The following is a 55,050-nucleotide window of genomic DNA, read 5'->3' on the forward strand; positions in this document are numbered from 1 at the left end:
CACTGCATCTGGCGACTGATACACCGCATTCGCGAGCAAGCCCGCTCCCACATTGGATTTGCTGTGTTCTTGAGAGCGGGTTACTCCAGGTTGCGCGCCGAATTGCTCAACGCCCTTGAACACTGCAACAACGCCGGCGCCAACTGCTTCTCCGCATCCGCCCTGCTCCACCGACTGGTGGGCGCCACCACATGCACCGCCGCCACCGGCCGGCCATTGGCGCCCAGCACCGGCGCGCCGATGGTCATGTCGCCGAGGAACAGCTCCTGGGCATTCACCGCATAGCCCTGCTCGCGCACCTGCTGCAACGATTCCAGAATGCCCGCCACGTCCGTCAACGTCTGGCTGGTGTGTGCCACCCGCTGGCTGTGCTCGATCAGCGCCAACGCCTCCTCCTGCGGCAATGCACTCAGATACGCCCTCCCCGACGCCGTACAGTACATCGGCACCCGCGAGCCGATCGGCATATGCACCGGTACAAAACCCGCGCTGACAAAGCGCGCGATATAGGTCATGTCGTAGCCCGCCGGCTCGGTCAGGCACGAGGTCTCGCCGGTCAGCCGGGTCAGTTCCGACAGAAACGGGTTGGCCACCTCGATCAATGAATGCGCATCCAGGTAGCTGAACCCCAACTCCAGCACCCGGGGGGTGAGTTGGTAATGCCGTGTGCGGGAGTGTTTCCGAAGGTAACCCAGGCTTTCAAGGGTAAACACCATGCGCTGGGCCGAGCTTTTGGTCATGCCAGCGGCCTCGGCCACCTCTGCAAGGCTCATGCTGCGGCGCTGGGCGCTGAATGCCTTGAGCACCGACAGGCCTTTTTCCAGGGATTGGTTGTGCAGACTGTTGCGTTCTTCGGACATGGCGGACTCGCGGTCAAGTAGGTCAGGCGTGGCGATATTACTACTCCAAATCACAAAAATAGACCATTAAATATCGCATATCGATACGAATGGTTCATTTTGTCGATTTTATATAACGTAATTCGATTTATTTGAATCGAAATGGCACAGAGCTTGCGATTTCATCGGTAACCGCTCGCGGTACTGACTTTCCGTTTTCCTTCTGGAGTAGCCCGATGAACAGTCTTTCGCCCTTGTTTCGCCGCCTTGCCTTCGGTGTGTGCGCCACACTCTGCGTCAGCGCCGCGCACGCAGAAAGTGCGTCCACGTACAAAGTCGGTGCAACCGCCAGTGGGTCGCCGTTCACCTTCCTCGATATCAAGACCAACAGCATCCAGGGCGTGATGGTCGACGTCGCCGAGGCCGTGGGCAAGGCCGGCGGCTTCACCAGCCAGATCGAACAGACCAACTTCGCTGCGCTGATCCCCTCCCTCACCTCCGGCAAGCTCGACTTCATTTCCGCCGGCATGCTCAAGACCGAAGAGCGCACCAAGGTCGTCGACTTCAGCGCCCCGGTGTACGCCTACGGTGAGGGCCTGATCATCAATGCCGACGACAGCGCCGCCTACCCCGACCTCACGCCGCTCAAGGATCAGGTGGTCGGCGTACAGGCCGGCACGGTGTTCTACGACCAACTGAACAAGCTGGGGATCTTCAAGGAGATTCGCACCTACGACTCCATCGGCGAGATGGTCCGCGACCTGTCCCTGGGGCGCATCAAGGCGGCGGTCGGCGACCAGCCGGTGGTGGCCTACCAGATTCGCCAGAAGCTGTTCAAAGGCGTGAAGCTCGCCCCCGACTACCAGCCCACCAACGTCGGCGAAGTCTGCCTGGTGGTACGCAAAGGCGATGCGCAAACCCTCGGGCGCCTGAACACCGCCATCGCCGGCATCAAGGCCGACGGCACCCTGGACAGCATCCTCAAGAAGTGGGGACTTGATACCCAGGTGCGCCCATGAACCCGGCCGAGTTCCTGCAAAACGCCCGGGACTTCCTGCCGATTCTGCTGCAGGGCGCCTGGGTGACGATCCAGATCACCGTGCTGTCGTTCCTGCTCAGCAGTGCAATCGGCCTGGTGCTGGCGCTGCTCAAGCTGTCGCCGATTCGCACGCTGTCGTGGGTGGCCAGCACCATCATCAACGTGATCCGTGGCCTGCCGATCATCGTGCAGCTGTTCTACATCTACTTCGTGCTACCGGACATGGGCGTGCACCTCACGGCGTTCTACGCCGGGGTGATCGGCATGGGCATCGCCTACTCGGCATACCAGGCCGAGAACTTCCGCACCGGCATCATTGCCGTGGAACAGGGCCAGCGTGAAGCCGCCGAAGCCCTGGGCATGCGCTCGGCCCTGATGATGCGCCGGGTGATCCTGCCCCAGGCATTTCGCATCGCCCTGCCGCCCTACGGCAACACCCTGGTGATGATGCTCAAGGATTCGTCCCTGGTGTCCACCATCACCGTCGCCGAGATGACCCGCCAAGGCCAACTGATCGCCTCGTCGACCTTCCAGAACATGACCGTCTACACCCTGGTCGCCCTGCTCTACCTGCTGATGAGCCTGCCGCTGGTGTATGGCCTGCGTCGTATGGAGCAGCACCTGGGGCGGAGGAAAAAAGCATGATCGAGATTCGTCAGTTGCAAAAACATTACGGCAGCCACCGCGTCCTGCACGGCGTTGACCTCGACGTGGCCAAGGGCGAAGTGGTGTGCCTGATCGGCCCCTCGGGCTCGGGCAAATCCACCCTGCTGCGCTGCATCAACGCGCTGGAAGCCTACGATGGCGGCCACATCAACGTGTTCGGCGAAACCGTGCAACGCGGCAGCAAAACCGTGCACGCGCTGCGCAGCCGCATGGGCATGGTGTTTCAGCGCTTCAACCTGTTCCCCCACCGCACCGTGCTGGAAAACGTGATGGAAGGTCCGGTGTATGTCAAAGGCGAACCGCTCAAGCAGGCCCGCGAAGAGGCCCTGGTGTTGCTGGACAAGGTGGGCCTGAGCGCCAAGGCCGACGCCTACCCCGAACAGCTCTCCGGCGGCCAGCAGCAACGCGTGGCCATCGCCCGCGCCCTGGCGATGAAACCTGAAGCCATGCTGTTCGACGAACCCACCTCGGCCCTCGACCCGGAACTGGTGGGCGATGTCCTGGCGGTAATGCGCACCCTGGCCGACGAAGGCATGACCATGATCGTGGTCACCCACGAAATGGGCTTTGCCCGCGAAGTCGCCGACCGCGTGTGCTTCCTGCATGGCGGCTACATCGTCGAGAGCGGCCCGGCCGAGCAGGTGCTGGGCGATCCACAGCATGCACGTACCCAGGACTTCCTGCGGCGCGTGCTGCACCCCACCGGCAACACGCGGAGCCTGTCATGAAATCATTGTGGTCGGCGACGGCGCCCTCCGTGGTGCCGACGCCTGCGCTGGGTGAGTCGGTGAAAGTGGATGTGGCGATTGTCGGCGCGGGGTATACCGGCCTGTCGACAGCCCTGCATCTGGCCGAGCGCGGGGTCAGCGTGTGCGTGCTGGAAGCCAATGAGCCCGGCTGGGGCGCATCGGGACGCAATGGCGGGCAGGTCAACCCGACGCTCAAGTACGACCCGGAGCAACTGGTGCAGATGTACGGGCCGGAGCAGGCCGAGCCGTTGATCTCGACAGTGTCGAACTCGGCGGACCTGGTGTTCACGTTGATCGACAGGCACGGCATTGATTGCGCGCCGGTGCGCAAAGGCTGGATGCAGGTGTCGTACACGCAAAAGGGCGTGGCCGGCCTGCATGCGCGAGCCGAGCAATGGGCGCGGCGCGGCGTGCCGGTGCAGCGCCTGGATGCGGCGGCGGTGGCATCGCGCATGGGCAGCGAGGCATTCGCCGGCGGCTGGCTGGATGGCCGCGCCGGGGCGATTCAGCCGCTGGCGTATGCCCGTGGGCTGGTCGGCGCGGCGTTGGCGGCGGGTGTTCGCATTCATGGTCACAGTGCAGTGACAGGGTTACAGCGCCAGGGCCCGGGGTGGCAACTGCAGACCGCTGGCGGTGCGCAGGTGATGGCCGATCAAGTGGTGCTGGCCACCAATGGCTACAGCGGCAACCTATGGCCGGGCATGGCACAGAGCATCCTCGCGGCGAACAGTTTTATCGTCGCCACCAAACCGCTGCGTGGGCGTGCGGCAGAGAGCATCTTGCCGGGACAGGAAACCGTGTCCACCGCACAACGGCTGCTGCTGTACTTTCGCAAAGACAGTCATGGGCGCTTACTGATGGGCGGACGCGGGCTGTTCAACGACCCCACGTCACCGGCCGATTTTGCCCACCTGGAGCGCTCCCTGGCGCTGCTCTTTCCGCAATTGGGCCCGCTGGAATTTGAGTACCGCTGGGCCGGGCGTATCGCAATCACACGGGACTTCATGCCCCATGTCCACGAACCGGCACCGGGGCTGACCTTGGCGCTGGGCTGCAATGGCCGCGGCATCGCATTGTGTACCAGCCTGGGGCAGCAACTGGCCGGGCGGTTGTGCGACAGCCAGGCTGAATTTGCCTACCCGGTCACGCCGCTGCAGCGCTTGCCGATGCACGGATTGCAGCGGTTTTACATTGGTGCGGGGGTGGCTTGGTACAGCTTGTTGGATCGGCTCAATATCAGCTGAGTCCTAATTGCAGGGGCGCCGAAAACCGTTATCCCTCACAGGTCCTTTGGTACGCAAAACCCGCTAGGCTTAGCCATGGACTGGCTGACCTGCGGGTTTGCGGTCTATTCATCCTGTGGGAAAGGCATGCTCATGCAACTCGACAACACTCGCACCGCCCGTGTCATCGGGCTGGTGTACAGCACCTGCTGCTATTTGGCGTTCCTGTTCACCTGTTTGTATTTGATCGGCTTCGTCGGCAGCGTGGCGGTGCCGAAGAACATCAACGATGGGCCCCTCCTCGCGTGGCCAGCCGCCGTGCTGATCAACTGCGCATTGATCCTGCTGTTCGGCGTCCAGCACACGGCCATGGCGCGCAAAGGCTTCAAACAGTGGCTGGTGGCAGTCATTCCGACCTCCGTTGAACGCTCCACGTATGTGCTGCTCAGCAGCCTGGTGCTGATGCTGATGTTCTGGCTGTGGCAACCGATGCCGCTCACCGTCTGGAAGGTTGAAACGACGTGGGCCAAGACCCTGCTGATTGGCCTGTTCTGGCTGGGCTGGGGCATCGCTTTACTGACAACTTTTTTGATCGACCACTTCGAACTGTTCGGGCTCAAGCAGGCCATCGACCGTTGGCGCAAAACCACACCACAGGCGCCAGTATTCAGGACACCGCTGTTTTACAGGATCGTGCGTCACCCGCTGTACCTGGGTTTCCTGATCGCTTTTTGGGCAACGCCGTACATGACGGCCGGGCACCTGTTGTTTGCGACAGGGATGACGGTTTACCTCTTCATTGGCGCCTGCTTTGAAGAAAAGGACCTGGTGGCGTTGTTTGGTGAGCGGTATCGGCGCTACCAGCAAGAGGTGGGCATGATTTTGCCGGGGTCGAAGACGCGCAAAAAAGGACGCTGAATAGGCGTTTGTGGCGTCTGACCATGAGTTCCCTAGGACTTATCCCACGACTGTTTCAGGTTGTCGCTCGGAACTTGGCTGACTAACCTCTGTGCCGTCGCTGCCCATTCAGCGACCGGATTTGACCGTCCGACTTCAAAGAGCAACTGCGCCAACCCCGAGCTTAGGCGTTTTTTTACGTCTGATGTATCGTGTCGCGGCAGCTGTACGCGGGATACCTTAGGGTATGCCGGTTTTGTTCTTTGGGCCGGTCGGTCAACCCGCGTACAGCTGCCACCCTCTTCGATTGACCGCGAATCGTGGCAGCCCCATTTACAAAGGAGCTTCACCATGATCAAAGACAGCCCCAATCCCCCAGAAAAACTCTTCACCGTGCGCCCCGACCTAGGCACGGAAACCCTGCTGGTCAACGCCTCCCAGGATCTATCCTCCATCACCGATATCGCCACGCACCTGGCCTTTGAAATCGACGGCGCACAACGCAATGTGGCGTTGGGCATCTGCCGAATGCTGGAAGGTGTGCAATTGTTGGTGGACAAAGCATTGGATGACGCCCATCCAGCAGCATGACTCAGATGATCGTTCCCACGCGCGTGGGAACGATCTCAAAACACCGACCACCCAATCCGCTCACTCAACAACTCCAACGCCTTGATCCCCGCCAGCGAGTTGCCCGCCGCGTTCAATTCCGGCGACCACACGCACACCGTAAACTGCCCCGGCACCACCGCGACAATGCCGCCGCCCACACCGCTCTTGCCCGGCAAGCCCACGCGGTAGGCAAAGTTGCCCGCCTCGTCATACAGCCCGCTGGTGGCCATGATCGAGTTGACTTGCTTGGTCTGCCGCGCGGTGAGGATCTGTTCGCCGCTGTGGGCACTGGTGCCCTCGTTGGCGAGGAAGCTGAACGCCTTGGCCAGGTCCAGGCAGCTCATCTGCAAGGCGCAGTAGTTGAAGTAGCTGTGCAGCACCGCGTCCACATCGTTGTGGAAGTTGCCGAAGGATTTCATCAGGTAGGCCATGGCCGCGTTGCGTGCGCCGTGCTGGGCTTCGGAGTCGGCGACCACGCTGTTGACCAGGATCTGCGGGTTGCCCGACAGGCGCCGCACGAAGTCGCGCATCGACAGGATCGGCACGGCAAAGCGTGATTGGTTGATGTCGCAGATCACCAGCGCGCCAGCATTGATGAAGGGGTTACGCGGGCGGCCGCGTTCGAATTCCAGTTGCACCAACGAGTTGAATGGCTGCCCCGAAGGCTCGTGGCCCAGGCGTTCCCAGATGGTTTCACCGCCATGGTCAATGGCCTGCACCAGGCTGAACACCTTGGAAATGCTCTGCACCGAGAACAGCGTATCGGCGTCACCGGCGCGGTAGGCCGAGCCGTCATTGCCGTACACCGCGATGCCCAGTTGGTTGGCCGGTACATCGGCCAGCGCGGGAATGTAGTCGGCGACTTTGCCGAGGCCGATCAGGGGGCGCACTTCGTCGAGGATCGACTCCAGCAGCGCCTGCATGTCTTGTCCTGTCATCTGTCTTTGAATCGGTGGAAAGCGGGGTGCGGAGGATACTTCAATGGGCGCGCAAGCCCCACACAATCTCTACCACCCGCTCGGCCACCACCAGATAAACCAGGATCAGCAACAGTTGCAATGCCAAGTGATAACGCAGCTTGGCCAGCCCCCGACCGGCGAGAAAGGCCTGCCCCTGTGGCGAGCGGGCTTGCCCGCGTTGGGGTGCGAAGCGCCCCTGATGAAGACGAATGCGGTGTATCAGGCACGCCTAAGCGCCTGGTTTTGGGGCCGCTGCGCAGCCCAGCGCGGGCAAGCCCGCTCACCACAGAGAGAGTCGGGTCGCGTCCGTTCAAAAATGCGCCACATCCGACACCCGCTCATCCAGCACATCCCGCGCCAGCGCCCAGGCCTGGTCCTTGGATTCCACCACCAGCAACGGGTAGCCCCAAGCCTTGCCGAACATCACCGCAAAGGGTTTGAGTGCCAGGCGTTTGGCCGCGCTGGGCTCGACCTGGATCATGCCCTTGACGAACGTGCGCAGCGCTTGTCGGTGCTTCTTCATCCAGATCGAGGCTTGCTTGCGCTGTTCATGGGAATGTTCGTGATGGGTTTCGTCCACGGCTTTTTCGTGCAGCAGCAGGAAGGATTGCTGGCGTGCCAACAGGTCTTCAAAGACCCGGAAGGCGTCTTCCGGCCCGCCTTGGTTCGGCGCATCGAAGACGATTTTCACCACGGGGAATGTTGTGCTGTCGAGTCGCATGGCAAAGCTCCTTAATGAGAGTGGATCTCAATATAAAGCTCGAACCCCTGGACGGCATTGCACAGAATAGCCAGACTGTTTCGCAATCCGGCCAATCTGCGATCTCCGCCATGAAGCACCACCGTCTTGATCTGCTCGACCCGTTGATGGCCAAGGACGCCGACCTGTTCCCCCGCGCCGTGGTGGCCGTGGGCGCCACCAGCACGTCGGACACCTGGGAACATGCCCAGCACGCCCACCGCAAGGGCCAGTTGATGTACACCCTGCGCGGGGTCATCCACTGTGAAATCGAAGCGGGAATCTGGATCGTGCCGCCCCAGTGTGCACTGTGGATTCCCGGCGGCACGCCCCATGCGGCGCGTGGCTCTGGCGAGGCCGAGGTGTATTGCCTGCTGATCGACCCCGACGCCGCCCACGCCCTGCCGCCGCAATGCTGCACCCTGGCCGTGTCCGGGTTGCTGCATGAGCTGATCAGCAAGGCCGTCAGTTTCCCGCAATTCTATGACGAGGCCGGCGCCCAAGGCCGCTTGATCAACACCTTGCTGGATGAACTGGCCGCCGCCCCGGTCGAAGCCCTGCACCTGCCCATGCCCCAGGACGCACGCTTGCGCCGCCTGGCCAACAGCCTGCTGGCCGACCCGACCGACAAAGCCACCCTCGGCCAGTGGGCGGTGCGCATCGGCATGAGCGAGCGCAGCATGACGCGCCTGTTGCTGGAGGAATTGGGCCTGAGTTTCGGCCGCTGGCGCCGGCAGTTGCATGTAATCCTGTCCCTGCAACGGCTGGCCAAGGGTGAAAGTGTGCAACGGGTGGCCCTGGACCTGGGTTATGAAAACGCCAGTGGCTTCATCACCATGTTCCGCAAGGCGGTGGGCCAGCCGCCCGCGCGTTACCTGGCGGACCGTGCCGGTGTCTCAAGTACGACCACCCAGGCCATTGCGCTGAAAGACGCCCACTGACTACCAGTTTTCGCCCAACCCCAGCAGGCCCAGTATCTGCCGCCGCAGGTCCACCAGGTAAGGATCGTCCCGGTGCCGTGGATACGGCCTATCGATGCTCAACTGTGCCTGGATCTTCGCCGGGCGGTCGCTGAACACAATCACCCGGTTGGCCAGCAGCAAGGCTTCTTCCACATCGTGGGTCACCAGCAACGCCGTGTAGCCCTGGCGCTGCCACAGGTCGATCAGCTCTTTTTGCATGGTGATGCGGGTCAGGGAGTCGAGTTTGCCCAGGGGTTCGTCGAGGATCAGCAAACGCGGCTGGTTGACCAGGGCACGGGCCAACGCCACCCGCTGGGCCATGCCGCCGGACAACTGCCGGGGATAGGCACGGGCGAACGGGCCAAGGCCGACCTTGTGCAGGGCCTCATCGACCTTAGCCGAATGGGTCTTGAGCAGGCCTTGGGCTTCGAGGCCGAGGGCGACGTTGTCCCACACACGACGCCATGGGTACAGGGTGGGGTCCTGGAACACCACCACACGGCTCGGGTCCGGGCCGGTGATGGGTTCGCCATCGGCCAACAGCCGTCCGGAGTCCGCCGGCTCCAGCCCCGCCACCAGGCGCAGCAAGGTGGACTTGCCGCAACCCGACGGCCCGAGCAATGCCACAAACTCTCCCGGCGCCACGTCCAGGGACACCCGCTCCAACACCGGCAAATGCCGGCCGTCCAGCGCAAAACCATGGCTGAGGTTTTCTATGCGCAGCGCCAATCCTTCCAAAGCCGATACCGCGTGTGCCAGGGCTACCATTTCATCGCTCCTTTCTGCCAGCCCAGCAACCGATCACGCACCAGGAACAACCCGGTGATCAACCCCGAACAGGCCAGCGCCATGATCAGCAGTGCGGCGTACATGTTCGCGTAGGCCGCCCAGCCCTGGGCCCATTGCAGGTACCAGCCGATGCCGGATTTGACTCCCATCATTTCCGCCACCACCAAGGTTGAGAATGAGGCGCCCAGGCCCATGAACAGGCCGACGAAGACGTGAGGCAACGCGGCGGGAATCGCCACCTTGAAAATAAGAAAACCCGGCCGGGCGCCAAGGGTGCGCGCCACGTCGTAATAGGCTTTATCGACGCTGGCCACGCCGGACCAGGTAAGCACCGTGACCGGAAACCAGGTGGCCAGGGCGATCAAAAACACACTCGCACTCCAACTGCTCGGAAACAGGAAAAAACACAGCGGCAACAACGCCGTCGACGGCACCGGGCCGAGGATGCGCAGCACCGGGTGCAGCCAGTAGCCGATCCGCGTGGACCAGCCAATGGCAACACCGGCGACAAACCCGGTGGCCGCGCCCAGCGCCACCCCCGAGCCCAGCAGCAGCGCCGAATGCAGCAGGCTGTCGGCCAGGCGTGGGTAGTCTTCGATGTACACCGCGAGCAAGGCTTGGGGCGGCGCGAAGAATGGCACCGGCAACAGCGCAAGCTTGGCGGTGAGCAATTCCCAGAGGCCCAGCAGCACCGGCAAGGCGATCAGCCAGGGCGCGGCCGTACGCAAGCGCAGCGCGAGTGTCGACAGCCTGCGCCCCAGCAGGCTCAGCACAATGAACAACGCCGCCACGCCCACACAGAGGTTGGCCAGGCCCTGGGTCATCGGCCAATTGCGCACCGCGTTGGGCCAGTAACTGATCAGCAGCGCGACGGCCACCCAGGCCGTCACCACCGCCGCGCCTTGCCACCCGAGCTTGAGCGCCACAGGCGGGTTGAGGACGGTTGCGTCAGTTGAAGACATCGGCGGTGATCTCCTTGGCAAACGCGATCGGGTCGGTGCCTTTGCTGATCACTTCCACGGTTTTCAGGTCGGTGACGTAGGTGGTGATCTCCTGGGTCAGCGCCGCCCCGACCGCGTGGTGGCCGTGGGTGTGGTCGTGGAGGATCGCCTGGACTTCTTCGGTGGAGGTGTTCAGTGCGTAGGCCTGGAAGCCTTTGGCGACGTCCTCCGGGTGCTGCACGGAATAGTCATGGGCCTCAAGGATCGCCTGGGTCAGCGCCGCGACCACGCGCTTGTCTTCACGCACCAATTTGCCGGTGACGCCGACCACGCAGCAACTGAGGTTGGCGTATTCCTCCACCAGGTTGGTGGACAACTCCCGCGCCACGCCGGACTTGATCAGGCGGTACATGAACGGGTCACTGCCGCTCACCGCCTGCACTTCACCACGCTCCAGCGCCGTGCCGAGCAGGTCGGCCGGGTACAGGCGCCACTCCACATCGCGCACCGGGTCGACGCCGTGTTTTTTCAGCAGGATCGAAAAGAAATTGCGGTCCGGGCTGGCCATGTCGGTCACGCCGATGGCCTTGCCCTTGAGGTCTTCCAGCTTGCTCACACCGCCGTTGGCGGCACTGAGCAACCGCAGGCAACCGCCATGGGTGCCGGCGGTGAGCTTCACGTCAAAGCCCTGCTCCAGGGCCTTGAGCCAGCGCAGCGCCATGCCCACGCCTGCGTCGGCCTTGCCGGTGGCGATGGCTTCCAGCAAGACCTCGGTGGAGTTACCGAAGTTGACCAACTCCACGTCCAGGTTGTGCTTACTGAAGAAGCCTTGCCCATGGGCGATCACCACCGGCGCCAGGCACACCGCGTTGAGGTTGACCGCCAGCTTGAGTTTACGCGGCGCGTCGAGGCGGATGAACTCACCGGTGCCGGCGGGCTCCTGGGCGATGTTGTGGCCGGCATGTGCGTCGGCGGCAAAGCCCAGGCGCGGCAGCGACAGGCTCGCCAGGGTCAGGCCGGCCAGGCCCAGGAGGCGGCGACGGGTCAGGTGATCAAAAGCAGCCATGCGAAGTATCCCTATTGAATGGATCAGCCCGCTCAAGAGAAAGGCCGACAGCGTCAAAAAATCCATTTTGATTATATTAACGACTGAATTTTATGAAAGAACCATATAATTCTATGGTTATGCCTGATGGGCACGAAGCGGATGAAAGCGCCCTAAGCTCAGATCGAAAGAGTATTTATCGAATGGTTTTCAGATCATTAAGCTTGGATATATTTCGCTGAAGATCGAGCCCACCATGCCCCTCCGTCGTCCCCTCGCCGCTGTATTAGGATTGCTGGCCTTTTCCGTCGCTGTCAGTGCGCACGCCCAGGAAACCGTGCGCATCGGTTACCAGAAATCCTCCACGCTGATCACCCTGCTGAAAACCCAGGGCACCCTGGAGAAAGCCCTCAAGGCCGACAACATCGAGGTGAGCTGGCATGAGTTCCCCAGCGGCCTGCCGCTGCTGGAAGCGCTGAACGTTGGCAATGTGGACATCAGCGCCGACGTGGCCGACACCGTGCCGATCTTCGCCCAGGCCGCCCAGGCCAAACTCACCTACTTCGCCCAGGAAGCGCCCTCGCCCTCGGCCCAGGCCATCGTGGTACGCAAGGACTCGCCGATCCAACAGTTAGCGGATTTGAAGGGCAAGAAGATCGCGGTAACCAAGGCCGCCGGCACTCACTATCTGTTGATTGCCGCGCTGGCCAAGGCCGGCCTGGCATTCTCGGATATCGAGCCGGCTTACCTGTCGCCGGCCGATGGCCGCGCGGCGTTCGAGAACAACAAGGTGGACGCCTGGGTCACCTGGGAGCCCTTCCTCACCAGCGTGCAGCGCCAACTGCCGACACGCACCCTGGCGGACGGTGCCGGGCTGGCCAGCTACAAGCGTTACTACCTGACCGGCACGCCCTACGCCAAGGCGCACCCGGAGGTATTGAAGGTGGTGTATGCGCAGCTTGAAAACGCCGGCCACTGGGTAAAAACCAACCCGCAGGACGCGGCCAAAGTGCTCGGCCCGCTGTGGGGCAACCTGGATGCAGCCACGGTGGAAGCGGCGAATGCGCACCGCAGTTATCAGGTGCAGCCGGTGACGATTGAGCAGTTGGGTGAGCAGCAGAAGATTGCCGATGCGTTCTTCAAGGCGGGGTTGTTGCCCAAGGCGGTGGATGCCAAGGACGTGCAGACCTGGCGGCCTTGAAGGCGGGTGTGATCTCAATGTGGGAGGGGCGGTGCGACGATTCGACAAGCCCGCTCACCACAACAGCCCTATCTGCCGGACGTTCAGTGTTGAGTCAACGTTATGTAGATCCCTATGCTCATCGGCGGCAAGCCCCTCCCACAGTTGGTTTGCATATGCGGTTAGAGGAGTGTGCGGGCTAAAGCCTTTTTCCACTCTGAGTAACGCTCCGCCATCGCCGGATCCTCCTGCGGCTCAAAGCGCTCGCGCTGGCGTTCCAACTGCCCCAGCGCCGCATCATTCGCCCACACCCCCAACGCCCGTCCCGCCAGGTGCGCGGCGCCCAATGCCGACACCTCCGGTGACAGGCTGCGCACCACCGGGCGTTGCAGCAGGTTGGCGAGGAACTGCATCAGCCAGCGGTTGCGCGTGGCGCCGCCATCCACCCACAGTTCCTTGAGCGGGCTGCCGATGTCCTGCTGCATGGCCTCGAACACATCGCGAATCTGATAGCCGATGGATTCCAGCGCCGCACGCAGGATATGCGCGCCGGACGTGGCTTCGCTCAACCCGCAGATGAGTCCACGGGCGTCGGCCTTCCAGTGCGGTGCGCCGAGGCCGGACAGCGCCGGGACAAAATACACGCCGCCGTTATCGGGCAATTGCGCGGCCTGTTCGGTCAGCGCATCCAGGGATTCTCCCGCCACCAGCTTCGACGCCCACTGCACGGCAGCGCCGGTATGGACGATATTGCCTTCCATGCCGAAGGTGGGTTGGCTGCCGTCATGCCAGGCCAGGGTGGTCGACAGGCCATGGGTGGAGGCAATCGGCCCGCTCATGGGCGTCATCAAGGACGAACCGGTGCCGAGGGTGGCCTTGACCAGCCCCGGCGCAAAACCGCCCTGCCCGTACAGCGCCGCATGGGAATCGCCGATCATCGACATCACCGGGATACCGGCGGGCAAGGCGCCCAACGCGACGGTTTCGGCGAAGAAACCGGCGCTCGGCCGGATCGGCGCCAACGCCGCAGCCGGAATGCCGAACAACGCCAACAGCTCAGGATCCCAGGCGCAGGTGTGCAGGTTGAACAGTTGGGTGCGCGCGGCGTTGGAATAGTCGGTGGCGAACACCTGGCCGCCGCTGAGTTGCCACAACAGCCAGCTGTCGACGGTGCCCAGGCAGATCTCCCCGGCAGCGGCGCGGGCGTGGCCATCCTCAAGGTGATCGAGAATCCAGCGAAATTTGCCCGCCGAGAACATCGGGTCCAACGCCAGCCCGGTCTTCTCCAGGATCAGCGCTTCATGGCCCTGCTCATGCAGTTGAGTGCACAACGCCGTAGAGCGTCGGCACTGCCAACTGATGCACGGCGACAATGGTTCACCGGTATGCCTATCCCAAGCCACCACCGATTCACGCTGGTTGCTGATCGCGAGCGCAGTGATCGGACGATCCACCTGGGCCAGGCATTCTTCAATCGCAGCCAACGTGTTTTGCCAGATCAGCAGCGGGTCCTGCTCGGAAAACCCGGCCTGGGGATGGCGGATGCTCAAGGGCCGCGAACCGCGCGCAATCACCTGGCCAAGTTCGTTGACCAGCACCGCCTTGGCGTTGCTGGTGCCTTCATCTATCGCCAGGATCAGCGGGGTGTTGTTATTCATTGGGTTCACCGCAACCGAGTGGCAGCCGCCACGATCCCAGCCGCGTCGATGTTATGCAAGGCGCGGGTCGGTTCGCGGGCACCGGCGGCGGCGTACTCGCCATCGCCGATACCCAGGCGGACCAGGGCAATGCCCAACCCGGCTTCGGCCAGCACTTCGGCGACCAGGCTGCCGACGCCGCCATTGATATTGTGTTCTTCCACACTGATGACGGCGCGCGTGCCGCTCAAGGCGCTGAGCAATACATCACGCTGCAAGGGCCGGATCGACGACAGGTTGATCACCTGGGCCTGGATGCCCTGCTCCGCCAGCAATGCCGCCGCCTCCACCGCTTCATGCACCACCGAGCCCAGGGCCACGATGCTCACATCGGCGCCCTGGCGCAGGATATCCACCTGACCGGGTGCAAACTGATAGTCGGCGCCATGCACGTCGGGCAAGGCTTTGCCGTCGAGACGGATATACACCGGGCCGTGGTAGCGCAGCGCGTAATCGATGATCTGCCGGCACTCGACGGCATCGGCCGGGGCGAAGATCTGCACATTGCCAAACCCGCGCATCACCGAAATATCGTCGAGGCTGTGGTGGGTGCTGGCGAGCGGGCCATAACTGGTGCCGGCATTCAGGCCGAACATCTTCACATTGGCCTGGTTGTAGCAGACGTCCACCTTGATCTGCTCATTGGCCCGCGAGATCAGGAACGGCGCCGCATTGCAGGTGGCGGCGATCTTGCCGCCCAGGGCCAGGCCCGCCGCGACGCTGACCAGGGATTGCTCGGCAATGCCCACATTGATCAGCCGCTCGGGAAAGCGCTGGGCAAACGGGCCGATCTTGGCCGTGGAGGTGGAGTCGCTGACCACCGGCACTACGTCCAGCCCGGCCTCGACAGCAGCGATAAACGCTTCCACCATGACGCTCGCCAAATGTTCACTCGCCATGGTTCAACTCCTCCAGTGCTGCGTTGATTTCATCACCCTTGGGCACGCGGTGGTGCCATTCGGGGCGGGCTTCGATAAACGACACGCCCTTGCCTTTGATGGTGTGGGCGATCAGCACCTGGGGCACGCCGGTCTTGGTCTGCATGCTTTCCAGGGCTTCGATCAATTGGTCGACGTCGTTACCGTCGCACTCGCTGACGCGGAAGCCGAAGGCCGCCCATTTCACGTCCAGGGGGTCCAGCGGCATGATCTCGGCGGTCAAACCGGCGAGCTGCAGCTTGTTTTTGTCGACGATCACAAACAGGTTATCCAGGCCGTACTTGGCCGCCGCCATCGCCGCTTCCCAGTTGGAGCCTTCGGCCAGTTCGCCGTCGCCGGTGAGCACGTAGATGCGCTTGTTGCTGCCGGACATCTTCGCCGCCAGGGCCAGCCCGACCGCCACCGGCAAACCGTGGCCGAGGGCGCCGGTGTTCAGTTCGATGCCGGGGGTTTTCTGGCGTACCGGGTGGCCGGGCAGGTGCGAGTTGAAGTGCTGGTAGGTGGGCAGCCACTCGGTGGGGATGTAGCCCGCCTGCGCCAGGCAGCAGTACAAACCGCCGACGCCGTGGCCCTTGCTCTGGATATAAATATCGCGCTCGGGGTCTTCGGTGCGTTCCGGGCCGGTGTTGAGGATGCGGAAATACAGGGTGGCGAGGATGTCGGTCTCGGAAAGATCCGCCCCGGTGTGCCCGCCCGCCGGGGAGTCGGCATTCAAGCGGATCACATGGCGACGGATCAGGCGGGCCTGTTCCTTGATCTGGTGGGCGTCGTACTGGAAGGCATTCATGCAGCGGCTCCTTTGAGGCTGACCACGCGGGGTGAAAGTGTCCAAGGCTGTCTTTGAATATTTATTCAGCAGTGACAATATATTTCTATTTAGACGCCGATCCTCTAGCAGGTCAAGTGAGCGAACCGCTGAAAAACCAAATAAAACCCGGAAATATCCCTCGGACAAACGGCCAAAATCCCACGCCGGCTCATCTAGCCCGTGGCTTTGCGCCGGGCAAAAACACCGGATCAGAGGCATGCAAGAAAAATTAAGCGCTTGACTTTGACACGGTGTCACTGGAATCTGAATTAACAGTCAGGCACGCATAAATATTCAAGACGCCTGAAAGCACTCCAAAAAAAATAACTCAGGAGAACACTGTGGACGCCAAAGCTATTGTCCAGCACCCGGCCGAACTCAAGCCGCCACCCCGCCCACGTATTGTCAAACTGCTGCCCAGTAACATCGGCGGCCCGTTGATCGGGCTGGTGCTGCTGGTGCTGGTCTTCTCCTTCAGTTCCGAATTCTTCTTTTCGTTGCGCAATGGCCTGAACATCCTCGATCAGGTCACGGTGCTGGGCATCCTGGCGATCGGCATGACAGCGGTGATCGTGATCGGCGGCATCGACCTGTCGGTCGGCTCGGTGCTGGCCTTCTCGATGATGATGCTCGGCTGGCTGTATCAGGATCAGGCGGTGCCCCTGGGCTTTGCGATTCCGATCTCGATTGCCAGCGGCATGCTCGCCGGGCTGGTCTCCGGCGGGTTGATCACCTACGCCAAGCTGCCACCCTTTATTGCCACGCTGACCATGATGTCGGTGGCCCGTGGCCTGGCGAATATCCTTACCGAAGGCCGGCAGATCGTCGGCTACCCGGACTGGTTCACCAGCCTCGCGACGGTGCGCCACTTTGGTTTCCTCTCGGCCACCGTGGGCCTGTTCCTGGTGATGCTGGTGGTGGCCTGGGTGTTCCTGCGCTTTCGTGCCGGTGGCCGCAACCTCTACGCCATGGGCGGCAGCCCGGAAGTGGCGCGGTTGTCGGGCATCAAGGTGCGGGCGATTACCCTGTGGGTGTACGCCATCAGCGGTGCGCTGGCCGGCATCGCCGCGGTGACCCTGGCCGCGCGCCTGGACTCTTCGCAACCTAGTGCCGGGCTGAGCCTGGAGCTGGACGCCATCGCCGCCGTGGTGATTGGCGGCGCCAGCCTCAGTGGCGGCGTCGGCAGCATCGGCGGCACCCTGGTGGGCGTACTGATCATTGGCGTATTGCGCAATGGCCTCAACCTGCTCGGCGTCTCGCCCTTTATTCAACAAGTGGTGATCGGCGTGGTCATCGCCCTCGCCGTCACCATCGACACCCTGCGACGCCGCTCCAGCACTGCCCGTTAAACCTGTTCGACAGTTGACACCCTCCAACAATAAAACCAGGAGTCACCGACATGTTCAGCCCCAAGAAATTGCTGTTGGCCACCGCTCTCGCCGCCGCCACCCTCACCGCTGCCGGCACCACCTGGGCCAAGGATTTGACCATCGGCCTGGCCGTGGCCAACCTGCAGGCCGACTTCTTCAACCAGATCAAGCAATCGGTGGAAGCCGAAGGCAAAGCCAAGGGGGTCAAGGTGATCACCGTGGACGCCCAGGGCAACTCCTCCACCCAGGTCAGCCAGATCGAAGACCTGATCACCCGCCAGATCGACGTGCTGATCTACATCCCGGCCGGCGCCACTGCTGCCGGTGTGCCAGTGAAAGCCGCCAAGGCTGCGGGCATCCCGGTGATCGCCGTGGACCGCAACGCCCCCGACGCACCGGGCGACACCTTTATCGCCAGCGACAGCGTGGCCGGCGCCAAGACCCTGGCCGAGTACGTGGGCAAGATCACCGACGGCAAGGGCCGCATCGCGATCCTGCAAGGCCAGATCGGTACCACCCCCGAGAATGATCGCGCCAAGGGTTTTGAGGAGGGCCTGAAAGCCTTCCCGGACCTCAAGGTCGTCGCCCAGCAACCGGCCGAATGGGCCCAGGACAAAGGCTTCGCCGTGGCCCAGGACCTGCTCCAGCGTGACCCGAACATCACCGTGTTCTTCGGTCGTGCGGACGCCATGGCCTTGGGCGCTGCCCAGGCGGTGAAAGTCGGCAACCTCGATCACAAGGTGGTCGTGGTCGGTTTCGACGGTGACGTGGCCGGGCTCAAGGCCGTGCAAAGCGGTGTGCTGAACGCGACCATGACCCAGCAGACGCAGAAAATGGGGCGCCTGGCCGTGGCCTCGGCCATCGACCTCAAAGCCGGCAAGACCTTGCCCAAGGAGCAGTTGTTGCCCACCGTGCTGACCACTAAAGAAAACGTCGCGCCGTTCCTGCAACAGCACCCGTAAGCCTTGGAGGTCGTCATGCAAGCAGCAGCCGTTGACACCGCTCGATCCGACGCGGTGCTGTGCCTGCGCAATATCAGCAAGGCCTACGGGCCGGTGCAGGTGTTGTCGCAGGTCAACGTGGACATTCGCCCCGGCGAGGTATTGGCCCTGCTCGGTGAGAACGGCGCGGGCAAGTCGACCTTGTCGTCGATCATCGCCGGGCTGGTGCAACCGGAAGCCGGGGGCAGCATGACCTGGCTCGGCGCGCCCTACGCGCCGGCTTCACCGGGGGCTGCGCTGGGTGCCGGGATCGGCCTGATCCACCAGGAAATCCGCCTGCTGCCGCAACTGTCGATCGCCGAGAACATCTTCGTCGGCCGCCTGCCCATGCGCCGTGGGCGGGTGGATCGCGAGTACATGGAGGCCCAGGCGCAGATCCAACTCGAACGCCTGGGCCTCAAGGTGCCGGCCTCGCGCAAGGTCGAAGGCCTGAGCGTGGCGGCCCAGCAACTGGTGGAAATCGCCAAGGCGCTGACGCTGAAGGCCAGCCTGTTGATCCTCGATGAACCCACCGCCGCATTGGGTGGCGAGGAAACCGAGCTGCTGTTCAAGCAGGTGGAACGGCTGAAGGCAGAGGGTGTGTCGTTTATCTATATCAGCCACCGCCTGGAAGAAATCGCACGCATCGCCGACCGCGTGCTGGTGCTGCGCGACGGTCGCCAGATCGCCCTGCATGCCACGGCCCAGGTGCCGGTGCGGGAGTTGGTGGAGCAGATGGTCGGGCGCAGCCTGGAGCGGATCTTCCCTGCGTTGCAGGCACCCCAGGAGCAGGTGATGTTGCAGGTCAAGGCGTTGAGCTGCCGTGAGTTTGCCTTGCACGGCATCGACTTCAGCGTGCGTGCCGGCGAGGTATTCGGCATTGCCGGGGTGGTCGGTGCCGGGCGAACCGAGCTGGTGCGTACCATTGCCGGCGCGGCCCGGGATATTCGGGGCCATATGGTGCTGGATGGCGAGGTCCGACAGTTGCGCTCGCCCTTCGAGGCGATCCAGGCCGGCGTGGTGCTGGTGCCGGAAGACCGCAAGCAGCAAGGCGTGGTGGTGGAGCATCGCATCGAAGACAACCTGATTTATGGCAACACCGACCTGCTGGATAAACGCGGTTGGGTGTTCCCTGCCCCGCTGCGCGAATTCGCGCGCACGGCGGTGGCGCGACTGGGGGTGAAAGGTGCGCCGCAGTCGCGGATTTCCAGCCTGTCCGGCGGTAACCAGCAGAAAGTGATCATCGCCAAGTGGCTGGCGCGCAACCCCAAGGTGTTCATCCTCGATGAGCCCACACGCGGCATCGACGTGGGTGCGCGGGCGGCGATTTATGAAGTGATCGCGGACCTGGCGGCCAAGGGCATGGCGGTGATTGTGGTCAGTTCCGACCTGGATGAAGTGCTGGGGTTGTCCCACCGGGTGATGGTGATGAGCCGGGGACGGCAGATGGGGATTCTGCAGCGCGGTGAGGCCACGCCGGTGGCGGTGATGGAAATGGCCACCGCCTAGGAACCCGGTCCTCACAGACAATGGAGATCAAATGTGGGAGGGGGCTTGCCCCCGATGCGGGAGTGTCAGCAGATGCATCTGTAACTGAACCACTGCTATCGAGGGCAAGCCCCCTCCCACAGGGGATCTAGTGTGATTTCAAGATTGGAGTTATCCAGGCAACTTGTTAGACGGGGATTCTGGAGCGCGGCGAGGCCATCCCGGTTTCGGTGATGGAAATGGCTACCGCATAACCAAAGACCTACACAGATCCAACTGTGGGAGGGGGCTTGCCCCCGATGAGGGAGTGTCAGCAGATGCATCTGTCACTGAACCACTGCTATCGGGAGCAAGCCCCCTCCCACAGGGGTTCACTGTAATTTCAAATAACGGAGTTAGTCATGCAGCTTTTTAGTCTTCAAGGCCAAGTGGCCTTTGTTACCGGCGCCGGCAGCGGCATTGGCCAGGCTATCGCCGTCGGGCTCGCTGAAGCCGGTGCCGATGTAGCCTGCTTTGATCTTCCGGGCAGCCCCGGCATCGCCAGCACCGTAGAACGCATCCAGGCCCTGGGCCGGCGCGCCCTGGCCTTGAGCGGCACCGTCACCGAGCGGGCCGCCCTGGATGCAGCGGTCGCGCGCACCGAGCACGAACTCGGCCCACTCAGCGTGGCCGTCAACTGCGCCGGCATTGCCAATGCCCAGGCCGCCGAAGACCTGGAGCTGCAACGCTGGCAAACCACCCTGGACATCAACCTCACCGGCATTTTCCTCAGTTGCCAGGCCCAGGCCGCGGTGATGTTGCCGCGTGGCAAAGGCGCCATCGTCAATATCGCCTCCATGTCCGGCAGCATCGTCAACCGCGGCCTGTTGCAGGCGCACTACAACACCTCCAAGGCCGGGGTGATCCACCTGAGCAAAAGCCTGGCGATGGAATGGGCCGACAAAGGCCTGCGCGTCAACTGCATCAGCCCCGGCTACACCGCCACGCCGATGAACTCACGCCCGGAAGTCGCCGACCAGGTGAAGATCTTTGAACAGACCACGCCCATGGGCCGCATGGCCAGCGTGGACGAAATGGTCGGCCCGGCGATTTTCCTGGTCAGCCAGGCCTCGTCTTTCTGCACCGGTGTCGACCTGCTGGTCGATGGTGGTTTTGTCTGCTGGTAAGGAGTTTTGTCATGTCGCAACGTTTCAGCGGTAAAACCATCGTGATCACCGGCGCCTGCCGTGGCATCGGTGCCGGCATTGCCGAGCGCTTCGCCCAGGAAGGTGCCAACCTGGTGCTGGCCTCCAACGACCTGGAGCGCGTGACGTTCACCGCCGACCAACTGGCCCGGGAATACAAGGTCGACACCCTGGCCCTGGGCATCGACGTGACCCGCGAAGAAGACATCGAAACCCTCTACCGCGAAGGTCACGCACGCTTCGGCAGCATCGACGTGTCGGTACAGAACGCCGGCATCATCACCATCGACCACTACGACAAGATGCCCCGCGCCGACTTCGACAAGGTGCTGCAGGTCAACACCACCGGCGTGTGGCTGGGTTGCCGGGAAGCGGCCAAATACATGGTCAAGCAAGGCAGCGGGCGCTTGATCAACACCTCGTCCGGCCAGGGCCGCCAGGGGTTTATCTACACCCCGCACTACGCCGCGAGCAAAATGGGCGTGATCGGCATTACCCAGAGCCTGGCGCTGGAACTGGCGCGGCATAACATCACGGTCAACGCGTTCTGCCCCGGCATCATCGAAAGCGAGATGTGGGACTACAACGACCGCGTGTGGGGCGAGATCCTCAGCACCGACGAAAAACGCTACGGCAAGGGTGAACTGATGGCCGAATGGGTCAGGAACATCCCCCTGCGCCGGGCCGGAAAACCCTCGGATGTCGCCGGCCTGGTGGCGTTCCTGGCCTCGGATGACGCGGCCTACCTGACCGGCCAGGCGATCAATATCGACGGCGGCCTGATCATGTCGTAAGGGTTTGGTATCCTCACCCGCATTGATGTCATCACTGAGGCCTTCATGAGCCAGATCGAAGAACAGCGCCTGATCACCAAGATCGCGAGCCTCTATTACGAAGACGGGCTCAAGCAGTCCGAGATTTCCGCACAGCTGGACCTGTCCCAATCCTTTATCAGCCGCGCCCTGCGCCGGGCGCTGCAGGAAGGCGTGGTGAAGATCAGCGTGATGCGCCTGCAAGGCCTGCACCTGGAGCTGGAAAACCAATTGCAACGCCGCTACGACGTGCGCCAGGTGATCGTGGTGGAAGCCACCGAGCCCGGCAACGATGAAAGCATCAAGCAAGCCATCGGCTCGGCGGCTGCCCACTACCTGGAGACCAGCCTGTCGCCCCAGGACCATATCGGCATTTCGTCGTGGAGCAGCACCATTCGCGCCATGGTCGGCCACCTGCATGCCCAGCCGGGCAAACAAGGCGCCCAGGAAGTGGTACAACTGTTGGGCGGTGTCGGCAACAAAGGCGCGTTTGAAGCTACCTTGCTCACCCAACGCCTGGCCACCCTGCTCAACTGCCCGGCGTTCCTGCTGCCGTCGCAAAGCATCGAGCAATCGGTGGAGAGCAAGCAGCGCATCGTGCAGATGGAAGAGGTCAAGGAAGTGCTGCAACGCTTTGACAGCATCACCCTGGCGATCGTCGGCATCGGCGACCTCGAACCCTCGCAGTTGCTGCGCAACAGTGGCAACTACTACACCGAGGACATGCTGCGCCTGCTGGCCGAGCGCGGTGCCGTCGGCGATATCTGCCTGCGTTACTTCGATGCCCAGGGCAAGCCGGTGCTGGAGGAAGATGAAGAATTCGTGGTCTCGGTGGCGCTGCCCAAGTTGCGCAGTATCCACCGCGTGCTCGGCCTGGCCGGCGGGCTGAACAAGGTCCAGGCCATTCGTGGCGCGCTCAAGGGCGGCTACCTGGACATCCTGATCACCGACCTGGACACCGCACAGGCCCTCAACCAATAACCTTTTTTGGAGATTGCCGCTCATGACGTCCAAGCTCGAACAACTCAAGCAATTCACCACCGTGGTCTGCGACACCGGCGACCTGGAAGCCATCAGCCGCCTGCGCCCGGTGGACGCCACCACCAACCCGTCGTTGCTGCTCAAGGCCGCCGCGATCCCGGAATACGCCGAGCTGCTGCGCAATGCCGTCAACCTGGCCAAGGGCGACGTCGGCCTGGCCTGCGACCACTTCGCGGTGTCAGTGGGTGCCGGCATTTTGAAGGTCATTCCCGGGCGTATTTCCACCGAAGTCGACGCGCGCCTGTCCTTCGATGTAGACGCGCTGTGGGCCAAGGCCAACCAGTTGATCGCCCTGTACGACCAGGCCGGTATCCGCCGCGACCGCGTGCTGATCAAGCTCGCCTCCACCTGGGAAGGCATCCGTACGGCCGAACGCCTGGAAAAAGCCGGCATCCAGACCAACCTCACCCTGCTGTTCTCGTTCGCCCAGGCCCAGGCCTGCGCCGATGCCGGGGTGTTCCTGATCTCACCGTTCGTGGGCCGCATCTACGACTGGTACCGCAAGAACACCGGCCTGGACTACACCGGCGCGGATGACCCGGGCGTGCAATCGGTGACGCGCATCTACAACTACTACAAGGCCAACCAGATCAACACCGTGGTGATGGGCGCAAGCTTCCGCACCCTCAGCCAGATCGAACAGCTGGCGGGGTGCGATCGCCTGACCATCAGCCCGGAGCTGCTGCAGAAGCTCGACGAAGACCAGGGCACGCTGGCACGCAAATTGGTACCGGTGACCGAAGGCGAAGCGCGCCAGCCAATGAACGAAGCGCAGTTCCGCTGGGCGTCGAATGAAGATGCGATGGCCACGGAGAAGCTGGCGGAAGGGATTCGACAGTTTGCGCGGGATCAGGAAAAACTCGAGGCGGTGTTGTCGGCGCTATGACCCCCGTCCAGCCGCTCGGCCAGTCGCGCACCTTGGTGTTCCTGGCCTACCCGCAAATGGGCCTGCTCGACCTGACCGGTGCCCAGACCGTGTTCTGGGCTGCCACCAAGGCCATGGTCGAGCGTGGCCTGCCGGGCTATGTGGTGCACACCGCCAGCCTGGCGGGCGGCTTGATGCCAACGGCCGAAGGATTGAGCGTCGACACCCTGCCATTGGCGCAATTTGACCCCGCCGCCCTGGACACCTTGATCGTACCCGGCGCCCCCGCCATTCAACAGGCGCTGGCCGCCAACACCGACCTGGTGGACTGGCTGCGTCACGCCTCCACTCGGGCCCGGCGCACGGCCTCGGTGTGCAGCGGCACCTTCCTGCTGGCACAGGCCGGCTTGCTCCAGGGCCGGCGTGCTGCCACGCACTGGGCGATGTGCGACATGCTCAAGCGCGGGTTCCCCAGCATCGATGTGGACATGGACGCGATCTTTGTCCAGCAAGGCAATGTGTGGACGTCGGCAGGCGTGAGTGCCGGCATCGACCTTGCACTGGCGTTGGTAGAGGCCGATTGCGGGCGTCACGTCGCCCTGCAAGTGGCGCGGGAACTGGTGGTGTTTCTCAAAAGGCCCGGCGGCCAGGCCCAGTTCAGCCAACTGCTGCAAGCCCAGACCGACGACACTGCCGGTTTCGATGCCTTGCACCTGTGGATCGCCGACAACCTCAGCGACCGCGAGCTTACGGTGGAGCGCCTGGCGGAACAAAGCCGCATGAGCCCGCGCAACTTCGCCCGGGTCTACAAGCAAAAAACCGGGCGCACCCCGGCCAAGGCCATCGAGTTGTTTCGCGTGGAGGCGGCGCGGCGCCTGCTGGAAGACTCCCAGCGCAACATCGACCAGGTGGCGCACCTGTGTGGCTTTGGCGATGAAGAACGCATGCGCTACACCTTCCATCGCCACCTTGCGATTTCCCCTCGCGACTACCGCGCGCGCTTTTCCCGCTGACGGCAGGCCGCTTGGCAGTTATTCAGGGTTTTCTGTCCTACCCGCCAAACCGCGGCGCTCTTAGAGTAGGCCGGTAACGCATTGCGCCTTGAGCAATCGTATCGACCTGGTCCCTGGAGCATCCCCATGAAGCAGCACATCCTCATCATCGGCGCCGGGTTCGGCGGTGTCTGGAGCGCCTTGAGCGCCGCGCGCCTGCTGGATAAACATGATCGCCATGACGTGCAGATCAGCGTCCTGGCCCCACAGCCGGCGCTACGTATTCGCCCACGTTTCTACGAGGCCGAAGTGCATGCCATGCAGGCACCGCTGGGCCCATTGTTTGCGGCAGTCGGCGTGGACTTCATCGAGGGCGCCGCCGACCGCATCGATGAACACGGCAAGCAGGTGACCTACCGCAACACGGCGGGCATCCCCACTACCCTCAAGTACGATCGCCTGGTGCTGGCCGCCGGCAGTCGTCTCAGTCGCCCGCAGATGGAAGGCCTCCAGCACGTGTTCGATGTGGACCAGATCGAAGACGCCACGCGCCTCGAAGCCCATATCAAGGGTTTGAAAAACCTGCCCGACAGCCCGGCACGCAACACCGTGGTGGTGGCCGGAGGAGGGTTTACCGGGATCGAGACCGCCACCGAAATGCCAGCACGCCTGCGCGCAGCACTGGGTGACGACGCCACTATCCGTGTGATCGTGGTGGACCGTGGCCCGCAGATCGGGGCATCCATGGGCGATGGCATTCGCCCGTCCATCGTCGAAGCCAGCCAACACCTGGGCCTCGAATGGCGATTGAACACCTCCGTGGCCGCGGTGGATGCCGGCGGCGTGACCCTGGCCGATGGGCAGCGCATCGAGTCCAGCACCGTGATCTGGACCATCGGCTTTCGCGCCAACCCGCTGACCGAACAGGTCAGCGGCACCCTTGACCCCCAGGGCCGCCTGCATGTGGACGGCAACCTCAAGGTGAAGGGCCAGGCCGATGTCTTTGCCGCCGGTGATGTGGCCTACGCCGCCACCGACGACCTCGGTCACTTCGCCGGCATGTCCTGCCAGCACGCCATCGCCCTGGGCCGCTACGCCGGCAACAACGTCGCCGCCGACCTGATCGGCGTGGCCCCGATGACCTACAGCCAGCCCAAATACGTCACCTGCCTCGACCTCGGGGCCTGGGGCGCGGTGTACACCGAGGGCTGGGATCGTCAACTCAAGCTGGTGGGCCAGGAAGCCAAGGAGCTCAAGCAGCAGATCAACACGGTGTGGATCTACCCGCCAGCCGCCGAACGGGCCACCGCCCTGGCGGCGGCTGACCCGCTGATTCCGGTGGCCTGACGCCCCACACCCGGTGCCCGCCAGCCCACTGTTTGCTGGCGAGCATAAATGCCAGGAGCGATCAGGCTCGCTCCTGCCTCAGCTTTGCGCGACACCCGTCCCAAACTTGCGAATCGCCAGGCAATACCCGATCAATGCCAGCGCCGCCAGCAACCCGCCCGCCACGCCGACCCAGGCGAAGCCGAAGTGGCTGCCGACCCAACTGCCCATCAGGGCGCCACCGCCGATGCCGATGTTGTAGATACCGGAGAACATCGCCATGGCCACGTCGGTGGCGTCCGGGGCCAGCACCAGTACCTTGGACTGCATGGCGAGGCCGAAGCCCATGATCGCCATGCCCCAGAACACGCTGAGGATCACCAGGTACGACTCGGCGCCGCTCAACGGCAGCATCAGCGCCAGGCACGCGGCCAGGATAAACACCGCGCCGACCACGAACAGGTGGGGGTTGAAGCGGTGCACCAGGCTGAACAGCAGCGAGCCGATGATGCCCGCGCCGCCGAACACCAGCAGGATCAGGGTCACCGCGCTGCCGCTCATGCCGGCCACGCCTTCGACGAAAGGTTCGATGTAGCTGTAGGCGGTGAATTGCGCGGTCACGGTCATCGCCGTGAGCACATACAACGCCACCAGCGCCGGACGCTTGAACAGCAGTGGCAGGCTGCGCAGGGAGCCGGAGTTCTGGCTCGGCAGCAACGGCAAGGTGCGCGCCAGCCAGAACACCAGGGCGGCGGCGAACGCGCCGATCACCAGGAACGTGGTGCGCCAACCCATGGCTTCGCCGAGCAGACGCCCCAGGGGAATACCCAGCACCATCGCCAGGGACGTACCGGTGGCGAGCAGGCCGAGGGCTTGCACCTGCTTGCCTTCCGGCGCCAGGCGTACCGCCAGGGACGCGGTGATCGACCAGAACAGCGCATGGGACAAGGCAATGCCGACGCGACTGACCATCAACAGGCCGAAACTGGTGGCCACGCTGGAAAGGATATGGCTGGCGATAAACAGGCAGAACAGCACGATCAGCAGCTTGCGTCGCTCGACGTTACGCGTCAGCAGCATCACCGGCAGCGAGGTCAGGGACACGATCCAGGCATAGATGGTGAGCATCAGGCCGACGCTGGACACGGGCATATCGAAGCTGGCGCCAATAGCGCTGAGCAGCCCGACGGGGACGAATTCAGTGGTATTGAACACAAACGCGGCCAGCGCCAGGGCGATGACCGGTTGCCAGTTGGCTTGGGGGGTTGCGGCTGAAATGCTCATTGAAGGGCGAGGTACTCTGGCGATGATCAAGCGGCCACCCAGGACAAGCGCCGCCGCCTGGCATTCTATAGGTTTATCGGCCGTCTGTTGACGTTCATCCCCCTCAAAATACCCTCAGTTTTGTCACGGTGCCGTCATGGTGACCACGTAGTTGCCTGACTGGATCGGCTTGCCGAGGCTGTCCACCAACAGGTACGTCTGGTCGTAATAACGCCCGCTGCCGCTGTCCGCCACCAGCCGCAGACTGGCCCCGTTGACGCTGGCGACCGGCGCCATACTGCGGACATCGAACCGATTGCCACGGCTGGCGCTCGGGCAACCTGTCACGTCCATCCGGGCACCGCTGTGCGCATTTGTCGCACACAAGGGTTCGACAATGCTGCCCGTGAAACTGATGGTGCCTTGACCCGCCGGCTGGGCCGCGCCGCAGGTGCTTGCCCAAAGGCAAAGGAGACAGGTAGCTGCCGAAAAACCGTTGATACGCATGCTGATACTCCTTCCTGGGCTATTAGGAAGTAAGTCGTCAGCAAAGGCACTAACTTGAGGTTATTCGCCTTAGCGCAACAAACGGTTAAGGATCCACCTGCGCCATCAACTCCGGAATGCTCTCCGGCCGCTTGGCATAACGCTGCGCCAACGCCGCACAGACCATCAACTGGATCTGGTGAAACAGCATCAAGGGCAAAATCAGCACGCCCATGCTCGCCCCGGCGAACAGCACCTGGGCCATCGGCACACCCGTGGCCAGGCTCTTCTTCGAGCCGCAGAACAGGATGGTGATGCGATCTTCCTGATTAAAGCCAAAAGCCTTGCCCAACAGGGTGGACGCCACCAGCACCAAGGCCAGCAACACGCAGCAGGCCACCACCAGGCCGCCCAGCTCCCACAGCGGGATCTGGTGCCAGATGCCTTCGTTGACCGCTTCGCTGAACGCGCCGTACACCACCAGCAGGATCGAACCCTGGTCGACGAACTTCAGCCAGGCTTTATTGCGCCCCACCCATGCGCCGATCCAGCGGCGGGCGATCTGCCCGGCGATAAACGGCAGCAGCAGTTGCACGCTGATTTTCAGGATCGCATCGACGGTGGAGCTGCCCTCGCCGTGCACATTGAGCAACAGCGTCACCAGCAACGGCGTGAGGAAGATGCCGAACAGGCTGGAGGCCGCCGCGCTGCAGATCGCCGCCGGGATATTGCCCCGTGCCAGCGAAGTAAAGGCAATCGCCGACTGCACCGTGGCCGGCAAGGCGCAGAGGTAGAGCATGCCCATGTACAGGTCCTTGCCGATCAGCGGCGACAACACCGGCTTGAGCGCAAGGCCCAGCAGCGGGAACAGTACAAAAGTCAGGCTGAACACCAGCAGGTGCAGACGCCAATGGCCCGCGCCGGCGACGATGGCCTGGCGCGACAGCTTGGCGCCGTGCAAAAAGAACAACAGCGCGATGGCCAGGTTGGTGACCCAGCCGAAGGCCACGGCGGTCTGGCCGCTGGCGGGCAGCAGGGAGGCGAGGATCACCGTGGCGATCAAGGTCAGGGTGAAGTTGTCGGGCAGAAAACGGGGGCGAGTCATAAGCGAATCTTCCGGGGGTTGCCAAGAGCGTCATGGCGACTCTAACGTAACGCCTTGTTACCGACTAACGCCAATGAGCCATTAAATGCCGCCTAAAGGACATGCCAATACCGTACGCCGCAGTGTGCCTGGGCTTTCCAGCCTGCCACGGCCGGTGTATGGGCGCACCGAATCGCTGCCCAACCGCGCCCTGACCCGCCGGCACAGCCACCCGTGGGTGCAATTGTCCTACGCCATTTCCGGGGTGCTGGAGATCCAGACCAGCGCCGGCCGCTTCGTCGCGCCGCCCCAGCGGGCGGTGTGGATCCCCGCGGGCGTGCCGCATCGGGTGTACAGCTCGCCCCACACCGAGATGCGCAGCCTGTACCTCGATTGCAGCGTCACCGCCTGGGCCGCCGAACGCTGCCAGGTGCTGGAGGTGAGCAGCCTGCTGCGCGAGTTGATCCGCAGCTTCAGCGAGCTGCCGGTGGAATATGCCGAGGATGGCCCGGATGGGCGCCTGGTCCAGGTAGTGCTCGATCAACTCGCCGCAGCGCCCAAGGTCGACTTGATGCTGCCATTGCCCCATGACCCAAGGTTGCGACAGATCTACCGCAGCTTGAGCCTGCGCCCGGAACAGCAAACTACCCTGGGACACTGGAGCGAGAAACTGGGGGTCAGCGAAAAGACGCTGAGCCGCCTGTTTTTGAAGGACACCGGCCTGACATTTCGAGCCTGGCGCCAGCGTTTAAGGTTATTGAGCGCCCTGCCCGCCCTGGAGCAAGGCGAGCGGGTGACGGATGTGGCGTTGAACTGTGGCTATGAGTCCACGTCGGCGTTTATCAACTCGTTTCGACAGCAGTTCGATGCCACGCCCGGTGAGTTCTTCCGCTGACCTCACCGACGATGAAGAATCACTGTGGGAGGGCCCCCTACCTCTTCGACGTAGCGCGTCTAGAGGGAGTTTGCTCCCCCCACATCAGACTTGTATGTACCTTCAGATCCCAGCCTTGGCCAGGATGGCCTGGAGCAACACATCCGCCCCTGCCGTCGACCACTCGGGGGAGATCTCCTCCGCTTCGTTATGGCTCAGCCCGTCCACGCACGGTACGAAGATCATCGCGGTCGGCGCCACCTGGTTCAGGTAGCAGGCGTCGTGCCCGGCGCCGGAGATCATCGGCCGATGGCTGTAGCCCAACGCCTCGGCGGACGCGCGTACCACCTCTACACAATCGCTGTCGAAGGCAATCGGTGCGTACTGGAAGATCTGCTTAACGCTGTGCTGCAAGCCGATGCCTTCGGCGATGTGCGCCACGGCGTCGCGCAATTGCTGGTCCTGGCGTGCCAGCACGGCCTCGTCCGGGTGCCGGAATTCCACGCTAAAAAACACCCGTCCCGGCACCACGTTGCGCGAGTTGGGAAAGATATTCGCCATGCCCACCGTGGCCCGTCCTTCCGCGCCCTGCTCCAGGCCCAGCCCATTCACGGCCTCGACCACACGGGCAAAACCGAGCAGCGCATCCAGGCGATGGTCCATCGGGGTGGTGCCGGCATGGGCGCTGCGCCCGCTCAATTCGACTTCGTACCAACGCTGGCCCTGGGCACCGGTGACCACGCCAATGGTGATGCCCTGGGCTTCAAGGATCGGGCCTTGTTCGATATGCAGTTCAAAGGCGGCATGCACCGCCTGGCCACCCACCGGGTGGGGGCCGGCATAGCCGATCTGCTGCAAGGCCTGGCCGATGGTCACGCCGGCCTTGTCCACACGGGACAACCCGTATTCCAGGTCAAACACGCCAGCGTAGACGCCGGAGGAAATCATCGCCGGGGCAAAGCGCGAGCCCTCTTCGTTGGTCCAGTTGACCACTTCGATGGGCCGGTCGGTTTCAATCCCCAGGTCGTTCAGGGTGCGCAGCACTTCCACTCCGGCGAGTACGCCATAGATGCCGTCGTACTTGCCGCCGAAGGGTTGGGAATCGCCGTGGGAGCCGGTCATCACCGGTGCCAGGTGGTCATGGCGCCCGGCGCGACGCGCAAATATATTGCCCATGGCGTCCACCCGTACCGTGCAACCGGCCGCAGTGCACCAGTGCACGAACAGATCGCGGCCACGCCGGTCCTCGTCGGTCAATGCCAGGCGCGACACACCGCCCTTTTCGGTGGCACCGATCTGCGCCATCTCCATCAACGAAGCCCACAGGCGTTCGCCGTTGACCCGTGCCAGGTTACTCATGGGGTTTGGCCCGATAACGGAAGTCGCAGTGGTGCGCGCCGCCCATGATGGTCTGGGTGCGGGTCAGTTCGATGTTCGGGTTGTAGCCGACGATAAACAGCTCGTCGCGGTTGCACGACAGCAAGTGGCCGATCTCGCCCAGGCCCATCTCGTGGTACATCTCGGCGTAGCGGCAGCGCTTGACGTCGTAGTCATAGTGCTCGGCATCGCTGGCGATGATCTCGACATTGAGCGCGTCATCCTTCTCCCACAGCACTTGCAACTCCACAAAGCTCTTGAGGTCGGCGCCCTGCTCTTCCAGTGCGGCAAAATGCTTGCCGGCCTGGATCGCCGCATTGCCCACGGCTTCGCCGATCACGGCGGCGGCAAAGTCCTTGCCCTGCTCGCGCTTGAGGATCTCGTAGATGGGCTTGATGATTTCCGCCTCGATCCGGCGCCGGGCAAGGATGCCCAGTTCACCTTCCAGTTTGCTCATTGCATCTCTCCATTGACCCTTGCAGGAGCGAGCCAGCTCGCACCTGCAGAGGGGGTGGGTTTATTGGCCGCCCGCCACACTCACCGGCTGCCATTGATTGGCCTTGACCTGGTAAACGGTGAACGACGGTTGCTTCAAGTTGCCCTCGGCATCGAACGCAATCGTGCCAGTCACGCCCGGATAGCTGATGGCGCGCAGCACCGGCAGGTACTTCTGTGGGTCGGTGGATCCGGCCTTCTCGATGGCCGCCACCAACACACCAACGCCGTCATAGGCAAACGGTGCATGCAGTTCGATCGCGGTTTTGTAGCGTTCCTTATAGGCCTGTTCGAACGCCTTGCCACCCGGCATCTGCGCAATCGCCAGGCCCGGCTCCAAGGCAATCACGCCCTCGCCTTCGTTCTGCGCCAGCTGCAGGAAAGTCTGGCTGACAAACCCACCGGCGCCCATCAGCGGTGCCTTGATCCCCAACTGCTTGATACGCCGGGCCAGCGGTGCAGCCTGGGCGTCGACGCCGCCGAAGAAGATCAGGTCAGGGTTCTGGCTACGGATATTGGTCAGCACGGCACTGAAGTCGATGGTCTTGTCGTCCACGTATTCGCGGGCAACCACCTTGGCACCCCCGGCCTCGATGGATTTGACGAACTGGTCCGCCAGGCCCTGGCCGAATGCGGTGCGGTCGTCGATCACGGCAATACGCTGGGCTTTCAAGGTGTTCAACGCATAGCGGCCGGCCACCTGGCCGCCATCGTCGTCGTGGCCCATGATGCGAAAGCTGGTGTCGAAGCCCTGCTGGGTGTAGGCATGCCCGGTAGCGACTGGCGCCACCTGGGCGATACCGGCGTCGTGGTAGACCCGCGCCGCCGGGATGCTGGTGCCGGTGTTCCAGTGGCCGACCACGCCGACCACGCCCTCATCCACCAGGCGTTGGGCAACGGTCACGGCGGTGCGCGGGTCGGACTGGTCGTCTTCGGACACCAGCTTGAAGGTCACCGCCTCACCATTGATTGTCGGGTGCTTGGCGTTAGCCTGGTCGATGGCCAGTTGCGCGCCATTTTCCAGGTCTTTACCAATCCGGGCCGAGGGCCCGGTCAAGGGACCGGCCAGGCCGATCAGCACGGTCTGGTCGGCCTGGGCCATGGCGCTCGCCAGGCTGCTCAGGGCCAGGCCAATCAGTGCGGTTTTGTTGAAAGTCTTCATCAGTCGTTCCTGTTTCTTTTCGGGCGGGTCGGAACACGCCGGGCGTCCGGTAGCGTCATGGGTGTTTTTTCATCGAGCCGTTATTCACCGAGGTAGGCGCTGCGCACCTCGGGGTGTTCAAGCAAATCTGCGGAGGGCCCGCTGAGGCTGATGCGGCCGGTGTCCATCACATAGGCGCGGTCGGTCACTTGCAGGGCCAGCCGTGCGTTCTGTTCCACCAACAGCAGGGTCATGCCCTGGCGACACACGTCGTCGATCACCTGGAAGATTTTTTCCACCATGATCGGCGCCAGGCCCATGGACGGCTCATCGAGGATCAGCAAACGCGGGCGTGACAGCAGCGCACGGGCCAGGGCGAGCATCTGTTGCTCACCGCCCGAGAGCAGGCCGGCGGACTGCTGCAGGCGCTCTTCCAGGCGCGGGAAGTGTTCGAACAGCTGGCGCATTTCGCGCTGCACCTGCTCGTTGTCACGGCGCAAAAACGCACCGGACTGAAGGTTCTCCAGCACGCTCATGCGCGCAAAAATCCCGCGCCCTTCCGGGACCATGGCGATGCCCTGGCGCAGCAACTGGTCCGGCGCCTGGCCGAGGATCGAGCGCCCGGCAAAGCGGATTGCACCCTGACTGGCCGGCAGCAGACCCGTCAGCGCCTTGAGGCTGGAGGTCTTGCCCGCACCGTTGGCACCGATCAGCGTGACGCGCTCACCCTCGGCAATGTGCAAATCCAGGGATTTGACCGCCTCGATGGCGCCGTAGCGCACCTGCAAACCCTCGACGTTCAACAAGGCTTCAGACATGGGCACTGGCTCCCAGGTAGGCCTGGATCACTGCCGGGTGCTGGCGCACTTCGACGGGTGGCCCTACGGCGATGACTTGGCCGTAATCGAGCACGCTGATGCGGTCGCATACGCCCATCACCAGCTTCACGTCGTGCTCGATCAACAGCAGGGTATGGCCGTCGTCGCGGATCTTTTCCAGCAGGCCGCGCAACTGCACTTTTTCACTGGCATTCATACCCGCCGCCGGCTCATCCAGGGCCAGCAGGCGCGGTTCGGTGGCCAATGCGCGGGCGATTTCCAGGCGGCGCTGATGGCCGTAGCTCAAGCTGTCGGCGCGATAATGGGCGAACCCCGCCAGCCCGACATACGCCAGCAGGCGATGGGCGTGGGCACGGGTTTGGGCTTCCTCATCGCGAGCACGACGATGCCGGCTCAAGGCGGCCCACAGGCCATTGCGGGTGCGCACATGGCGCCCGACCATGACGTTTTCCAGGGCGCTCATGGCATTGAACAAGCGGATATTCTGAAACGTGCGGGCAATGCCGGCTTCGGCCACCTGATGCACGCTGGTCGGCCGGTACTCCCGGCCATCGAGCTGGAAGCGCCCGGAATCCGGGGTATAGAGGCCGGTCATGACATTGAAGAAGGTGGTCTTGCCCGCGCCGTTGGGGCCGATCAGCCCGTAGATTTCGCCGGCCTGGATACTCAGGCTCACATCGGTCAACGCCGCCACGCCCCCGAAGTGTTTGTTGACCCGGTCAATCTGCAGCAGAGGTGCGTTCATCGTGCCACTCCTTTGGGCCACAGCCCGGCGGGTCGATAGAGCATCGCCAGGATCAACGCGAGGCCGTAGAACAGCTGGCGGATGATTTCCGGGTCCACCAGCACTTGGCCGAACAACGCCTGCTGCAACGGGCCCATGCTCGCGCGCAACGCTTCAGGCAATGCCGCCAGCAGTACGCAGCCAAGGATCACCCCCGGGATATGGCCCATGCCGCCGAGCACCACCATCGCCAGCACCGCAATGGACTCGTTGAGGGTGAACGATTCCGGCGAGACAAAGCCCTGGAACGAGGCGAACAGCGCGCCGCTCACCCCGCCGAACGCGGCGCCTATTGCAAACGCCAGCAACTTGAGGCGCACGGTGTTCACGCCCATGGCCTGGGCCGCTTCTTCGTCCTCGCGGATCGCCACCCAGGCACGGCCGATGCGCGAGTGCTCCAGGCGAATGCAGGCAAACAGAATCAGCACCACCAGCGCGGCGAACAGGTAGTAATAGAGGTACACCGACGGCAGGCGCAGGCCGAACAGTTCCTGGGTACGGCCCAGGTTCACGCCGAGCAGGTTCACCGGATCGACCTGGGCGATGCCTTTGGGGCCATTGGTGATATTCACCGGGCGGTCGAGGTTGCGCAGCAGGATACGGATGATCTCGCCAAAGCCCAGGGTGACGATGGCCAGGTAGTCGCCGCGCAGGCGCAAGGTCGGCGCACCCAACACCACACCGCATCCCGCCGCGAGCAAGGCGCCCAGGGGCAGGATCAACCAGATCGAGGTGTGCATGCCCGCCGGCAGCAACGCCGCCAGGGCTGGAAACTGTTGCAGCAGATGGGGCGACGACAGCAACGCGGCCAGGTAGGCGCCCACCGCGTAGAACGCGATGAAACCCATGTCCAGCAGCCCCGCATAACCGACCACGATGTTCAGGCCAAGGGCGAGCATGATGTACAGCAGGGCAAAATCCAGGGTCCGCACCCAGGTGTTGCCACCGGCGTGGCCGACGATCCACGGTGCCAGCACCAGGGCCACGGCAAACAGCAGCAGGCCCAGGCTGGCGCGTTGATTGGCAGTGAGTGGGTTGATCATGCGCGGATCGCCAGACGTTCGCCCAACAGCCCGGAAGGACGGAACACCAGCACCGCGATCAGCACGATAAAGGCAAACACATCCTGATAATTGCTGCCGAACACCCCGTTGGTGGCGGCGCCCAGGTAGCCGGTGCCCAGGGCTTCGATCAGCCCCAGCAACAGGCCGCCGAGCATGGCGCCCTTGAGGTTGCCGATACCGCCCAGCACCGCGGCGGTGAAGGCTTTGATCCCCGGCAGGAAGCCCATGTAGAAATGCGCGCTGCCGTAGTTGCTGGCCATCATTACCCCGGCCAATGCCGCCAGGGCGCCGCCGATGGCGAAGGTGAGCACGATGACCCGATTCGGGTTGATGCCCATCAGGCTCGCGACCTGGGGGTTTTCCGCCACGGCACGCATGGCCCGGCCAAAGCGCGTGCGCTCGACCAGCACCAGCAGCGCGACCATCACTGACAGCGCAATGGCGATGGTGGTGAGGGCCGTGGCGTTGGTGACAGCCGGGTGCGCGGAGACCCCGGGCAGTACTTCGATGGGTTCCAGCGGCAGCAGTTGCGGGAACATTTGCGGGTTACGGGTCCAGACCAGCATCGCGATGGTTTGCAAAAGCAGCGACACCCCGATGCCGCTGATCAACGGCGCCAGGCGCGGCGCGTGACGCAACCGGCGATAAGCGACGCGCTCGATCACCACCGCCAGCGCCGCACAAAATGCCATGGCGACCAGGGTGGCCGTCAGCAACACCAGCAGCGGTGGCAACGCCGGCCAAGTCGCCTGCAACAGGCGAATCATCGACAAGCCCACGAGCGCACCGATCATCAGCACATCGCCGTGGGCGAAGTTGATGATGCGCAGGATGCCGTAGACCATGGTGTACCCCAGGGCCACCAGCGCGTAGAGACTGCCCGTCATCAAGCCGTTGAGCAGTTGTTGGATAAACCCATCCATGAAGACCGTCGACCTCAGTGCGTACAAGGGCGGCACACTAAGCATCTATTCTGTTTTTATCAAATATCAGAAAGTTATAGGGTTATGCCAAAGCAATGACAGGGTATTTGTGCCGCAAATACGGCACTTATGGCTCTTTATTTGGGCTAAAACTTGGTGTTTAATTCAATACATGAATAAATCAGAACAGTTAGCCAATGACCCTCCCCTGCGTGCCGTGCGGACGTTCGAAGCGTTTGCGCGCCATGGCGGGGTGAATGCTGCCGCACGCGAGCTGGACGTGTCCGCCTCTGCCATCAGCCATCAACTGCACCTGCTGGAAGACTTCCTGCGGCAGCCGCTGACCCTGCGCCAGGGCCGCAACCTGGTGCTGACCGATGAAGGGCGCGAGTATTACCGTGCCATCCGCTCGGCCTTTGCCGTGCTGCGCAGCGCCACCGAACATGTGCGCGAGAAAAGCGCCACCCGCCAGGTGACCATCAGCCTGATCCCGCTGTTTGGCATCAACCTGTTTATCCCGCGCCTGGAGAACTTCCTCAAAGACCACCCGGCGCTGGACATCAACGTGACCTACGCCAACCACCGCAGCTACCCCAGCGATGCCGCCGACCTGTCGATTCGCTTCGGCACCGGGCACTGGCCGGGCTATCACAGCGAACCCCTGATCTCCGGCGCGGTGACCCCCTATTGCAGCCGCAGCTTTCTCGCCCAACACGGCCCCATCGACACGCCCCAGGCCTTGAGCGAACTGCCGTTGCTGCACGATGAAGAACGCGGCACCTGGGGCCAATGGTTCGAGGCAGCCGAGGTCGACACCACGGCGCTGAATGGCTTGCTGCTCGAAGACGGCCAACTGGCACTCACCGCCACCCTCACCGGCCTGGGCTGCGCGTTGCTGCGCGCGCCGCTGGTAGCGCCCCATGTGGCCAATGGCGAGCTGGTGAAGCTGTTTGATCTGGAGGTCAATGATGGCCGCCAGTACTACCTGTGCCGGCGAGCCAACAGTGAGTTGTCGAGCGAGGGGAATGACTTGTATGACTGGATCAAGCGCAGCTTGAATGCGGTATAGGCATTGTGGAGATCCAAATGTGGGAGGGGCGGTTTACAGGTCAGCTGCCGTTACCGCCATGGGCCTCTTCGAAGAAGTAGTCCTTCCAGCTCGCCGCCTTGTTTTTCAGTACGCCCAGTTCCTGCAATTTCTCGGCGTAGATGAAGGTACGCTGCGGCACGATGGTGAAGTCGATTTCCGGGTCCTGGACGATTTTTTCCACCAGGTCCAACGGCAGCTTTGACTGTTCTACACGGATATACGCCTTGGCCGCTGCCGGTTTGTCGGCCTTGATGATCTGCTCGGCTTCGGCCAGCGCGGCGTAGAACGCCTGGTAGGTCTTGGGGTTTTCGTCGTGGATTTTCTGCGTGGTGTAGAGCACGTTGAACGTCGCCGGACCGCCGAGGATGTCGTAGGAACTGAGCACCTTGTGCACGCTGGGGCTCAGCAGCTCCTGGTACTGGAACGGCGGACTGGAGAAGTGCGCGTTGATCTCCGAACCACCGGCAATCAACGCGGCGGTGGCGTCGGGGTGGGCCAGGCTGATGGAGATGTCATCGAATTTCTTGTAGTGGGCATCGCCGAACTGCCTGGCGGTTTCGATCTGCAAGGTGCGCGACTGGAAACCCACCCCGGCGGCAGGCACGGCGATGCGGTCCTTCTCGCTGAAGTCCTTGAGGGTCTTCACGTTGGGGTTGTTGGTCAGCAGGTAGTTGGGCATCGAGCCCAAGGAGGCGATGGCCTTGACGTTCTGCTTGCCCTTGGTACGGTCCCACAGGGTGAGCATCGGCGGCACACCGGCGGACACCACATCCAGGGCGCCGGCCAGCAGCGATTCGTTCATGGCGGTGGCGCCGGAAATGCTGTTCCATTCCACCTGGATGTCCAGGCCCTGGGCCTTGCCGTGTTTTTCGATCAGGTGCTGGTCGCGCACCACATCGAGGATCAGGTAGCCGATGCCGAATTGCTGGGCGATGCTGATCTTGCCTTCGGCCTGGGCACCGGGGCTGAGCAACACGCTGGCGGCGGCGAGGGACGCGGCCAGGAGGGTCAGGGAGGAACGCTTGAACGTCATGGGGAATCTGCCGCGTTTTCGAGAAGGTGATGGAGCGTAGCCGCGGTTTTTTAGACAGCAAAAGAATATCTGGGTCTATTGTTATGCAAATACCCCTAAAACAGCGCGCGGCTGGTATCGTGCCGCGCTTTGAAAAAACTGCCGCACACTGTGAGGAACTGCACGTTGAACACTGACGAAAAAATGACCGGGGACCTGTTCGAGGTGGATAAGCGCCTGTCACTCAAACCCGTGGTGGACTTCAACAGCTACCTGCGCAGCGCTTTCGGCGACGGCCCGTGCACCTGCATACGCTGCACCGCCAGCGGCGGTGACGAAACCGGCTACGCGTTCCAGCACACCTTCAGCTTCGACGGCAAACCGACCCAGCGCCGCTTTGCCTCCACGGCGGGCAGTGATGTGTTGATGGCGCTGAAAAAGGCCTGGTTGTCTTTCACCAAGGCTGAGTTGCCTTCGAGTGGCGCGCTGGCGCTGGAGACGGTGAAGGAATTTGTCGAACCGCAGTTGCACAAGCGCCTGGCGCCGCTGTTCCTCGCCAGCGGGCTGGTCAAGGAGGTGGACGGCGAGTTGCACCTGCAGCCACAAGCTGCGGCCTGAACCTAATCGTCAGCGCAAACGGGTGACGGTGAGCGCCACCACGGCGATCCGCTCCACACGCTCATAGCCGGGCTTTTCCAGCTCTTCGCCGAACACATCGGGGTCAAGTTCGCGGTAGGTCCACCCAAAGGCATCGCTGTCCAGCAACGGCGTGACGGCGGCCAGGAACGGATCCTCCCCGGCGACAATCGCCACGCCGGTGTAGAGCACCAGGCTGCCGCCCAGGGCCAGGCGCCCAACGGCCTCGCCGGCGATGCGCACCGACAGTTGCTCGCCCAGTGCCCCGCCGCCATGCCGGTAGGCCCGCTGGCGGTCGTCATTCATATAGGGCGGATTGGCGACGATCAGGTCGAACGTGCCTTCGACGCCGCCCAGCACATCGCTGTGGTACGCCGTGACGTTCGCCAACCCGGCCAGCTCGGCATTCACCGCTGTCAGGCGCAAGGCGCGCGGGTTGATGTCCACCGCCAGCACCTCGGCGTCAGGCCGCGCCCGGGCGACCACCAACGCGCCTACACCGGCGCCGCAGCCAATGTCCACGGCGCGTTTGATCGGCTCGAAGCGCTGTTGCATATGGGCTTCGATCAGTTGGGCAAACCGATAGCTGTCAGGCCCGAAAAACACCGCGTCCGCTTGCGTGGTGGGGTACGCCGAGTGGGCAAACAGCAGGTCGTCCAGGCTCGACCAACGCACCGCACTGCGCCACAGCGCCTCGTGTTTTTCGACCACATCGGCCTGCTGCAGCTCCTCACGAAACGCCTCGGGCAACAGCTCGCGGTCAAACGGCAGCGACCAGCCGAAGACGTCCCGCAGGTCCTTCGCCAGCGGCCTCCCCTGGCGCTGGAAAAACCGCTCATGGGTCAAGGGCGTTGGCGTGATGAACCGGTAGCCATTTTCCTTCAACCCCCGGCCCAGGTTCAGCAGGGCGCGGTCGGCGAGTTGTTGTGCAGACATGGGTGATTTCCTTAGCGCAGGCGCGAACGCAGTTGGATAAAGCGGCGAGTGGCATACAACCCGGCGGGCGTGCAGTGACGCTGCGCCGACAGCCACGGGATCAGCGCATTGAGCTGCTGTTCATCGGGCAGGTTCCACAGCGAATCCACCAGCGCCTGGGTGTCCGGGTCGGACGGGCGATGCTGCTCGCGGGAGAAGCGGCTGCCGCACCCGGGCCGCACGGGCGCCACACGTTGAGCGCTGATCCAGTCACCCGCGATCCAGTCGCGCAGCAGCTGTTTCTCATAGCCGCTGAACACGCCGAACATCGCCGCGCCCGCGCCTTCGATCAATTGCCAGAAGCGACTCTCGGCCGGATCCTGGTTGCGCTTGATCCAGCCCTTGTCTTCCAGGGCCTGCAGAAAGATGCCGATCTGCCCCGGCCGCGCCAGCCATTGGTTGACGGTCTTGCCGTCGAAGCGGCAGTAATCCGAATGCATGTGCTGGCCGAACGTGCGCTTGCGTTCAAGCATGGCAACCACTTCGTCATTCAGGTTGAAGTCGTGGATAACCGCGCTGGTCCCCGGGCCGAGGTCATTCAGGCGATACCCCTCGGCCACCCGGCGATAGAAGTCCTCCCTGCCCTCCCCCAGCGGCAGCAGGTTCAACACCGACTGCGCGGCCTTGCAGGCGTGGCCGCTGCTGGCATTGTCGATGGTGACGTGGAGGGTGAAGTAATACGGGTCGATGCCCAGTTCGCTCAACTCATACGCGGTGATCAGCAGGTGCAACGGCAACTGCTCATAACCGAGGTTGAAACCGATGATCTCCGGCAGAAAGTCGTCGGCGCACAGGCCCAGCGACAGTTGCAGGGCGCCTTGCAGGTAATGGTTGTCCTCAAGGCCGGCGTCGCTGTCGGCATCATGCTCGCTGAGTAACTTGCGATAGATCACCACATGATTTTGCGCCGCTTCGCCGTCACCCAGCTCTTCCAGGTAGGTGGTGAGCAGGCCGTCGAAACGCGGGTCGTGCCAATAGCGCAGCAGGCCATTGAGCCAGGCCCCGTCGACCTGTTTGGTCGGCGCCACGCGCTGCAGGAAATACAGCGCATGGGCCTTGTTCTGGAAATAACGACGTGGCCGGCCTTGCTGGCGTTGTTCCAGGTAATCGGCATAGGCCTGGGCCACGTCGGCACAGCGCTGTTCGATCCAGGCCGGCAGTTGTTCAGGCATCTGCGGCAACTCACTGGGCGCGTCGCGCACCTGCGCCAAGTGCGTGCGCAGAAACTCCCGCGCAACCTCTTCAGCGCCAGGGGTTTCGCCATACAGGTGTTGGTACAACCACTGGTACTGACCCGGTTGGGTGATGGAGGCCGGCTGGCCCGACAGCGCTGTGAGAAGCGTCATGATGGCAGTTTCCGCAAAGTCCGATCCAACCAGGCCTCCCGACAAGGAGGCCCCGCAAGCGCGCTCAACAGCACACGCGTCTAGAATGCAGAGCCTGCGGGCATGGGGAAAATTCAATCGGGGTTGTGCGGCTGCGGATCAGTGGTCGTCAGTAGCCCACGCCACGTACGCCGCCCGAGGCACGGATCGACTCACCTGTGACCCAATGCGCCGCCTCGGAGGCCAGGAATACGGCCAGCGGTGCAATGTCCTCGGGCTCGCCGAAACGCCCCAGCGGCGTGCCGGCAATCAGCGACTGACCAAATTCGCCGGCGAAGTTGCCATCGGTGGCAGGCGTATGGGTATGGCCGGGCAGGATCGAATTGACGCGAATACCGCGCGGTCCCAACTCACGGGCCAGGGCAAACGTCAGGGTATCCACCGCCCCCTTGGTGGCCGAATAGACGCTGGAGGCCAGGTACGGATCGGTACTGAGGATCGAGCTGATATTGATGATACTGCCGCCCTGCCCCAGCAACTTGACCGCCTCACGTACCGCCAGCAAGTAGCCCAGTACATTGAGGTTGAACTGCTTGTGAAAGGCCTCTTCGGTCAGGTCTTCAATCATCTGGAACACCGCCACGCCCGCGTTGTTGACCAGGATGTCGAGCCTGCCGTATTCGCTGCGCACCGTGTCGAACAGGCGTGTCACATCGGCAGCCTGGCTCATGTCGGCGCGCACGCCGAACGCAGTGCCACCGTGGGCGTGGATATGGGCGACCACCGCATCGGCGTCAGGTTTGCTGTTGGCGTAATTGACCACCACCGTCGCCCCTGCTGCTGCCAGGGCCTTGGCGATGCCGGCACCAATGCCTTTAGAGGCGCCAGTCACGACTGCGATTTTTCCATTGAGTGTCATAGCTGTTTTCCCAGGTTGAGTGATAGTGCTGATCCCCAGTATTCGGGCAAGGCCTGAAACGGCGGTTGCCGGTTTCTCTTCCATGCTTGCCTATTCTTCGCACGTGGCTTGCTTTACCTTCTGCCAGGGCTCATGGTCAGCGCCATGAACGACAACCTGAATGAACTGCGCCGTCTGGTGATGCGCGCAGAAAACACCTGGACCGATACCGGCCTGCCGCGCGTAGCGATGGTCCAGGCCGAAGCCTGTGCCGATCAGTTGTACCCGCCGATGGTGCACCTGGTGCTGCAAGGCTCGAAAACCCTCTCGATTGGCGATCAGGTCTCGACGTACGGGCCGTCCAGCTATTTTGTGGTGCCGGTGGAGGTACCCGCCACCGGCCAGGTCCACGCCGGCGCACCCGGCCTGCCCTACCTGGCACTCAGCCTGACCCTGGAGCCTACGGTGATCGCGGCCGTGCTGGCGGATGAAGTCCCCCCCGAAGAAAGTCTGGGCGCGCAACGGTTCGCGGCGTTGCAGGCCACCGACGAATTGCTGGACGCCTGGCTGCGCATGCTGCGCCTGATGGATCGGCCCAGCGAAGCGGCTGTGCTGGCCCCCCTGATCGAACGGGAGATTGTATTTCGTGTATTGCAGGGCCCGCTGCGCTCAACCCTGGTGCAAATGGCCCGCCCCGATGGGCGCCTGGCGCAGATCCGGCGAGCCACCGCGTGGATTCGAGAGCACTACACCGAACCCTTTCGCGTGGAACCGCTGGCGGCCATGACCGACATGAGCGTCGCGGCGTTCTATCGGCACTTCAAGGCGGCTACCGCAATGACGCCGATTCAGTACCAGAAGCACTTGCGCCTGTTGCGGGCGCGCTGGTTGCTGCTGTTCGACAGCCTGGATGCAGCGTCTATCGCGTTCCAGGTGGGCTATGAAAGCGCCTCGCAGTTCAGCCGCGAATACGCACGACTGTTTGGCCTGCCGCCGATCAAGGACGCGGCCAGGTTCAAGGTCTAGCCCCACCACCAGCACTGCCTGAAGGTTAAAAATCGACGATGCGGGTACCTGCAATCGTCTGGGCAAAGCCCACGCCAAACAGGTGTGCAGGGCTTTCAAAGCCGCTGCGGCGCTCACCGCCAAGCACCCGCCGCGCGGCTTCCACAGCGGCGAGAGGCGTGTAGCTGTAGCCATTGACGGTCTCGATCACCGAGCGCGCCACGCTGCCATCCGCGCCGGTCACTTCGGCGATGGCGCGGGCGCGATGGGCGTCACGCTCGACCTGCGTGGGGCCGTCGGGCAGTTGTGACAGGTCACCGTCGGGGAAGGCGTCGCCACTGATGTGCACGAACATCGCGATATCCGCGATCGCGGTGGAATGCCAGGCGGTCACCAGGTCGCCGAAGGACAGCGGCACGCACAGCACCGGGCCATCGCCGAAGTCCAATAGCTGGGGCTGTGCGTCCGGGGTCGCGATCAGTTGGCCGTCGACCCTTGCCATAACGCCCGCGCCGATGATTTCGCCCACACTCAGCGCCGAGCCTCGAGACATCGAGCCCGGCACTTGCAGGGCGATGCGCAACGATTGGGGCTGCCGCACGCGCTGGGCGACATGCATGGCCAGACAGTCGGTGGGCACGACGTCCCAGCCGACACCGGGCAGCAACATGACGCCGGCTGCGGCGGCGTCGCTGCCGAGTTGCTCGGCCAAGCGATAGACGTTGATCTCGGCGGTGATATCCAGGTAGTCGACCCCGGCCTTGATACAGGCCTGCATCAAGGTGCCCGCCGTGTGGGCGAAGGGCCCGGCGACATTGAGCAGCACATCGATACCGTCCAGGGCCTCAGCGGTGGGTGCCTGCGCGGTGAAGACGCGGTATTGCACCTCGAGTTGGGCCGCGAGCGGCGCCAGTCGTTCGGCATTGCGCCCGGCGATCACCAGGGCCAGGCCCAGGGCTTTGGCGTGTTCGGCGGCCATGCGTCCGGTATAGCCGGTGGCGCCGTAGATCATCAGGGTTTTCATAGGCTGTGCTGCCAGTTCTTGTAGACGAATTCGAGGCTGTACCCGTCCGGGTCCAGTACGTTGGCGGCGTAGTAGTCGGGGTCGTAGTGCAAGCGGGCGCCGGGTGCACCGTTATCGCGGGCGCCATGGGCCAGGGCGGCGGCGTAGGCGGCCTCCACCTCGGCACGGCTGTTGGCGACGAACCCCACATGCACCGCGCGGCCTTCGACCACACCTTCACGCAGCCAGAAAAACATGCGGCCATGGGCACCGAACCCTTTGAGATCCGGGTGACCGGCAGGCCCGTCCTTGCCATCGAAGTCATGGCGAGCGGTGATGCCCAGGGGCGTCAGCGTGGCGGTGTAGAAACCCACGGAACGCGGGATGTCACTGACTGAAAGAAAGAGATGATCAAGCATGCGGTAGCCTCGCGATTCAAATGATGTAGCCGCCCGCGACCTCAATTGTCTGGGCATTGATCCAACGGCCTTCTTCCGACAGCAGCATGGCGATAACCCGTGCCACGTCTTCCGGTTCGCCTACACGGCCCAGGGCGGTTTGCCCGGCCAGCAGCGCTTCGAACTCATCGTTCAAGCCACCGCCCAGTTCGGTGCGGATGGCGCCGGGTGACACCGCGTTGGCACGGATACGGCGCTCACCGAATTCCTTGGCCATGTAGCGGGTGAGTACGTCGAGGCCGCCCTTGAAGGCGGCATATGGCGCCACACCGGCGGTAGCGACGCGGGTGGTGGCGCTGGTGAGGTTGACGATGCTGGCGTGTTCTTCCAGCAGCGGCAGCAGGGTCTGGGTGAGGAAGAACGGGCCCTTGAGATGGACGTTGAACAGGCCGTCGAATTGCGCTTCGGTCACGCTTTCAAGCGGGTTGAACAGGCCATAGCCGGCATTGTTGACCAGCCCGCCCAGGGTGTTTGCACCCCAAGTGGTACGCAGGGTCTGCACCACGGCGTCACGGAACGCTGCGAATGTACCGGTAGCGCTGACATCCAGCTGCAACGCCGCCGCCTTGCCGCCGGCCGATTCGATGCGCTGGACCACCGCACGTGCGGCCTCGGGGTTGCGGTTGTAAGTGAGGATCACGCCGTGACCTTGGCGGCCACACAGTTCGGCGGTACTGGCGCCGATGCCACGGCTGCCTCCGGTAATCACGATAACGCTCATGGCTTGCTCCACTGTTGAAAAGCTGAGTCACCACAATAGCCATCGCCCTACCCCCTGACGCAGCCGTTCCTACTCCAATCCTGCCTGTTTCTGCTTTTTGCTTGCGCAAGGTCTGCAGGAAGGCACAGCATGGCCAGCATGAATACTCAATTGATCGAACTGCGTGCCCTGGCCGCCAGGGCCGAAAACCGCCGCACCGAGACCGGTATCCCGCGAGTGGCGATGGTCCAGGGCGAGATTCCAGAGCATATGCTCGCGGCGGTGTATGACCCGATGATCAACCTGATCCTGCAGGGCAGCAAATCACTGACCGTGGGCGACCGCACGTTGCACTACGACCCGGCGACGTATTTTGTGATGTCCATCGAGTTGCCCGCCGTGGGCGTGGTCAACCCGGCAAGTACGGGCGAACCCTACCTGGCGGTCAGTCTGACCCTGGACCCGGCGGTGCTCACCACCTTGCTCAATGACCTGCCCGCGCCAAGCGGTCGCGGCGAACAGGACGCGGGGTTTTCAGTGGCGGCGGTGACGCCTGCGTTGATGGACGCCTGGGTGCGCATGCTGCGCCTGATGGGCGATCCGGTGGCAATCGCGGCCTTGGCGCCGGTGTATGAGCGGGAAATTCTCTACCACGTGCTGCAAGGCCCCCATGGTTGGATGCTGCGGGAAATCGCCGCGCCGGATACCGCCATGGCGCGGGTCAGCCAGGCGATCCAGTGGATACGCCGGGACTATGCCGAACCGATCCGGGTGGAGGCCTTGGCACAGAAGGCGGCGATGAGTGTTTCGGCGTTTCACCGGCACTTCAAGGCGGTGACCAACTTGAGCCCGTTGCAGTACCAGAAACGCGTGCGCCTGTTAAACGCGCGCACGTTGATGCTGGCCAGTGCGAGCAGCGTGACCAAGGCCGCGTTCGAAGTGGGGTATGAAAGCGCGACCCAGTTCAGCCGCGACTATGCGCGCGTCTTCGGGCTGCCGCCGGCGCGGGATACGGCGCGGATTCTGGCGCAGAGCAAAGGACAGTGAACACAGGCCCGCGCTCTATTTCACTTATACAAGATCGCCTGATGGATATCCTCCAGCGCCATGATGCGCTGGGCGGCATTCAGCTTGATGGCCTCCTTGGGCATGCCGAACACCACGCAACTGGCCTCGTCCTGGGCCACCGTGGCGGCTCCGGCCTCGAGCATCTCCTTGAGCCCGCGCGCGCCGTCGTCTCCCATGCCGGTCATGATGATGCCGGTGGCGTTCCTGCCGGCGAACTTGGCCACCGAGCGAAACAGCACATCCACGGATGGCCGGTGCCGGTTGACCAAGGGCCCATCAATGACCTGGGCGTGATAATAGGCGCCGCTGCGGGTCACCATCAGGTGCTTGCCACCCGGCGCGATCAGGGCCAGGCCCGGCAGGATGCGGTCGTTGTTGCGCGCTTCGCGCACCTCGATCTCGCATACGCTGTTGAGGCGCTCGGCAAACGAGGCGGTGAACTTTTCCGGCATGTGCTGCACGATCACCATGCCGGGACACACCCTCGGCAGTGCCGTCAAAACCGCCTCCAACGCTTGGGTACCGCCGGTGGACGTGCCGATGGCGACGATACGCTCGGTGGTCTGTGCCATGGCATGGCCATTGGCGGCAGGCAGGATCGCATCCGCGGTGAGCTTGCTGGCCGGGGCCAGTGCCGGCGCCGGGCTGGCGCTGCGCTTGCCCAGGTTCCTGACGTTGGAGTTCGCTGCGGCGCGGATCGCGGCCACCAGCTCGGCCGCCGACTCGATCAGGAAACTCTTCAACCCGGTAGTGGGCTTGGTGATGATTTCCACCGCGCCCGCCGACAGCGCCTGCAGGGAGGTTTCCGCGCCTTTCTGGGTCAACGAGGAACAGATCACCACCGGCGTCGGCCGTTCGCTCATGATTTTCTTGAGAAAGGTGATGCCGTCCATGCGCGGCATTTCCACGTCCAGCACGATAACATCCGGCCATTCCCGGGCGAGTTTATCCATGGCGAAAATCGGGTCGGAGGCGGCGCCCATGACGTGGATATCCGGCGTATCGCTGAGAATCGCCAGCAGTACCTGGCGCACCACGGCCGAATCATCGACGAGCAGCACACTGATTTTTTTGGTAGGCATCTTGTTGAATTGTTCCCATTGGTTGGTGCCGGACCCAGACGTTGCCGTTCCACAGGTCGAACATGATCGTGCGGTAACCGGTACTGCCCATGTCCTGGGCCGTCAGGTGCAGGTGATAGCGCTCGGCCAGGGCCAGCGCCGCGCGAATATTCAGGCTGGCCACGTCCTGCGTCGGCAGGCGGCGCAGCTGGGGAAACATCTTGCCGCCGCCGAACAACTTGACCTGGTAATCCTGTGCATGCGTACCATTGATCTCGGCGTGGCGCAGCAGCAGTTCCAGGGCTTCGTCGGCATATCGGCCGTCCAGGGGCTGATGGTCGCGCACGCGCCCCGGCAGCATGAAGTGACACATGCCGCCGATCAGCCGTTGCGGGTGCCAAAAGGTGATCGCCACGCAGGAGCCGAGCAAGGTGCGCAGGCGCGTCGGCCGCGTCGCAAAGCTGACCTGGCCAGGCGCCAATACCACTTCGGCCGTACCGACGGGCTTTTTCATGGCTTGCGGTAAATCGACGGAGCCACCAGCTTCAAGGTGTCATTGACACCGTGGAGGCTTTCCGAGTGACTGATGATCAGGTAACCGCCCGGCTTGAGCAGCGGCAACAGGCGCGCGACCACCTGGCTCTTGGTCTGCTGGTCGAAATAAATCATCACGTTGCGCAGGAAGATCACCTCGAACTCACCCAGGGCCGGCAGCGCTTCGTTAAGGTTGACCTGGACAAAATTGACGCGGCTACGCAAGGCCTTGTCGATCAGCAAGGTGCCCTCCTGGCGACCAATGCCCTTGAGGCAGTACTTGGCCAGCAGCGGTTGGGGCAATGTCTCGGTGCGTTCCAGGGAGTAATGGCCGGTGCGCGCCTTGGCCAGCACTTGGGAGCTGATGTCCGAGCCGACCACTTCCCAGGGCGTGCTGCCGAGGCTTTCGGCCAGGGTCATCGCCAGGCTGTAGGGTTCTTCACCGGAGGAGCTGGCCGCGCTCCACACGCGAAACACCTTGCCCGGCGCGGCCCGGGGCAGCACGTGCTGACGCAGGAAGTCGAAGTGCTTGGGCTCGCGAAAAAAATAGGTTTCGTTGGTGGTCAGCAAATCCAGCGCAACCTGCAGTTCGCCCTTGCGCTGGTCATTCATGATCAGCTTGAAATACTCACCATAGCTGTGCAGCTCATAGTGCTTGAGGCGCTTGAACAGGCGCCCGGCCACCAGGGCTTTCTTGGTCGGCGACAGGTTGATGCCCGCCGCGCGGTACAGCCAGGTCTGGAACTGACCGAATTCATGGTCATCGATGGACACGGTGTCTGCCATGGTCGGGTCTCAACGCGGGTCGAGGTCGAGGGCCGGCGCCTGGCCGGCCTCGGCGAGGCTGGACATCTCATCGATGGACAGCACCTTGTCCACCTCCAGCACGATCACGAACTTGCCGTCGACCTTGGCCATGCCGCTGATGAAATCGGCGCGAATTCGTGCGCCGAAGTTGGGTGGCGGCTCGATCTGCGTCGCCGGGATCTCCCGCACCGCAGACACCGTATCGACCAGCAGCCCGATGTCCTGGGCCTGGCCATCTTCGGTACTCGCCTCGATGATAATCACGCAGGAGCGCCGGGTGATCGCCGAGTTGGCCCGGCCAAAGCGCGCCGACAGGTCGACCACCGGCACCACCGCGCCGCGCAGGTTGATCACCCCGCGTACGAACGCGGGCATCATCGGCACCACGGTCAGGCTGCCGTATTCGATAATTTCCTTGATCCCCAGAATGCCGATGGCGAACATTTCGCCGCCGAGCATGAAGGTCAGATACTGCGCATCCTCGTCGACCGCTGCTGCGGTCTGCCGAGTCGTCATTGCTGCACCCATGTCACTCTCCCTAGTAGGCCCGTATTGATCGTGGGATCAGAAGCGGGTGAAATCCGCTTCGTCCGGGGCACTGGCCATGGTGTAGGCGAACGCCTTGCGCTGCGCCGGTAGTTTTGGCTGTGGCGCCTGACGGTTGGGCTTGCTGCCCGGGCTGTCCACGCTGTTGCTTTGAACCGCAGCCTTGGGCGCTGAATCCAGCACGAAAAAGCTCATGGCCTGTTGCAGTTGCTCGGCCTGGCTGCTCATTTCTTCCGCCGTGGCCGCCAGCTCCTCGCTGCTCGAGGCATTTTGCTGGGTCACCTGGTTGAGCTGGGTCATCGCGGTGTTGATCTGCGCGACACCGGCGGCCTGTTCCTCGGACGCGGCGCTGATTTCCTGCACAAGGTCGGACGTCTTGTTGATGGAGGGCACCATTTCGTCGAGCAACTTGCCGGCCTTCTCGGCCATGTCCACGCTGCTGGAGGACAGTTCACCGATTTCCTGGGCGGCAACCTGGCTGCGTTCGGCCAACTTGCGCACTTCGGCGGCCACCACGGCGAACCCCTTGCCGTGCTCGCCGGCCCGAGCGGCCTCGATGGCGGCGTTGAGCGCGAGCAGATTGGTCTGGTAGGCGATGTCATCGATGATGCTGATGCGCTGGGCGATTTTCTTCATCGCCACCACGGTCTGCTGCACCGATTCGCCGCCCTCGGTGGCTTCCTTGGCGGCCTTGCTGGCCATGCCATCGGTGACCTTGGCGTTTTCGGTGTTCTGGTTGATGCTGGCACTCATCTGCTCGACCGACGCACTGGTTTCCTCGACGCTGGCGGCCTGTTCACTGGTGGCCTGGCTCATCGATTGCGCGGTGGCGCTGACCTCCTCGGAGGCGCTGGCCAGGTTGTCGGCGGCGTTACGCACTTCGCCGATGATATGGGCGAGCTTGCCGACCATGTTGCGCATGGCGTTGAGCACCATGCCGGTTTCATCCTTCCCGCCCGGCTCGATGTGCGCGTTGAGGTTGCCTTCGGCCAATTGCTCGGCGGCGCTCGCGGCCTGGCGCAATGGGCGGGAAATGATCCGCGCGATGAACATCGCCAGGCCCAGGCCGATCAACAGGGCCGCGACCAGTACCGCGATGATCGACACCCGCGCGCTTTCATACAGCGCCGAGCCCTTGTCACCTGCGGCCGTTGCGCCGGCATCATTGAGCTCGACCATTTTCTGCAGACGGGACGTCACCTCATCGAAATGCCCCTTGGATTCTCCCCTGAGCAAACCGCGCGCCTGGGCTTCCTGGTTCTGGCGAGAAAACTCAAGCACCTGCTTGCTGCTTGCAAGGTAGGCGTCCCAAGCGCTTTTCACGCTGGTCAGGAGTTGACGATCTTCATCGTTCGACAGCAATTGCTCGTAGGTGCCCATGCGGGTTTCGAACTGTTGGCGCGCGTCGGCGGCTTCGCGTTCGGCCTGGGCCTTTTCCTCGGCAATCTCGGTGCCGATGTGGCGGTTCTCTTTCAAGCGATAGTTGGCGGCAAAAAAACGCATGCCTGCCGCGGCACGCATGGAGGGCATCCAGTTGCCCTTGATGTCCTGGGCGGCCTGGTTGACGGCACCGAGCTGGAGTATGGCGAAGCCGCCCATGGCTCCAGTGAGCACCAGGACCACCAGGAATGAACAGATCAACTTGGTGGAAATCTTAAGATCGTAGAACCATTTCATCGGGGAACCTCCATGGAATTGCAAATGCGTCAGCGAGCGACGGCCGGTGGCGACTGAGATGCCTGGGCCGTGCGGGCTTCCAGTTGTACGATTTGGTTGAGCAGTACCGGTACATCCAGGATCAGGGCCACCGCGCCGCTGCCCAATATGGTCGAGCCGCTGATGCCACGCAGTGCACCGAACAGCTTGCCCAGGGGTTTGATCACGGTCTGGAACTCGCCGAGCAGGTCATCCACCACCAGCCCGGCCTTATGCTCGGCGTAACGCACCACCACCACATTCTGGCGTCGGGACGCGGGGCCTTCGTGACTGAAGTGATCGCGCAGGTGCACCAACGGCAACACCTGGCCACGCAGGTCCAGGTAGCCCGTGTCGCGACTGGACTGGCGCTGCTGTTCATCCAGCTCGATACACTCCTGGACCATGTCCAGGGGAATCACGTAGGTGGATTGGTCGATGCCGACCAGGAACCCATTGATGATCGCCAGGGTCAGCGGCAAGCGAATACGCACCACGGTGCCCTGGCCGGGGCGGCTGTCGAGGTCGACGGTGCCTCGCAACAAGGTGATATTGCGCTTGACCACGTCCATGCCGACACCGCGCCCGGACAGGTTGGTCACCGCCTCGGCGGTGGAGAACCCGGCTTCGAAGATCAGGTTGTAGATCTCCTGGTCGGTGAGCACCGCACCGCTGGCCACCAGCCCGCGCTCCTGGGCCTTTTGCAGGATGCGATCGCGGTTGAGGCCGGCGCCGTCGTCGGCGATCTCGATGACGATGCTCCCCGAGTCGTGGTAGGCATTGAGGCTCAGATGGCCCTTGGCCGACTTGCCGGCCGCACGCCGCGCATCGGCGCTTTCGATACCGTGGTCCATGGCGTTGCGCAACAGGTGCATCAGCGGGTCGCCGATCTTCTCGACCACGGTCTTGTCCAGTTCGGTTTCCGCGCCGCTGATGCTCAGTTCGATGTCCTTGCCCAGCTCCTGGCTGATATCGCGCACCACGCGGCGAAAGCGGTTGAACGTGTCGCCGATGGGGATCATGCGCAAATGCAGGGCGCCATCGAGGATCTCTTCCACCAGCCCCGAGACTGTCGAGGAGGCCTCGTGCAACGGGTCGTTGTTACAGGACCGGGCCAGCAGGTTCGCGCCGGCGCTGGCGATGACCAGCTCGCCGACCAGATTAATCAATTCGTCGAGTTTGTCGGCGTTGACGCGCACGTAATTGCCGTCGCGGCTTTTCGCTTCGCCGGTCGCCAGGCGCTGCGGTGCAGCCGTCACAAGGGCTGGCTCGGCCTGCGTGCCCGGTTCGCCCGCCGGGGCCTGGGTGCTGTCGGGCGCTTCATCGACGGCACTGATGTGCACGTCACAGTCGTCACGCACGAAATCGAACACCTCGTTGAGGCTGGCATGGCTGGCGGTCGAGCGCAGGTCGATCTCGAAACCCAGGTAGCAGCTTTCCGGGTCCCAGCTGTCCATGGGCGGGATGCTGTCGGTCAGGGTGGCGACCTGTATCAACTGCCCCAAGGTCTCGAGGTAGCGCAGAAATGACAGCGGGTCCATGCCATTACGGAACACATCCGTGCCGAAGCGCAGGGAAATATGCCAAAGCACTTCGACCGCCACGTCGTCGGTCACCTCGGCGGTTTCGACGCTGGCAACGGCGGTTCGCATCGGCTGGTAGGCACTCAGCGCCTCGCGCAATGCCTCGCCGCGCTCCAGAGCGGCAGGGGTCGGCGTTTCACCGCGGTCAGCGACCACTTCGACCAGTTCGAGTATGTGGTCGCCGCACTTGAGCAGCAGCGCGATCAAGGCGGCGTCCACCGCCACACTGCCTTCGCGCAGGCGGTCAAGCACGTCTTCGACGATATGGGTGAACCCGACGATCGACGCCAGGCCGAAAAGGCCCGCCGAACCCTTGATGGTGTGCGCGGCGCGGAAAATCGCGCCGATGGCATCCTGGTCGCCGGGCTCGCTTTCCAATTGCAGCAGGGATTGCTCCATGGCCTGCAACAGCTCGCGCGCCTCAACGATGAATGTCTGTTGTGCCTGATCGAGATTGATGCTCACCGTGACTTTCCTTGTCGATCAAAAAACCTGGGAAGCGCGGCTATGAGGCCGCGCTGCGACACAGTTGGAGCGCCTGCGTGACCGCCTGGCTCTGGCCGGTCACGCTCAAGGCTATGCCGGCATTACCGGCCTCACGCCGGATGACCGCGAGCAACTGCAAGCCGGCGCCATCCATTTCCGTGACCTCAGACAGGTCCAGCTCCAGGCGGGGTGCCGCGCCCATCTGCGGCAGCAGCGCCGCCGCCAATTCCGCTACGGTGTAGATCGTAAGCTCGCCGTCAATGCGCACGTGGGCCGTGTCGTCGAGTGTTTCAGTGGTAATCGGCATGGGAGCCTCCCTGGCGCCGGGGTCAAGGCAGGATCAGTTTAGACACAGCTGCCAACATCTGCGCAGGCTGGAACGGCTTGACCACCCAGGCCTTGGCGCCAGCGGCCTGGCCCTCGGCCTTTTTCGACTCCTGGGACTCGGTGGTGAGCATGATGATCGGGGTGAACTTGTAGTTGGCCAGCTTCTTGACCTCCTTGACGAAGGTGATGCCGTCCATGTTGGGCATGTTCACGTCGCTGATGATCAGGTGCACTTTCTGCCCGGTCAGCTTGCCCAGGGCATCCTTGCCGTCGCTGGCCTCGATGACGTCGTAACCGGCGCTTTTCAAGGCTATGCCGACCACTTGCCGCACGCTGCTGGAGTCGTCGACCACTAATACACTCTTCGCCATGATGTACTCCTAAAAGAAGGTGATGTCTTGAGAATTCTGCTGCACGGCCGCCTCTCCATGATGGAGGCGGCGTTGCTCGTCGGTGGCATAGGTGGCTTCCATGCGCGCCAGCCATTGGCGGGCGTCGACGGCCACCGGCTGGTCAGGGGCCTGGCTGGCCTGCAGGAGGTGCTCATGCAGGGCCTGCATGTTGTCGCGCACGTGGCTGAGGATCTGGCTGACCCGGTCCTGGAATTGCAGGTTGACCAGCACTTCGGTCATCTCATCTCGGATGCCGTAGCTTTCCTGCTTGAGCAGGTCGGCGGACTCGGCCAGGCGCCCGGTGATGTTCTGGAAGCGTTCGAGCACCACTTGAATACTGTTTTCGGACTCGGCCACCGAATGGCTGTCCTGGTCGGCACTGCTGGACGCGGCCTGGACCAATTGCGTAATGGCGTTGTTGATGATGTCGACCTTGGCCGACATCTGCTGGCCGGTTTCACTGGATTTGCTCGACAGGCTGCGCACCGCGTCGGCCACCACCGCAAAACCGCGCCCGGCCTCACCGGCACGCGCCGCCTCGATGGCGGCGTTGAGGGCCAGCAGGTTGGTTTGCGCGGCGATCGCCGCCACATCGGCGGCCATGGTCCGCAGTTCGCCGGTGTAGGCGGTCAGGCTGCGGACCTGGGCCAGGGTCTGGTCACGGCTGGTTTGGGTGGCCTTGAGCGAATTGATCACCTGGCTCAGCTCGCTGTCACTGCGTGCCAGCACCTCAAGCGCACCGTCGGCGGCCTGCCCGTCCAGTTCGCCGGCCGCGTGCTGCGAGGCTTGTACCGTTTCCTGCAAGCGTGCGGCGATCCCGGTGAAACGGTTGGCCAGGCTCACGATCGCTTCTTCGGTCTGATGGCGCGAGCTTTCCACCTGCTTGGCCCAGATGGGCATGGCGCCCAGCAATACCTCATCGAGCTGGGCACGGGAGGCCATGCCGTCGTGCGCCGCGTGCGCATCTGACTGATCCGC

The 55,050-nt window shown here is 63.2% G+C and carries 57 protein-coding genes (1 of these 57 only partly in view); 22 read left to right on the forward strand and 35 right to left on the reverse strand.

Annotation, left to right across the window (positions count from 1 at the left end):
• Positions 1-80: 80 nt before the first annotated feature.
• On the reverse strand, positions 81-860 hold the full coding sequence (locus tag J1N02_RS01120; protein ID WP_027607245.1) for an IclR family transcriptional regulator: 780 nt from the start codon (positions 858-860) through the stop codon (positions 81-83).
• A gap of 215 nt (positions 861-1,075) precedes the next feature.
• On the opposite strand from J1N02_RS01120, the gene J1N02_RS01125 reads away from it, so the two are divergent.
• The 6 genes from J1N02_RS01125 to J1N02_RS01150 all read left to right on the forward strand — a co-directional run bounded on the left by J1N02_RS01125 (position 1,076) and on the right by J1N02_RS01150 (position 6,004).
• Positions 1,076-1,858 carry an ABC transporter substrate-binding protein gene (locus tag J1N02_RS01125; RefSeq protein WP_092488726.1) on the forward strand — a complete coding sequence of 261 codons (783 nt, stop codon included), beginning with the start codon at positions 1,076-1,078 and terminating at the stop codon, positions 1,856-1,858.
• The gene (gene ehuD / locus J1N02_RS01130; RefSeq protein WP_027607247.1) at positions 1,855-2,523 is read left to right on the forward strand and encodes an ectoine/hydroxyectoine ABC transporter permease subunit EhuD; all 669 of its coding nucleotides are present in this window, start codon (positions 1,855-1,857) and stop codon (positions 2,521-2,523) included. The genes J1N02_RS01125 and ehuD overlap by 4 nt, the downstream gene beginning before the upstream one ends.
• Positions 2,520-3,272 (forward strand): amino acid ABC transporter ATP-binding protein, encoded by a 753-nt coding sequence (locus J1N02_RS01135; RefSeq protein WP_027607248.1) that lies wholly within the window; start codon positions 2,520-2,522, stop codon positions 3,270-3,272. The genes ehuD and J1N02_RS01135 overlap by 4 nt, the downstream gene beginning before the upstream one ends.
• On the forward strand, positions 3,269-4,537 hold the full coding sequence (locus J1N02_RS01140) for an NAD(P)/FAD-dependent oxidoreductase (protein ID WP_027607249.1): 1,269 nt from the start codon (positions 3,269-3,271) through the stop codon (positions 4,535-4,537). Before J1N02_RS01135 ends, J1N02_RS01140 begins: the two co-directional genes overlap by 4 nt.
• A 132-nt stretch (positions 4,538-4,669) precedes the next feature.
• Entirely contained in the window at positions 4,670-5,434 is a 765-nt protein-coding gene (gene mddA / locus J1N02_RS01145) for a methanethiol S-methyltransferase (protein ID WP_421147076.1), read from the forward strand.
• Positions 5,435-5,764: 330 nt separating this feature from the next.
• Positions 5,765-6,004 (forward strand): DUF6124 family protein, encoded by a 240-nt coding sequence (locus J1N02_RS01150; protein ID WP_027607251.1) that lies wholly within the window; start codon positions 5,765-5,767, stop codon positions 6,002-6,004.
• 35 nt (positions 6,005-6,039) lie between these two features.
• On the opposite strand, the gene glsB is transcribed toward J1N02_RS01150, so the two are convergent.
• Positions 6,040-6,948 (reverse strand): glutaminase B, encoded by a 909-nt coding sequence (gene glsB, locus J1N02_RS01155; RefSeq protein WP_027607252.1) that lies wholly within the window; start codon positions 6,946-6,948, stop codon positions 6,040-6,042.
• Positions 6,949-7,294: 346 nt separating this feature from the next.
• Positions 7,295-7,705 carry a hypothetical protein gene (locus J1N02_RS01160; protein WP_281114087.1) on the reverse strand — a complete coding sequence of 137 codons (411 nt, stop codon included), beginning with the start codon at positions 7,703-7,705 and terminating at the stop codon, positions 7,295-7,297.
• 110 nt (positions 7,706-7,815) lie between these two features.
• On the opposite strand from J1N02_RS01160, the gene J1N02_RS01165 reads away from it, so the two are divergent.
• Positions 7,816-8,664: an AraC family transcriptional regulator gene (locus J1N02_RS01165; protein WP_027607254.1), complete on the forward strand. Its 849-nt coding sequence runs from the start codon at positions 7,816-7,818 to the stop codon at positions 8,662-8,664.
• Here J1N02_RS01165 and J1N02_RS01170 read toward each other — a convergent pair whose 3' ends face one another.
• Genes J1N02_RS01170 through J1N02_RS01180 form a run of 3 tightly spaced genes read right to left on the reverse strand, consistent with a single transcriptional unit; the run spans position 8,665 to position 11,481 of the window.
• Entirely contained in the window at positions 8,665-9,453 is a 789-nt protein-coding gene (locus tag J1N02_RS01170; protein WP_421147077.1) for an ABC transporter ATP-binding protein, read from the reverse strand.
• Entirely contained in the window at positions 9,447-10,436 is a 990-nt protein-coding gene (locus J1N02_RS01175) for an ABC transporter permease (RefSeq protein ID WP_421147078.1), read from the reverse strand. The genes J1N02_RS01170 and J1N02_RS01175 overlap by 7 nt, the downstream gene beginning before the upstream one ends.
• Positions 10,423-11,481 carry an ABC transporter substrate-binding protein gene (locus J1N02_RS01180; RefSeq protein ID WP_027607257.1) on the reverse strand — a complete coding sequence of 353 codons (1,059 nt, stop codon included), beginning with the start codon at positions 11,479-11,481 and terminating at the stop codon, positions 10,423-10,425. Before J1N02_RS01180 ends, J1N02_RS01175 begins: the two co-directional genes overlap by 14 nt.
• Before the next feature lie 235 nt (positions 11,482-11,716).
• On the opposite strand from J1N02_RS01180, the gene J1N02_RS01185 reads away from it, so the two are divergent.
• Positions 11,717-12,661: an aliphatic sulfonate ABC transporter substrate-binding protein gene (locus J1N02_RS01185; protein WP_137212199.1), complete on the forward strand. Its 945-nt coding sequence runs from the start codon at positions 11,717-11,719 to the stop codon at positions 12,659-12,661.
• Between the two features lie 161 nt (positions 12,662-12,822).
• Here the strand turns inward: J1N02_RS01185 and J1N02_RS01190 are convergent, their stop codons facing one another.
• Genes J1N02_RS01190 through J1N02_RS01200 form a run of 3 tightly spaced genes read right to left on the reverse strand, consistent with a single transcriptional unit; the run spans position 12,823 to position 16,062 of the window.
• Positions 12,823-14,298: an FGGY family carbohydrate kinase gene (locus J1N02_RS01190; protein ID WP_421147079.1), complete on the reverse strand. Its 1,476-nt coding sequence runs from the start codon at positions 14,296-14,298 to the stop codon at positions 12,823-12,825.
• Between the two features lie 5 nt (positions 14,299-14,303).
• Positions 14,304-15,236 carry a transketolase family protein gene (locus J1N02_RS01195; RefSeq protein ID WP_027607260.1) on the reverse strand — a complete coding sequence of 311 codons (933 nt, stop codon included), beginning with the start codon at positions 15,234-15,236 and terminating at the stop codon, positions 14,304-14,306.
• On the reverse strand, positions 15,226-16,062 hold the full coding sequence (locus tag J1N02_RS01200) for a transketolase (protein WP_092357395.1): 837 nt from the start codon (positions 16,060-16,062) through the stop codon (positions 15,226-15,228). The genes J1N02_RS01195 and J1N02_RS01200 overlap by 11 nt, the downstream gene beginning before the upstream one ends.
• Before the next feature lie 362 nt (positions 16,063-16,424).
• Between J1N02_RS01200 and J1N02_RS01205 the strand changes: the two genes are divergently transcribed.
• The 9 genes from J1N02_RS01205 to J1N02_RS01245 all read left to right on the forward strand — a co-directional run bounded on the left by J1N02_RS01205 (position 16,425) and on the right by J1N02_RS01245 (position 26,162).
• Complete coding sequence (locus J1N02_RS01205; protein WP_092357397.1) at positions 16,425-17,432, forward strand: ABC transporter permease; 1,008 nt, start codon at positions 16,425-16,427, stop codon at positions 17,430-17,432.
• A gap of 50 nt (positions 17,433-17,482) precedes the next feature.
• Positions 17,483-18,415 carry a sugar ABC transporter substrate-binding protein gene (locus J1N02_RS01210; protein ID WP_027607263.1) on the forward strand — a complete coding sequence of 311 codons (933 nt, stop codon included), beginning with the start codon at positions 17,483-17,485 and terminating at the stop codon, positions 18,413-18,415.
• A gap of 15 nt (positions 18,416-18,430) precedes the next feature.
• Positions 18,431-19,942 carry a sugar ABC transporter ATP-binding protein gene (locus J1N02_RS01215; RefSeq protein ID WP_098479199.1) on the forward strand — a complete coding sequence of 504 codons (1,512 nt, stop codon included), beginning with the start codon at positions 18,431-18,433 and terminating at the stop codon, positions 19,940-19,942.
• A gap of 365 nt (positions 19,943-20,307) precedes the next feature.
• A complete protein-coding gene (locus tag J1N02_RS01220; protein ID WP_256221311.1) occupies positions 20,308-21,087 on the forward strand; it encodes an SDR family oxidoreductase in 780 nt (259 codons plus the stop codon).
• 11 nt (positions 21,088-21,098) lie between these two features.
• Entirely contained in the window at positions 21,099-21,899 is an 801-nt protein-coding gene (locus J1N02_RS01225; protein WP_027607266.1) for an SDR family oxidoreductase, read from the forward strand.
• A gap of 45 nt (positions 21,900-21,944) precedes the next feature.
• Entirely contained in the window at positions 21,945-22,898 is a 954-nt protein-coding gene (locus J1N02_RS01230; RefSeq protein ID WP_027607267.1) for a sugar-binding transcriptional regulator, read from the forward strand.
• Positions 22,899-22,920: 22 nt separating this feature from the next.
• Positions 22,921-23,844, forward strand: coding sequence for a transaldolase (gene tal / locus J1N02_RS01235; RefSeq protein ID WP_421147080.1), 924 nt, complete (start codon positions 22,921-22,923; stop codon positions 23,842-23,844).
• Positions 23,841-24,836: a GlxA family transcriptional regulator gene (locus J1N02_RS01240; protein ID WP_074847094.1), complete on the forward strand. Its 996-nt coding sequence runs from the start codon at positions 23,841-23,843 to the stop codon at positions 24,834-24,836. Before tal ends, J1N02_RS01240 begins: the two co-directional genes overlap by 4 nt.
• Before the next feature lie 126 nt (positions 24,837-24,962).
• The gene (locus J1N02_RS01245) at positions 24,963-26,162 is read left to right on the forward strand and encodes an NAD(P)/FAD-dependent oxidoreductase (protein WP_108572731.1); all 1,200 of its coding nucleotides are present in this window, start codon (positions 24,963-24,965) and stop codon (positions 26,160-26,162) included.
• Positions 26,163-26,240: 78 nt separating this feature from the next.
• On the opposite strand, the gene J1N02_RS01250 is transcribed toward J1N02_RS01245, so the two are convergent.
• The 3 genes from J1N02_RS01250 to J1N02_RS01260 form a co-directional block, all read right to left on the reverse strand.
• Complete coding sequence (locus J1N02_RS01250) at positions 26,241-27,425, reverse strand: sugar transporter (RefSeq protein ID WP_108572729.1); 1,185 nt, start codon at positions 27,423-27,425, stop codon at positions 26,241-26,243.
• A gap of 123 nt (positions 27,426-27,548) precedes the next feature.
• The gene (locus tag J1N02_RS01255) at positions 27,549-27,911 is read right to left on the reverse strand and encodes a hypothetical protein (protein ID WP_092357403.1); all 363 of its coding nucleotides are present in this window, start codon (positions 27,909-27,911) and stop codon (positions 27,549-27,551) included.
• Between the two features lie 85 nt (positions 27,912-27,996).
• Positions 27,997-28,995, reverse strand: coding sequence for a bile acid:sodium symporter family protein (locus J1N02_RS01260; protein ID WP_027607273.1), 999 nt, complete (start codon positions 28,993-28,995; stop codon positions 27,997-27,999).
• A gap of 85 nt (positions 28,996-29,080) precedes the next feature.
• Between J1N02_RS01260 and J1N02_RS01265 the strand changes: the two genes are divergently transcribed.
• Positions 29,081-29,869, forward strand: coding sequence for an AraC family transcriptional regulator (locus J1N02_RS01265; RefSeq protein WP_421147081.1), 789 nt, complete (start codon positions 29,081-29,083; stop codon positions 29,867-29,869).
• Between the two features lie 102 nt (positions 29,870-29,971).
• Here the strand turns inward: J1N02_RS01265 and J1N02_RS01270 are convergent, their stop codons facing one another.
• The 7 genes from J1N02_RS01270 to J1N02_RS01300 form a co-directional block, all read right to left on the reverse strand.
• Complete coding sequence (locus J1N02_RS01270) at positions 29,972-31,207, reverse strand: Zn-dependent hydrolase (RefSeq protein ID WP_027607275.1); 1,236 nt, start codon at positions 31,205-31,207, stop codon at positions 29,972-29,974.
• The gene (locus tag J1N02_RS01275; protein WP_098479196.1) at positions 31,200-31,682 is read right to left on the reverse strand and encodes an L-2-amino-thiazoline-4-carboxylic acid hydrolase; all 483 of its coding nucleotides are present in this window, start codon (positions 31,680-31,682) and stop codon (positions 31,200-31,202) included. Before J1N02_RS01275 ends, J1N02_RS01270 begins: the two co-directional genes overlap by 8 nt.
• A 60-nt stretch (positions 31,683-31,742) precedes the next feature.
• A complete protein-coding gene (locus tag J1N02_RS01280; protein ID WP_065948080.1) occupies positions 31,743-32,882 on the reverse strand; it encodes a branched-chain amino acid ABC transporter substrate-binding protein in 1,140 nt (379 codons plus the stop codon).
• 80 nt (positions 32,883-32,962) lie between these two features.
• Entirely contained in the window at positions 32,963-33,679 is a 717-nt protein-coding gene (locus tag J1N02_RS01285) for an ABC transporter ATP-binding protein (protein WP_027607278.1), read from the reverse strand.
• Positions 33,672-34,445, reverse strand: coding sequence for an ABC transporter ATP-binding protein (locus J1N02_RS01290; protein ID WP_027607279.1), 774 nt, complete (start codon positions 34,443-34,445; stop codon positions 33,672-33,674). The genes J1N02_RS01285 and J1N02_RS01290 overlap by 8 nt, the downstream gene beginning before the upstream one ends.
• On the reverse strand, positions 34,442-35,527 hold the full coding sequence (locus tag J1N02_RS01295; protein ID WP_027607280.1) for a branched-chain amino acid ABC transporter permease: 1,086 nt from the start codon (positions 35,525-35,527) through the stop codon (positions 34,442-34,444). The genes J1N02_RS01290 and J1N02_RS01295 overlap by 4 nt, the downstream gene beginning before the upstream one ends.
• Positions 35,524-36,471 (reverse strand): branched-chain amino acid ABC transporter permease, encoded by a 948-nt coding sequence (locus J1N02_RS01300; protein ID WP_027607281.1) that lies wholly within the window; start codon positions 36,469-36,471, stop codon positions 35,524-35,526. Before J1N02_RS01300 ends, J1N02_RS01295 begins: the two co-directional genes overlap by 4 nt.
• Positions 36,472-36,643: 172 nt before the next feature.
• Between J1N02_RS01300 and J1N02_RS01305 the strand changes: the two genes are divergently transcribed.
• Positions 36,644-37,540 carry a LysR substrate-binding domain-containing protein gene (locus J1N02_RS01305; RefSeq protein ID WP_098479194.1) on the forward strand — a complete coding sequence of 299 codons (897 nt, stop codon included), beginning with the start codon at positions 36,644-36,646 and terminating at the stop codon, positions 37,538-37,540.
• A gap of 40 nt (positions 37,541-37,580) precedes the next feature.
• Here the strand turns inward: J1N02_RS01305 and J1N02_RS01310 are convergent, their stop codons facing one another.
• Entirely contained in the window at positions 37,581-38,594 is a 1,014-nt protein-coding gene (locus J1N02_RS01310; RefSeq protein WP_421147082.1) for an ABC transporter substrate-binding protein, read from the reverse strand.
• A gap of 165 nt (positions 38,595-38,759) precedes the next feature.
• Between J1N02_RS01310 and J1N02_RS01315 the strand changes: the two genes are divergently transcribed.
• A complete protein-coding gene (locus J1N02_RS01315; RefSeq protein WP_027607284.1) occupies positions 38,760-39,191 on the forward strand; it encodes a hypothetical protein in 432 nt (143 codons plus the stop codon).
• 9 nt (positions 39,192-39,200) lie between these two features.
• On the opposite strand, the gene J1N02_RS01320 is transcribed toward J1N02_RS01315, so the two are convergent.
• The 3 genes from J1N02_RS01320 to J1N02_RS01330 all read right to left on the reverse strand — a co-directional run bounded on the left by J1N02_RS01320 (position 39,201) and on the right by J1N02_RS01330 (position 42,428).
• Positions 39,201-40,145: a class I SAM-dependent methyltransferase gene (locus J1N02_RS01320; protein WP_169899835.1), complete on the reverse strand. Its 945-nt coding sequence runs from the start codon at positions 40,143-40,145 to the stop codon at positions 39,201-39,203.
• A gap of 11 nt (positions 40,146-40,156) precedes the next feature.
• A complete protein-coding gene (locus J1N02_RS01325; protein WP_421147083.1) occupies positions 40,157-41,530 on the reverse strand; it encodes an iron-containing redox enzyme family protein in 1,374 nt (457 codons plus the stop codon).
• A gap of 148 nt (positions 41,531-41,678) precedes the next feature.
• Entirely contained in the window at positions 41,679-42,428 is a 750-nt protein-coding gene (locus J1N02_RS01330; protein ID WP_092488750.1) for a glucose 1-dehydrogenase, read from the reverse strand.
• A 144-nt stretch (positions 42,429-42,572) separates the two neighbouring features.
• On the opposite strand from J1N02_RS01330, the gene J1N02_RS01335 reads away from it, so the two are divergent.
• The gene (locus J1N02_RS01335; RefSeq protein ID WP_092488751.1) at positions 42,573-43,433 is read left to right on the forward strand and encodes an AraC family transcriptional regulator; all 861 of its coding nucleotides are present in this window, start codon (positions 42,573-42,575) and stop codon (positions 43,431-43,433) included.
• A gap of 25 nt (positions 43,434-43,458) precedes the next feature.
• On the opposite strand, the gene J1N02_RS01340 is transcribed toward J1N02_RS01335, so the two are convergent.
• From J1N02_RS01340 to J1N02_RS01350, 3 genes are read right to left on the reverse strand one after another with little or no spacing between them, the layout of a single operon-like run.
• On the reverse strand, positions 43,459-44,436 hold the full coding sequence (locus tag J1N02_RS01340) for a saccharopine dehydrogenase family protein (RefSeq protein ID WP_421147084.1): 978 nt from the start codon (positions 44,434-44,436) through the stop codon (positions 43,459-43,461).
• Positions 44,433-44,834, reverse strand: a complete 402-nt coding sequence (locus J1N02_RS01345; protein ID WP_421147085.1) for a VOC family protein — start codon at positions 44,832-44,834, stop codon at positions 44,433-44,435. The genes J1N02_RS01340 and J1N02_RS01345 overlap by 4 nt, the downstream gene beginning before the upstream one ends.
• A 16-nt stretch (positions 44,835-44,850) precedes the next feature.
• Entirely contained in the window at positions 44,851-45,594 is a 744-nt protein-coding gene (locus tag J1N02_RS01350; RefSeq protein WP_092488754.1) for an SDR family NAD(P)-dependent oxidoreductase, read from the reverse strand.
• Between the two features lie 138 nt (positions 45,595-45,732).
• On the opposite strand from J1N02_RS01350, the gene J1N02_RS01355 reads away from it, so the two are divergent.
• Positions 45,733-46,620: an AraC family transcriptional regulator N-terminal domain-containing protein gene (locus J1N02_RS01355; RefSeq protein WP_421147086.1), complete on the forward strand. Its 888-nt coding sequence runs from the start codon at positions 45,733-45,735 to the stop codon at positions 46,618-46,620.
• A 20-nt stretch (positions 46,621-46,640) separates the two neighbouring features.
• Here the strand turns inward: J1N02_RS01355 and J1N02_RS01360 are convergent, their stop codons facing one another.
• The 9 genes in view from J1N02_RS01360 to J1N02_RS01400 are tightly spaced (at most 40 nt apart) and all read right to left on the reverse strand, a layout consistent with a single transcriptional unit that may run on beyond the window.
• Complete coding sequence (locus J1N02_RS01360; RefSeq protein WP_027607287.1) at positions 46,641-47,723, reverse strand: protein-glutamate methylesterase/protein-glutamine glutaminase; 1,083 nt, start codon at positions 47,721-47,723, stop codon at positions 46,641-46,643.
• Positions 47,686-48,216 (reverse strand): chemoreceptor glutamine deamidase CheD, encoded by a 531-nt coding sequence (cheD, locus tag J1N02_RS01365; protein ID WP_027607288.1) that lies wholly within the window; start codon positions 48,214-48,216, stop codon positions 47,686-47,688. Before cheD ends, J1N02_RS01360 begins: the two co-directional genes overlap by 38 nt.
• Complete coding sequence (locus J1N02_RS01370; RefSeq protein WP_065924564.1) at positions 48,213-49,022, reverse strand: CheR family methyltransferase; 810 nt, start codon at positions 49,020-49,022, stop codon at positions 48,213-48,215. The genes cheD and J1N02_RS01370 overlap by 4 nt, the downstream gene beginning before the upstream one ends.
• A 9-nt stretch (positions 49,023-49,031) precedes the next feature.
• Positions 49,032-49,571 carry a chemotaxis protein CheW gene (locus tag J1N02_RS01375; RefSeq protein ID WP_027607290.1) on the reverse strand — a complete coding sequence of 180 codons (540 nt, stop codon included), beginning with the start codon at positions 49,569-49,571 and terminating at the stop codon, positions 49,032-49,034.
• Positions 49,572-49,607: 36 nt separating this feature from the next.
• A complete protein-coding gene (locus tag J1N02_RS01380; protein ID WP_092357424.1) occupies positions 49,608-51,266 on the reverse strand; it encodes a methyl-accepting chemotaxis protein in 1,659 nt (552 codons plus the stop codon).
• 29 nt (positions 51,267-51,295) lie between these two features.
• Complete coding sequence (locus tag J1N02_RS01385) at positions 51,296-53,332, reverse strand: chemotaxis protein CheA (protein WP_092357426.1); 2,037 nt, start codon at positions 53,330-53,332, stop codon at positions 51,296-51,298.
• A 40-nt stretch (positions 53,333-53,372) separates the two neighbouring features.
• Positions 53,373-53,660, reverse strand: coding sequence for an STAS domain-containing protein (locus J1N02_RS01390; RefSeq protein WP_027607293.1), 288 nt, complete (start codon positions 53,658-53,660; stop codon positions 53,373-53,375).
• Between the two features lie 22 nt (positions 53,661-53,682).
• On the reverse strand, positions 53,683-54,051 hold the full coding sequence (locus J1N02_RS01395) for a response regulator (protein ID WP_027607294.1): 369 nt from the start codon (positions 54,049-54,051) through the stop codon (positions 53,683-53,685).
• 9 nt (positions 54,052-54,060) lie between these two features.
• Positions 54,061-55,050: the 3' portion of a methyl-accepting chemotaxis protein gene (locus J1N02_RS01400; protein ID WP_043293725.1), read on the reverse strand. 219 nt of this gene lie beyond the right edge of the window; only the last 990 of its 1,209 coding nucleotides appear in the window; its start codon lies off the right edge, out of view — the gene reads right to left on this strand; its stop codon occupies positions 54,061-54,063.

This window comes from Pseudomonas sp. NFX5 (assembly GCF_049132125.1).
GTDB lineage: Bacteria > Pseudomonadota > Gammaproteobacteria > Pseudomonadales > Pseudomonadaceae > Aquipseudomonas > Aquipseudomonas marginalis.

Bases quoted from the DNA above. Each gene is read 5' to 3' on its own strand.
- J1N02_RS01120 (WP_027607245.1), bottom strand. From the start codon at position 860: ATGTCCGAAGAACGCAACAGTCTGCACAACCAATCCCTGGAAAAAGGC.
- J1N02_RS01125 (WP_092488726.1), top strand. From the start codon at position 1,076: ATGAACAGTCTTTCGCCCTTGTTTCGCCGCCTTGCCTTCGGTGTGTGC.
- ehuD (WP_027607247.1), top strand. From the start codon at position 1,855: ATGAACCCGGCCGAGTTCCTGCAAAACGCCCGGGACTTCCTGCCGATT.
- J1N02_RS01135 (WP_027607248.1), top strand. From the start codon at position 2,520: ATGATCGAGATTCGTCAGTTGCAAAAACATTACGGCAGCCACCGCGTC.
- J1N02_RS01140 (WP_027607249.1), top strand. From the start codon at position 3,269: ATGAAATCATTGTGGTCGGCGACGGCGCCCTCCGTGGTGCCGACGCCT.
- mddA (WP_421147076.1), top strand. From the start codon at position 4,670: ATGCAACTCGACAACACTCGCACCGCCCGTGTCATCGGGCTGGTGTAC.
- J1N02_RS01150 (WP_027607251.1), top strand. From the start codon at position 5,765: ATGATCAAAGACAGCCCCAATCCCCCAGAAAAACTCTTCACCGTGCGC.
- glsB (WP_027607252.1), bottom strand. From the start codon at position 6,948: ATGCAGGCGCTGCTGGAGTCGATCCTCGACGAAGTGCGCCCCCTGATC.
- J1N02_RS01160 (WP_281114087.1), bottom strand. From the start codon at position 7,705: ATGCGACTCGACAGCACAACATTCCCCGTGGTGAAAATCGTCTTCGAT.
- J1N02_RS01165 (WP_027607254.1), top strand. From the start codon at position 7,816: ATGAAGCACCACCGTCTTGATCTGCTCGACCCGTTGATGGCCAAGGAC.
- J1N02_RS01170 (WP_421147077.1), bottom strand. From the start codon at position 9,453: ATGGTAGCCCTGGCACACGCGGTATCGGCTTTGGAAGGATTGGCGCTG.
- J1N02_RS01175 (WP_421147078.1), bottom strand. From the start codon at position 10,436: ATGTCTTCAACTGACGCAACCGTCCTCAACCCGCCTGTGGCGCTCAAG.
- J1N02_RS01180 (WP_027607257.1), bottom strand. From the start codon at position 11,481: ATGGCTGCTTTTGATCACCTGACCCGTCGCCGCCTCCTGGGCCTGGCC.
- J1N02_RS01185 (WP_137212199.1), top strand. From the start codon at position 11,717: ATGCCCCTCCGTCGTCCCCTCGCCGCTGTATTAGGATTGCTGGCCTTT.
- J1N02_RS01190 (WP_421147079.1), bottom strand. From the start codon at position 14,298: ATGAATAACAACACCCCGCTGATCCTGGCGATAGATGAAGGCACCAGC.
- J1N02_RS01195 (WP_027607260.1), bottom strand. From the start codon at position 15,236: ATGGCGAGTGAACATTTGGCGAGCGTCATGGTGGAAGCGTTTATCGCT.
- J1N02_RS01200 (WP_092357395.1), bottom strand. From the start codon at position 16,062: ATGAATGCCTTCCAGTACGACGCCCACCAGATCAAGGAACAGGCCCGC.
- J1N02_RS01210 (WP_027607263.1), top strand. From the start codon at position 17,483: ATGTTCAGCCCCAAGAAATTGCTGTTGGCCACCGCTCTCGCCGCCGCC.
- J1N02_RS01215 (WP_098479199.1), top strand. From the start codon at position 18,431: ATGCAAGCAGCAGCCGTTGACACCGCTCGATCCGACGCGGTGCTGTGC.
- J1N02_RS01225 (WP_027607266.1), top strand. From the start codon at position 21,099: ATGTCGCAACGTTTCAGCGGTAAAACCATCGTGATCACCGGCGCCTGC.
- J1N02_RS01230 (WP_027607267.1), top strand. From the start codon at position 21,945: ATGAGCCAGATCGAAGAACAGCGCCTGATCACCAAGATCGCGAGCCTC.
- tal (WP_421147080.1), top strand. From the start codon at position 22,921: ATGACGTCCAAGCTCGAACAACTCAAGCAATTCACCACCGTGGTCTGC.
- J1N02_RS01240 (WP_074847094.1), top strand. From the start codon at position 23,841: ATGACCCCCGTCCAGCCGCTCGGCCAGTCGCGCACCTTGGTGTTCCTG.
- J1N02_RS01245 (WP_108572731.1), top strand. From the start codon at position 24,963: ATGAAGCAGCACATCCTCATCATCGGCGCCGGGTTCGGCGGTGTCTGG.
- J1N02_RS01250 (WP_108572729.1), bottom strand. From the start codon at position 27,425: ATGAGCATTTCAGCCGCAACCCCCCAAGCCAACTGGCAACCGGTCATC.
- J1N02_RS01255 (WP_092357403.1), bottom strand. From the start codon at position 27,911: ATGCGTATCAACGGTTTTTCGGCAGCTACCTGTCTCCTTTGCCTTTGG.
- J1N02_RS01260 (WP_027607273.1), bottom strand. From the start codon at position 28,995: ATGACTCGCCCCCGTTTTCTGCCCGACAACTTCACCCTGACCTTGATC.
- J1N02_RS01265 (WP_421147081.1), top strand. From the start codon at position 29,081: ATGCCGCCTAAAGGACATGCCAATACCGTACGCCGCAGTGTGCCTGGG.
- J1N02_RS01270 (WP_027607275.1), bottom strand. From the start codon at position 31,207: ATGAGTAACCTGGCACGGGTCAACGGCGAACGCCTGTGGGCTTCGTTG.
- J1N02_RS01275 (WP_098479196.1), bottom strand. From the start codon at position 31,682: ATGAGCAAACTGGAAGGTGAACTGGGCATCCTTGCCCGGCGCCGGATC.
- J1N02_RS01280 (WP_065948080.1), bottom strand. From the start codon at position 32,882: ATGAAGACTTTCAACAAAACCGCACTGATTGGCCTGGCCCTGAGCAGC.
- J1N02_RS01285 (WP_027607278.1), bottom strand. From the start codon at position 33,679: ATGTCTGAAGCCTTGTTGAACGTCGAGGGTTTGCAGGTGCGCTACGGC.
- J1N02_RS01290 (WP_027607279.1), bottom strand. From the start codon at position 34,445: ATGAACGCACCTCTGCTGCAGATTGACCGGGTCAACAAACACTTCGGG.
- J1N02_RS01295 (WP_027607280.1), bottom strand. From the start codon at position 35,527: ATGATCAACCCACTCACTGCCAATCAACGCGCCAGCCTGGGCCTGCTG.
- J1N02_RS01300 (WP_027607281.1), bottom strand. From the start codon at position 36,471: ATGGATGGGTTTATCCAACAACTGCTCAACGGCTTGATGACGGGCAGT.
- J1N02_RS01305 (WP_098479194.1), top strand. From the start codon at position 36,644: ATGAATAAATCAGAACAGTTAGCCAATGACCCTCCCCTGCGTGCCGTG.
- J1N02_RS01310 (WP_421147082.1), bottom strand. From the start codon at position 38,594: ATGACGTTCAAGCGTTCCTCCCTGACCCTCCTGGCCGCGTCCCTCGCC.
- J1N02_RS01320 (WP_169899835.1), bottom strand. From the start codon at position 40,145: ATGTCTGCACAACAACTCGCCGACCGCGCCCTGCTGAACCTGGGCCGG.
- J1N02_RS01325 (WP_421147083.1), bottom strand. From the start codon at position 41,530: ATGACGCTTCTCACAGCGCTGTCGGGCCAGCCGGCCTCCATCACCCAA.
- J1N02_RS01330 (WP_092488750.1), bottom strand. From the start codon at position 42,428: ATGACACTCAATGGAAAAATCGCAGTCGTGACTGGCGCCTCTAAAGGC.
- J1N02_RS01335 (WP_092488751.1), top strand. From the start codon at position 42,573: ATGAACGACAACCTGAATGAACTGCGCCGTCTGGTGATGCGCGCAGAA.
- J1N02_RS01340 (WP_421147084.1), bottom strand. From the start codon at position 44,436: ATGAAAACCCTGATGATCTACGGCGCCACCGGCTATACCGGACGCATG.
- J1N02_RS01345 (WP_421147085.1), bottom strand. From the start codon at position 44,834: ATGCTTGATCATCTCTTTCTTTCAGTCAGTGACATCCCGCGTTCCGTG.
- J1N02_RS01350 (WP_092488754.1), bottom strand. From the start codon at position 45,594: ATGAGCGTTATCGTGATTACCGGAGGCAGCCGTGGCATCGGCGCCAGT.
- J1N02_RS01355 (WP_421147086.1), top strand. From the start codon at position 45,733: ATGAATACTCAATTGATCGAACTGCGTGCCCTGGCCGCCAGGGCCGAA.
- J1N02_RS01360 (WP_027607287.1), bottom strand. From the start codon at position 47,723: ATGCCTACCAAAAAAATCAGTGTGCTGCTCGTCGATGATTCGGCCGTG.
- cheD (WP_027607288.1), bottom strand. From the start codon at position 48,216: ATGAAAAAGCCCGTCGGTACGGCCGAAGTGGTATTGGCGCCTGGCCAG.
- J1N02_RS01370 (WP_065924564.1), bottom strand. From the start codon at position 49,022: ATGGCAGACACCGTGTCCATCGATGACCATGAATTCGGTCAGTTCCAG.
- J1N02_RS01375 (WP_027607290.1), bottom strand. From the start codon at position 49,571: ATGGGTGCAGCAATGACGACTCGGCAGACCGCAGCAGCGGTCGACGAG.
- J1N02_RS01380 (WP_092357424.1), bottom strand. From the start codon at position 51,266: ATGAAATGGTTCTACGATCTTAAGATTTCCACCAAGTTGATCTGTTCA.
- J1N02_RS01390 (WP_027607293.1), bottom strand. From the start codon at position 53,660: ATGCCGATTACCACTGAAACACTCGACGACACGGCCCACGTGCGCATT.
- J1N02_RS01395 (WP_027607294.1), bottom strand. From the start codon at position 54,051: ATGGCGAAGAGTGTATTAGTGGTCGACGACTCCAGCAGCGTGCGGCAA.